The sequence below is a fragment of the Thermococcus sp. EP1 genome (assembly GCF_001317345.1).
Classification (GTDB): Archaea; Methanobacteriota_B; Thermococci; order Thermococcales; family Thermococcaceae; genus Thermococcus_A.
Window position 1 is genome coordinate 173,015 of the sequence record NZ_JXCG01000001.1, and the last position, 57,671, is coordinate 230,685.

The 57,671-nt window shown below is 39.8% G+C and carries 55 protein-coding genes and 2 tRNA genes (2 of these 57 running past the window's edge); 28 read left to right on the top strand and 29 right to left on the bottom strand.

Annotation, left to right across the window (positions count from 1 at the left end):
- The 6 genes from rad50 to EP1X_RS00860 all read right to left on the bottom strand — a co-directional run.
- Positions 1–169 carry the start of a DNA double-strand break repair ATPase Rad50 gene (gene rad50, locus EP1X_RS00835; protein ID WP_055280853.1) on the bottom strand. The gene continues 2,495 nt to the left of window position 1, outside the view, so the window shows 169 of its 2,664 coding nt (coding positions 1–169); its start codon is at positions 167–169; the stop codon falls past the left edge of the window.
- 5 nt (positions 170–174) lie between these two features.
- Positions 175–1,497, bottom strand: a complete 1,323-nt coding sequence (locus EP1X_RS00840; protein WP_055280854.1) for an exonuclease SbcCD subunit D — start codon at positions 1,495–1,497, stop codon at positions 175–177.
- 1 nt (position 1,498) lies between these two features.
- Positions 1,499–3,166, bottom strand: a complete 1,668-nt coding sequence (locus tag EP1X_RS00845) for an ATP-binding protein (RefSeq protein ID WP_055280855.1) — start codon at positions 3,164–3,166, stop codon at positions 1,499–1,501.
- 69 nt (positions 3,167–3,235) lie between these two features.
- Positions 3,236–4,978: a tRNA guanosine(15) transglycosylase TgtA gene (tgtA, locus tag EP1X_RS00850; protein ID WP_055280856.1), complete on the bottom strand. Its 1,743-nt coding sequence runs from the start codon at positions 4,976–4,978 to the stop codon at positions 3,236–3,238.
- A gap of 42 nt (positions 4,979–5,020) precedes the next feature.
- Positions 5,021–5,941, bottom strand: coding sequence for an inorganic phosphate transporter (locus EP1X_RS00855; RefSeq protein WP_055280857.1), 921 nt, complete (start codon positions 5,939–5,941; stop codon positions 5,021–5,023).
- Between the two features lie 62 nt (positions 5,942–6,003).
- Positions 6,004–7,050 (bottom strand): glycosyltransferase, encoded by a 1,047-nt coding sequence (locus tag EP1X_RS00860; protein WP_055280858.1) that lies wholly within the window; start codon positions 7,048–7,050, stop codon positions 6,004–6,006.
- Between the two features lie 107 nt (positions 7,051–7,157).
- Here EP1X_RS00860 and EP1X_RS00865 point away from each other — a divergent pair, with 107 nt between their 5' ends.
- On the top strand, positions 7,158–7,466 hold the full coding sequence (locus EP1X_RS00865; RefSeq protein WP_371180383.1) for a hypothetical protein: 309 nt from the start codon (positions 7,158–7,160) through the stop codon (positions 7,464–7,466).
- Between the two features lie 2 nt (positions 7,467–7,468).
- Here EP1X_RS00865 and lonB read toward each other — a convergent pair whose 3' ends face one another.
- The gene (lonB, locus tag EP1X_RS00870) at positions 7,469–9,367 is read right to left on the bottom strand and encodes an ATP-dependent protease LonB (protein ID WP_055280860.1); all 1,899 of its coding nucleotides are present in this window, start codon (positions 9,365–9,367) and stop codon (positions 7,469–7,471) included.
- 120 nt (positions 9,368–9,487) lie between these two features.
- Between lonB and EP1X_RS00875 the strand changes: the two genes are divergently transcribed.
- From EP1X_RS00875 to EP1X_RS00890, 4 genes are all read left to right on the top strand, one after another.
- Positions 9,488–10,279, top strand: a complete 792-nt coding sequence (locus EP1X_RS00875; RefSeq protein WP_172672580.1) for a DUF2666 family protein — start codon at positions 9,488–9,490, stop codon at positions 10,277–10,279.
- Between the two features lie 132 nt (positions 10,280–10,411).
- A complete protein-coding gene (locus EP1X_RS00880; protein WP_055280862.1) occupies positions 10,412–10,807 on the top strand; it encodes a RidA family protein in 396 nt (131 codons plus the stop codon).
- 47 nt (positions 10,808–10,854) lie between these two features.
- Positions 10,855–11,196 (top strand): CidA/LrgA family protein, encoded by a 342-nt coding sequence (locus EP1X_RS00885; RefSeq protein WP_055280863.1) that lies wholly within the window; start codon positions 10,855–10,857, stop codon positions 11,194–11,196.
- Positions 11,193–11,867 carry a CidB/LrgB family autolysis modulator gene (locus tag EP1X_RS00890; RefSeq protein WP_055280864.1) on the top strand — a complete coding sequence of 225 codons (675 nt, stop codon included), beginning with the start codon at positions 11,193–11,195 and terminating at the stop codon, positions 11,865–11,867. Before EP1X_RS00885 ends, EP1X_RS00890 begins: the two co-directional genes overlap by 4 nt.
- Here the strand turns inward: EP1X_RS00890 and EP1X_RS00895 are convergent.
- The gene (locus EP1X_RS00895) at positions 11,832–12,266 is read right to left on the bottom strand and encodes a Tfx family DNA-binding protein (RefSeq protein ID WP_055280865.1); all 435 of its coding nucleotides are present in this window, start codon (positions 12,264–12,266) and stop codon (positions 11,832–11,834) included. The genes EP1X_RS00890 and EP1X_RS00895 overlap by 36 nt on opposite strands.
- 111 nt (positions 12,267–12,377) lie before the next feature.
- On the opposite strand from EP1X_RS00895, the gene EP1X_RS00900 reads away from it, so the two are divergent.
- The gene (locus EP1X_RS00900) at positions 12,378–12,575 is read left to right on the top strand and encodes a hypothetical protein (RefSeq protein ID WP_156300688.1); all 198 of its coding nucleotides are present in this window, start codon (positions 12,378–12,380) and stop codon (positions 12,573–12,575) included.
- Between the two features lie 10 nt (positions 12,576–12,585).
- On the opposite strand, the gene EP1X_RS00905 is transcribed toward EP1X_RS00900, so the two are convergent.
- Positions 12,586–12,663 (bottom strand) — tRNA-Tyr (locus EP1X_RS00905).
- Positions 12,664–12,822: 159 nt separating this feature from the next.
- Between EP1X_RS00905 and EP1X_RS00910 the strand changes: the two genes are divergently transcribed.
- Complete coding sequence (locus tag EP1X_RS00910; RefSeq protein ID WP_055280867.1) at positions 12,823–13,437, top strand: MarC family protein; 615 nt, start codon at positions 12,823–12,825, stop codon at positions 13,435–13,437.
- 33 nt (positions 13,438–13,470) lie between these two features.
- The gene (hisS, locus tag EP1X_RS00915) at positions 13,471–14,781 is read left to right on the top strand and encodes a histidine--tRNA ligase (RefSeq protein ID WP_055280868.1); all 1,311 of its coding nucleotides are present in this window, start codon (positions 13,471–13,473) and stop codon (positions 14,779–14,781) included.
- Positions 14,782–14,999: 218 nt separating this feature from the next.
- Here hisS and EP1X_RS00920 read toward each other — a convergent pair whose 3' ends face one another.
- Positions 15,000–15,350 (bottom strand): PadR family transcriptional regulator, encoded by a 351-nt coding sequence (locus EP1X_RS00920; protein WP_055280869.1) that lies wholly within the window; start codon positions 15,348–15,350, stop codon positions 15,000–15,002.
- Positions 15,340–16,434, bottom strand: coding sequence for a DUF3887 domain-containing protein (locus tag EP1X_RS00925; protein ID WP_055280870.1), 1,095 nt, complete (start codon positions 16,432–16,434; stop codon positions 15,340–15,342). The genes EP1X_RS00920 and EP1X_RS00925 overlap by 11 nt, the downstream gene beginning before the upstream one ends.
- An 84-nt stretch (positions 16,435–16,518) precedes the next feature.
- On the opposite strand from EP1X_RS00925, the gene dph2 reads away from it, so the two are divergent.
- From dph2 to EP1X_RS00945, 4 genes are read left to right on the top strand one after another with little or no spacing between them, the layout of a single operon-like run.
- A complete protein-coding gene (gene dph2 / locus EP1X_RS00930; RefSeq protein ID WP_055280871.1) occupies positions 16,519–17,562 on the top strand; it encodes a diphthamide biosynthesis enzyme Dph2 in 1,044 nt (347 codons plus the stop codon).
- A gap of 23 nt (positions 17,563–17,585) precedes the next feature.
- Complete coding sequence (locus tag EP1X_RS00935; protein ID WP_055280872.1) at positions 17,586–17,966, top strand: hypothetical protein; 381 nt, start codon at positions 17,586–17,588, stop codon at positions 17,964–17,966.
- Positions 17,967–17,974: 8 nt separating this feature from the next.
- A complete protein-coding gene (locus EP1X_RS00940) occupies positions 17,975–18,583 on the top strand; it encodes an METTL5 family protein (RefSeq protein ID WP_055280873.1) in 609 nt (202 codons plus the stop codon).
- Positions 18,584–18,585: 2 nt separating this feature from the next.
- Positions 18,586–19,908, top strand: coding sequence for an RsmB/NOP family class I SAM-dependent RNA methyltransferase (locus EP1X_RS00945; RefSeq protein WP_055280874.1), 1,323 nt, complete (start codon positions 18,586–18,588; stop codon positions 19,906–19,908).
- Between the two features lie 2 nt (positions 19,909–19,910).
- On the opposite strand, the gene EP1X_RS00950 is transcribed toward EP1X_RS00945, so the two are convergent.
- The 6 genes from EP1X_RS00950 to EP1X_RS00975 form a co-directional block, all read right to left on the bottom strand.
- Positions 19,911–20,993 carry a mechanosensitive ion channel family protein gene (locus tag EP1X_RS00950; protein ID WP_082391430.1) on the bottom strand — a complete coding sequence of 361 codons (1,083 nt, stop codon included), beginning with the start codon at positions 20,991–20,993 and terminating at the stop codon, positions 19,911–19,913.
- A 3-nt stretch (positions 20,994–20,996) separates the two neighbouring features.
- Complete coding sequence (locus tag EP1X_RS00955; RefSeq protein ID WP_055281376.1) at positions 20,997–21,638, bottom strand: DUF432 domain-containing protein; 642 nt, start codon at positions 21,636–21,638, stop codon at positions 20,997–20,999.
- Positions 21,639–21,673: 35 nt separating this feature from the next.
- Positions 21,674–22,759: a hypothetical protein gene (locus tag EP1X_RS00960; RefSeq protein WP_055280875.1), complete on the bottom strand. Its 1,086-nt coding sequence runs from the start codon at positions 22,757–22,759 to the stop codon at positions 21,674–21,676.
- A gap of 133 nt (positions 22,760–22,892) precedes the next feature.
- The gene (locus EP1X_RS00965) at positions 22,893–23,555 is read right to left on the bottom strand and encodes a DUF434 domain-containing protein (RefSeq protein ID WP_055280876.1); all 663 of its coding nucleotides are present in this window, start codon (positions 23,553–23,555) and stop codon (positions 22,893–22,895) included.
- A complete protein-coding gene (locus tag EP1X_RS00970) occupies positions 23,555–24,325 on the bottom strand; it encodes an HD domain-containing protein (protein WP_055280877.1) in 771 nt (256 codons plus the stop codon). Before EP1X_RS00970 ends, EP1X_RS00965 begins: the two co-directional genes overlap by 1 nt.
- Positions 24,326–24,408: 83 nt before the next feature.
- A tRNA-Gln gene (locus EP1X_RS00975) sits at positions 24,409–24,484 on the bottom strand.
- A 134-nt stretch (positions 24,485–24,618) separates the two neighbouring features.
- On the opposite strand from EP1X_RS00975, the gene fdhF reads away from it, so the two are divergent.
- On the top strand, positions 24,619–26,631 hold the full coding sequence (gene fdhF / locus EP1X_RS00980; protein WP_055280878.1) for a formate dehydrogenase subunit alpha: 2,013 nt from the start codon (positions 24,619–24,621) through the stop codon (positions 26,629–26,631).
- Here the strand turns inward: fdhF and purF are convergent.
- On the bottom strand, positions 26,594–27,925 hold the full coding sequence (purF, locus tag EP1X_RS00985) for an amidophosphoribosyltransferase (RefSeq protein ID WP_055280879.1): 1,332 nt from the start codon (positions 27,923–27,925) through the stop codon (positions 26,594–26,596). The two genes, fdhF and purF, sit on opposite strands and share 38 nt — an antisense overlap.
- A 161-nt stretch (positions 27,926–28,086) precedes the next feature.
- Between purF and purC the strand changes: the two genes are divergently transcribed.
- Positions 28,087–28,776: a phosphoribosylaminoimidazolesuccinocarboxamide synthase gene (gene purC / locus EP1X_RS00990; protein ID WP_055280880.1), complete on the top strand. Its 690-nt coding sequence runs from the start codon at positions 28,087–28,089 to the stop codon at positions 28,774–28,776.
- 59 nt (positions 28,777–28,835) lie between these two features.
- Here the strand turns inward: purC and purM are convergent, their stop codons facing one another.
- Positions 28,836–29,840 (bottom strand): phosphoribosylformylglycinamidine cyclo-ligase, encoded by a 1,005-nt coding sequence (purM, locus tag EP1X_RS00995; protein WP_055280881.1) that lies wholly within the window; start codon positions 29,838–29,840, stop codon positions 28,836–28,838.
- A 151-nt stretch (positions 29,841–29,991) separates the two neighbouring features.
- Here purM and EP1X_RS01000 point away from each other — a divergent pair, with 151 nt between their 5' ends.
- Both EP1X_RS01000 and purT read left to right on the top strand, forming a co-directional pair.
- Entirely contained in the window at positions 29,992–31,089 is a 1,098-nt protein-coding gene (locus EP1X_RS01000; protein ID WP_055280882.1) for an ATP-binding protein, read from the top strand.
- A 107-nt stretch (positions 31,090–31,196) separates the two neighbouring features.
- A complete protein-coding gene (gene purT, locus EP1X_RS01005; RefSeq protein ID WP_055280883.1) occupies positions 31,197–32,486 on the top strand; it encodes a phosphoribosylglycinamide formyltransferase 2 in 1,290 nt (429 codons plus the stop codon).
- Between the two features lie 50 nt (positions 32,487–32,536).
- On the opposite strand, the gene purE is transcribed toward purT, so the two are convergent.
- A complete protein-coding gene (gene purE / locus EP1X_RS01010) occupies positions 32,537–32,968 on the bottom strand; it encodes a 5-(carboxyamino)imidazole ribonucleotide mutase (protein ID WP_055280884.1) in 432 nt (143 codons plus the stop codon).
- Positions 32,969–33,073: 105 nt separating this feature from the next.
- On the opposite strand from purE, the gene purD reads away from it, so the two are divergent.
- The 8 genes from purD (at position 33,074) to nadC (ending at position 41,870) form a co-directional block, all read left to right on the top strand.
- Positions 33,074–34,369, top strand: coding sequence for a phosphoribosylamine--glycine ligase (purD, locus tag EP1X_RS01015; protein WP_055280885.1), 1,296 nt, complete (start codon positions 33,074–33,076; stop codon positions 34,367–34,369).
- Position 34,370: 1 nt separating this feature from the next.
- Positions 34,371–35,513: a formate--phosphoribosylaminoimidazolecarboxamide ligase family protein gene (locus EP1X_RS01020; protein WP_055280886.1), complete on the top strand. Its 1,143-nt coding sequence runs from the start codon at positions 34,371–34,373 to the stop codon at positions 35,511–35,513.
- Positions 35,514–35,523: 10 nt separating this feature from the next.
- A complete protein-coding gene (gene purS / locus EP1X_RS01025) occupies positions 35,524–35,769 on the top strand; it encodes a phosphoribosylformylglycinamidine synthase subunit PurS (RefSeq protein ID WP_055280887.1) in 246 nt (81 codons plus the stop codon).
- A gap of 1 nt (position 35,770) precedes the next feature.
- Entirely contained in the window at positions 35,771–36,442 is a 672-nt protein-coding gene (purQ, locus tag EP1X_RS01030) for a phosphoribosylformylglycinamidine synthase I (protein WP_055280888.1), read from the top strand.
- Between the two features lie 5 nt (positions 36,443–36,447).
- Positions 36,448–38,589, top strand: a complete 2,142-nt coding sequence (gene purL, locus EP1X_RS01035; protein ID WP_055280889.1) for a phosphoribosylformylglycinamidine synthase subunit PurL — start codon at positions 36,448–36,450, stop codon at positions 38,587–38,589.
- A 93-nt stretch (positions 38,590–38,682) separates the two neighbouring features.
- A complete protein-coding gene (locus EP1X_RS01040; protein ID WP_055280890.1) occupies positions 38,683–40,071 on the top strand; it encodes an L-aspartate oxidase in 1,389 nt (462 codons plus the stop codon).
- Position 40,072: 1 nt separating this feature from the next.
- Positions 40,073–40,975 (top strand): quinolinate synthase NadA, encoded by a 903-nt coding sequence (gene nadA / locus EP1X_RS01045; RefSeq protein ID WP_055280891.1) that lies wholly within the window; start codon positions 40,073–40,075, stop codon positions 40,973–40,975.
- Positions 40,976–41,036: 61 nt separating this feature from the next.
- Positions 41,037–41,870 carry a carboxylating nicotinate-nucleotide diphosphorylase gene (gene nadC, locus EP1X_RS01050; protein ID WP_055280892.1) on the top strand — a complete coding sequence of 278 codons (834 nt, stop codon included), beginning with the start codon at positions 41,037–41,039 and terminating at the stop codon, positions 41,868–41,870.
- 7 nt (positions 41,871–41,877) lie between these two features.
- Here the strand turns inward: nadC and thiC are convergent, their stop codons facing one another.
- A complete protein-coding gene (thiC, locus tag EP1X_RS01055) occupies positions 41,878–43,158 on the bottom strand; it encodes a phosphomethylpyrimidine synthase ThiC (RefSeq protein ID WP_055280893.1) in 1,281 nt (426 codons plus the stop codon).
- A gap of 153 nt (positions 43,159–43,311) precedes the next feature.
- Here thiC and EP1X_RS01060 point away from each other — a divergent pair, with 153 nt between their 5' ends.
- The 4 genes from EP1X_RS01060 to EP1X_RS01075 all read left to right on the top strand — a co-directional run bounded on the left by EP1X_RS01060 (position 43,312) and on the right by EP1X_RS01075 (position 47,449).
- Positions 43,312–44,313, top strand: a complete 1,002-nt coding sequence (locus EP1X_RS01060) for a formate--phosphoribosylaminoimidazolecarboxamide ligase (RefSeq protein ID WP_055280894.1) — start codon at positions 43,312–43,314, stop codon at positions 44,311–44,313.
- 114 nt (positions 44,314–44,427) lie between these two features.
- A complete protein-coding gene (guaB, locus tag EP1X_RS01065) occupies positions 44,428–45,879 on the top strand; it encodes an IMP dehydrogenase (RefSeq protein ID WP_055280895.1) in 1,452 nt (483 codons plus the stop codon).
- A 73-nt stretch (positions 45,880–45,952) separates the two neighbouring features.
- Positions 45,953–46,876 carry a glutamine-hydrolyzing GMP synthase gene (gene guaA / locus EP1X_RS01070; protein WP_082391433.1) on the top strand — a complete coding sequence of 308 codons (924 nt, stop codon included), beginning with the start codon at positions 45,953–45,955 and terminating at the stop codon, positions 46,874–46,876.
- Positions 46,877–46,882: 6 nt separating this feature from the next.
- Positions 46,883–47,449 carry a GMP synthase subunit A gene (locus tag EP1X_RS01075; protein WP_055280897.1) on the top strand — a complete coding sequence of 189 codons (567 nt, stop codon included), beginning with the start codon at positions 46,883–46,885 and terminating at the stop codon, positions 47,447–47,449.
- Between the two features lie 10 nt (positions 47,450–47,459).
- Here the strand turns inward: EP1X_RS01075 and EP1X_RS01080 are convergent, their stop codons facing one another.
- The 8 genes from EP1X_RS01080 to EP1X_RS01120 all read right to left on the bottom strand — a co-directional run.
- Entirely contained in the window at positions 47,460–48,347 is an 888-nt protein-coding gene (locus tag EP1X_RS01080) for a radical SAM protein (RefSeq protein WP_055280898.1), read from the bottom strand.
- A 557-nt stretch (positions 48,348–48,904) separates the two neighbouring features.
- The gene (locus EP1X_RS01090; protein WP_055280900.1) at positions 48,905–49,681 is read right to left on the bottom strand and encodes a DUF2101 family protein; all 777 of its coding nucleotides are present in this window, start codon (positions 49,679–49,681) and stop codon (positions 48,905–48,907) included.
- A gap of 5 nt (positions 49,682–49,686) precedes the next feature.
- Entirely contained in the window at positions 49,687–52,968 is a 3,282-nt protein-coding gene (locus tag EP1X_RS01095) for a DUF2341 domain-containing protein (protein ID WP_055280901.1), read from the bottom strand.
- Positions 52,968–55,220 carry a hypothetical protein gene (locus tag EP1X_RS01100; protein ID WP_055280902.1) on the bottom strand — a complete coding sequence of 751 codons (2,253 nt, stop codon included), beginning with the start codon at positions 55,218–55,220 and terminating at the stop codon, positions 52,968–52,970. Before EP1X_RS01100 ends, EP1X_RS01095 begins: the two co-directional genes overlap by 1 nt.
- Positions 55,217–56,659, bottom strand: a complete 1,443-nt coding sequence (locus EP1X_RS01105; RefSeq protein WP_055280903.1) for a hypothetical protein — start codon at positions 56,657–56,659, stop codon at positions 55,217–55,219. Before EP1X_RS01105 ends, EP1X_RS01100 begins: the two co-directional genes overlap by 4 nt.
- Positions 56,656–57,135, bottom strand: coding sequence for a hypothetical protein (locus EP1X_RS01110; RefSeq protein WP_055280904.1), 480 nt, complete (start codon positions 57,133–57,135; stop codon positions 56,656–56,658). Before EP1X_RS01110 ends, EP1X_RS01105 begins: the two co-directional genes overlap by 4 nt.
- Positions 57,116–57,538, bottom strand: coding sequence for a hypothetical protein (locus tag EP1X_RS01115; protein WP_055280905.1), 423 nt, complete (start codon positions 57,536–57,538; stop codon positions 57,116–57,118). The genes EP1X_RS01110 and EP1X_RS01115 overlap by 20 nt, the downstream gene beginning before the upstream one ends.
- Before the next feature lies 1 nt (position 57,539).
- Positions 57,540–57,671, bottom strand: partial view of a class III signal peptide-containing protein gene (locus EP1X_RS01120; RefSeq protein ID WP_055280906.1) — the end only. 573 nt of this gene lie beyond the right edge of the window; 132 of the gene's 705 nt are visible here — the last part of the coding sequence; the start codon falls outside the window, past its right edge — the gene reads right to left on this strand; its stop codon occupies positions 57,540–57,542.

The window sequence follows — 57,671 nt, forward strand, 5'->3', positions numbered from 1 at the left end:
CCCTAGGAAAACTCCCATGGCCAAGATAAAGGGCAGCGAAGATTGCCTCAAGAATTGAGCTCTTACCAGAACCGTTCTGACCAATTATTAAGTTAATCCCATCATTAAATTCAATGTAAGAACTCTCATGAGCTCTAAAATTCTTTATTTTAAGGGATCTTATCCTCATTTCTCTCACCTCATGCCAAGCCAAGCATCGATAGTCTTAGCTTTGGGGCCCTTTAACTTGGGTTTATCTTCCTTTTGTACCTCTTTATGTTCCTCCTCAATAACTTGTGCCTCTCTTGAAGACTTAGGATGTTTATATACGTCCATCAACCAATCAATAAAGTTATCAAGTTCTTCTGAGAACTTTCTTGGGTCATTCGCAAGTTGTAAGAATAAATCCCTTTCAAAATCAGACAATATCTCATTTAAAAGCTCGTCTACAGTTTTCGTTGGATCTATCCCCACTACCTCTGAAGACACTCTATTATTAAAATTGTAATATGAAAGATCCCAATCTTTTAACAGATCATAGAACTCACTTACATGCACTCCTCCTTTAACAACCCCTTCAAGAGTTATGAGGACTATACTATCTCTTTCTACATATTCCCTAATATCAGAAATCTTATTTCTGAGTTCTATTTTTGACTTTCCTTTTATTAGGACATTATAAAATGGTCGAGTTTCTATTTCCACGAAACGTGGCTCAAAGTCTTCAACAACATAGAAGCCCTTAATGTTCTCCTCAAGTTTTTTAACACTTATTCTCCTATCGTAAGTTATCCTGTGGCTCGCTTCTCTAATTTCAGTTCGTTCTAATGATCCTGGATATATAATATCCCCCGAAAGACCACTTTCTTCTCTTCTAAGTTCCTTTTTCATGTGGATATGTCCCAATGCATAGTACCTAAATCCCTCTGGAATCTCACTGAGTTTCAAGTCAAAGGCATCTTTGTAGGGTGTGCCCTCAGCAAGATAATCAATTGCTTGGTGAAGCATTAAAACCGAATTAGAACCTCCTCTAAAAATACTCTTTAGGATACTTCGTCCATTCTTAATAAGTTGCCATCTGTTGTTATGCCTTAGACCATAAATTTCAATATCCCCAAAAACCCCATAGACAAGATACAGATTCCCCTTCTTCACACTTTTCTGAAACTCGCTTTCTCTTGGAGTTTTCTTTATTCCAATGGTGTAGATTAATCCTAAATGCTCAAGCAGATCGTATATTGAAGTTTCTCTTATTGTTTTATCGTGGTTACCCTCTATTGCAAAAACGGGTATATTCTTTCTCTTCGCTAAGTTCAAAATCTCTACTGCGTCTCTAATAGCTTTTGGAGATGGTTTACTTACGTGAAAAAGATCACCTGCAAGCAGTATAAAGTCTACCCTCTCATCTATTGACTTTTCTATAGCCTGTCTAAAAGCGTTTAGATAATCTCTGTACCTAAAGGGTTGTTGGAACTGCTCCCTTCCCAGATGAGCATCTGCTATGTGAGCAAATTTCATCTCATTCACCTGCAAGGTCTTCCAGTGTTATCTCACTTTCCTCCTCAATCTCACTCCATTCTTTTACGATATCAATGTCCCCTCCACCGTAATATCCATTAAACTCTTCTTTAAAGTTGTATATTTTTACCATAGCAGGTAACGGTATCGCAAAGCCTACGACTACAGCTTCACCAATTCCAAGAGCAGCTATATCTATAAGCAGATCCTCACTTATTTGTTCGCTTGCCTGTTGCACGTATCTTTGGTCATGAGGCTCGACTAACCGAAGGATTATTTTCGTGTTTGTTTGACTCAGTATATCATCATCAAGTTTCTTAGGCCTTTGAGATACTATACCAAGCCCTATACCAAATTTTCTTCCTTCCCTAGCAATCTTACCCAGCCAGTAAGCGGCTTGAGTTTTGTGTTCCCGAGGAGCAAATATATGGGCTTCCTCAACTATCACAAGAATGGGCTTTGTCAATGCAGGGAACTTTTCTTTAGTTTCTCTTATTTTTGAAGAATCATTCATTCTAACTGCCTTCATATACTGAACTCTGTGTTTTAATATTCCTCTTAAAAGATAAGAAGCAAGGGCAATCATTTGATCCTCTTCCATACCACTTAAATCTATAACATTAACCATTCCAGGAACTATTTCCGATAATATGTTTCCTAGCTTTATGAACTCGCCAAAATTGGTTTTAAGTTCTTGAAGATAGTCCTTTAATCTTATTAGTGAGTCTAGATCTCGCGACTGTATTTTCCTTTCTAGCTGCTTTCCTTGAGAATCGTAATATTTAATAATAACATCTTCACCTTTCTCTTTACTTTCATACGCTCGAATCCATTCTTCAACTTTGTTTTCTAGTGCATTTACAAAGGCCATGCCTCCCAAGATCTTTGAGTTCTTCTTTGCTTCCCATTCCACAGTATAATAGGCCAGACTCAAGAATCTCCTCTGAAGTGCTGCATTCTCTGCAACTCCTAAGAGTGTCGCAAGCTCACTTACTTTTATTTTCGCTGGATCAATAGTAGCCTTTATTGGATTTACCCTTGAACTTCTCCACGAAAGGGTTGAATATTCACCATGAGGATCAAGAATAACTATGGTTCCATTGGTCTTATCAATAATTTCTTTTGAGAGAACTGCTATAGTATTAGATTTCCCTGCTCCTGTAACAGCTAAAACTGCAAAATGTCTTGAAACAAGCTTATTTACATCCAATCCAACTTCAACATTTTCTCTCGCCAAAAGACGGCCAATTTTTATGTGGCCATTAGAAAAAATCTTCTTCAGATCTTCATCATTTGCTAGCTTAACTACTTCCCCTGGTTTAATGGGCACTCTATTTGGTATCTGTCTGAATTCAAAATTTCCCCTTTCTATGTCCTCTTTAGTCTTAAGAACACCCAGAACCTTAGCACTAGCTATTATCGACTCGCTTTTATCGATGACACCTTTAGAAAAAACATTGACTGTTTTTTCGATATAGTCATAACTTCCTTTCCCAGCTCCCATGAGCCAGTTTATATTTCTCACGCCTTTAACAACTGCAAGAACCTCATCTCCATTTCTATTCTTAACTACCACAAATTCGCCAAAATTGGGCATGTTCCTTGGATCAACAATAAAAGTAAAGTAATCAGTGCTTGATTCTCCATAAACAATACCAACTTTACTCATACCTTCACCTCTTCTTAATTACCTGCAGCAAAAATAAAAAGATTGCGTTGCTGGAGCAAAACGAAAAATTCACCGCTCAATTCCTCTTCTTACCTTTACAGCTAATCCCTGCTGGAAAATCTTTAGTTCTCTACCATTCAATAAGCTCTGCCCAGTTGCCAAAAGTTCATCATTCTTATTCACTACAAGCACTTCATCATAAGGCCTTATGTTCTCATCAGCATCAATTACAAACTTTGCAAAGACATTTTTTCCTCTTTTTGCAAAAGGTTCTGCATCCTCATTGACAACAACCCTCATCCTCGGATACGGAAGAAATGAGTGAAGTCTCTTAGCTCCTTCAATTCCAAGAGTCAAAAGGCCATCCTCAGCCCTAAAAGTTGCTATATGCTTGCCTTTAACCTTTATTTGTCTTGGCATTCCTGTTTTCCTAGATAATTCGACAAAAACATCCTTAAACGCTTCACTTGCCCCTTCTCCGAACTGATATTCAGCGACTGCTTGGACGTAAAACTTAACCTCATCTTTACTGGGCTTTTCTATAACAAAGTCCTCTTCACCTTCACTTTGAGCAAAAGGAAAACTTAAGCCAAGATATTTTGGAATCTCCCCAAAAATTGGATGTCTCATTGTTTTCGAGAATTTCTCTTTAACCTTCTCAGCCCTTGTCTTGGCCCTTAAAACTACTGGTGTTCTCATCATTTCTTCACTTACTTTGAAAAAGGCTGAAGCCTTTGTTATTGGTTCATTTTCCTCTAGATACTTCTTATACTCAAGGAGTCTTTTATACGCGGCAAACATCTTGGGATGGGACCTCGAGCGTTCATCCACCAATTCCCAGAGAGTACCTTCTTTTATTGCTTGTTTTACTCTGTTAAGTTCTTCCCTAATGATCCAAAGGTTGTGAAGGGCCAATAATCTTGTTCTCTCTTCTTTTGGCATTTCTCTTAACTCTTGGGGAGTGTAACGAGAGCAGACTGGACAAGAACACGGGAAATATTCAAGCTCTTCGAGCCGTTTGGTCCCTTCAGGAGTCATGTAACGGTCGTCCTTCGCATAAAGGGCGTAAGATGCAGAGTCAAAGAGATCAATCCCCATGGCCACGGCAAGAGCAAATATCATTGGGTGTCCAGCCCCAAATAGATGAACTGGTCTATCGGGCCTTAAACCGACCTTTGAAGCTATAACAATGTCAACCAAGTCCTTATATCGATAACTTTCCATAAGAGGAACAACTGCCCCTATAGGATGAATCTCAAAGTTCATTTCACTGAGTCTTTTGGCTGCATAAGTTCTCAAATCAAGATGTGTTGAGCCTTGAACTGTCGCGTTCATTGCTATGTTTTTAAGTTCTTCAGCTTCTCTAGCCCTCTCAAGAGTTATCTTTAGGTCGTCCTCAGCTTTTTCTCTGGGGGCATCGGGTATTGTGGGAATGTCAAGAAAAGTTCCTATGTCTACCCCAATTTTATGTTGAAACTCAATTATCTCCCTATTGGTTATGTCAACTCCTCCATATCGCATAAGTTGAAAACTACCAGAATCCACTTCTATTATTCCGTCATAATCCAGGAGGTCATGGATACCCTTTTCAAGAGCCTCTTCTTTAAGCTTTTCGTCTTTGTAAATGATATAAGAGTTTGTGATAATGATGTCAAATCCTATCTTTTTCAGTTCTTTTGGAGTTACTATAAGCTGCTTTGGATTTACAACCGGCATTATTGCCGGAGTCTCCAGTTTCTTTCCATTGACTTCAATTCGCCCTATTCTACCCGCTGCGTCTCTCGCCCTTATCTCAAATCTGAACTCACTCATTTTCTCTCACCACAACAGTTTCAAAATTTTGGGTTTAAAAACCTACGGAAGCAAATGCAAAAACAAGAACGTCAAACTTCCAGAAATCACTGGAGTAAAAAGCCAACTTAATACTATACCACGGACTAGCTCCCAATTAATAGGGTTACCTACGTAATGACCTAACCCTGTGACTCCCCCAATCACAGCTTGGCCAGAACTAACAGGAAGCCCCAACACGTTTGCAGTAGTCACGGCTATTGCAGAGCCAAATTGAGATGAAAAGGCCAATCTAGGATCAAGGGGAGTTAGCTTTTTACCAATACTCATAATTACCTCATAACTGAATGTTAATGCTCCAAAAGCCAGAGCTAGAGAAAGAATACCCTTAAAGAAACCATTAACTCCTATAACTCCCATTAATCCCACAACATTAGAGAGCTCATTTGCCCCTAAATTAAAAGCAGAAAATGCCGCACTCGTGAAAATAAGCCACTTATACATTACCTCAATAAGCTGGATTTGTTTTATTCCTTTGAACAGCCTTGTATAAATTTCATAAACAACAACTGCCACAACAGCAGCTGCTAGAGGGGATAAGATCCAAGCAAAAACTACCCTGAGAAGTATTCCCCACTTTACTCTCAAATTAAATGCCAAAATTGCCCCTACTAACCCTCCAATAATTGATTGAGTAGTTGAGATAGGCAAACCTCTCATGCTTGAGATAGTAACAGCTGTGGCAGCACTAAAGAGAACTATTCCTATTGAATTAGTACTCAACTCCATAGCCAACTCTCCAACAGTTGCAGAAACCCCTCTCCCTCCAAAAAACACTCCAAGAGTAGTGAATATTACAATAATTAGAATGGCTTTTTTAAATCCCAATAATCCAGAACCTACAGCAGTGCCAACTGCTTTTGCACTATCATTTACCCCTATAGCCCATGCCATGAAAAGAGCTGGAAATATGACCCATTCCATTTTTTCTCCCCTTGTTACATAACTATATAGAGTATATAGTCTATATAGAAACTTTCAATTATTTAAATTTTGTGGCAAAGCTTGGAGAAGTACCCATAAACGTGAAGTGACAAATAGAAAACGGCCCAATACCACAAAAAGAATGGAAAAAGCACAGCGTTCACCACTGCGCCTCCCTCCACCACCGTAGGAATAAGAGAAGTTAAAATTTCAAAGCCCATGAATAGAGTGAATAAACTCCAGTTTTTAGTTAAAAGAAGTACAACAGGAATTAATATATCCAAAAAAGCTATAAAATCTCCCAAAAGTAGGAAGCCCAAGTCTTTTTCAAACCCTCCTCCTAAGTGCTTCAAATCCCCAATAAACCATCTTTTTCGCTGTTTCCAGAGAACTTTAAGTGTCTTTGGCATTTTTGTATAGGCTTTTGCCCTTGGAGCATAAACAACTTTTCCTAACTTTTTGATTTCTTTTGTAGTTGCATAATCTTCAACTTCACTATCAACAAAACCTCCAATTTTTTCTAAGGCATCTTTTCTAAAAGCCGATATTGGACCTGGAGCAACACTTAGATCCTCAAGTTCTTTGGCCCTTCTAAACATGGCTATCCTAAGATGTTCAACATCTTGAGCTCTCTCAAGGAAAGAGCTTCCCAAAACTCGAACTTGACCACCAACTCCTACAATCTCCTTTGAATAGATGCGTTCAATCAATCCTCTCAATGCATTCGGTGCCAATACAGTGTCTGCATCAGTGGTAACTATTATCTCTCCTCTGGCTTTTGAGAGACCAAAGTTCAGGGCTCTTGCTTTCCCCTCATGTTCCTTTTTGAAAACTCTAAGATTCGGATGAGAGATTAAGTTTGCCTTTTCAAAAGTACCATCTTCACTCCCATCATCAATGACAATTACTTCAAAATTCGGATAATCTTGAGAGAGAACCGACTTTATTGTCTCAACGATAGTCCTTTCCTCATTGTACGCTGGTATTAAAACACTAATAAGGGGAAGATGCCCTCTAGTTTTATATGGGTTAAAAAGACTGAGTAAATACTTTAAGAAGAAATAACCATCCCAAAGGAGTATTATTCCTAGGAGTATTTCAAGCAGCATGATTTAATTTCGAACTTTAATTTTTAACTTTTTCAATACTCATCACCGAAGAGTACCTAAAATACAAAACCTTCAAAAGAAATAAAAGCATGGCATCAAAAGTGAAGATGGTGGTGGTAGTGATAATCTCAAAACCGTGTACAACAATGAAAGGAGTAATAGTACAACCCTACTCTTGGGAGAGAGAGGTTACAGTTGACCTGAAGAAAACTGCTGAATGTTTAAGAAATAATGGTTATGAGGTAAGGAGCGTTATTCCAAAAATGCTTGCCATAGCTATCATTGATGGATACGAAACAAGCATATATCCAAGCGGTAAAATCATAGTAAAAGAGTTAACTGACATTGAAATGGGAAAAGAAATTGCAAAAAAGATAATTGAATGTGCTGGGCTTTCTGAACTTTTGGACGGATAAGATTAGGCATGAAGGGGCAGGGCCCCTTTAATTCTGCTTATGAGTTCTTCTTTCTTCTTTGAATCCGCAAGAGCTATTTGAAGCACTTGATCTATAGTCTCAACAGGGATTATTTCAATTTTTTCTGCTTTATCTGGACTTAGGAATACATCCTGTTCATTTGCCTTGGGTATTATAACCTGTTTTATGCCTGCTTCAATTGCTGCTTCTATTTTTGGTGTTACTCCTCCGACTGGAAGTACTTCACCTCTAACACTCAACGAACCCGTCATGGCAACATTTTGTTTTACTGGAATCTCCTCAAGGGTCGAGATGACAGCAGTTGCAACGCTTATACTTGCACTATCACCCTCAACTCCTTCATAAGTCTGCAAGAACTGGACGTGGATATCATACTTGCTTATGTCTTCTCCCTTATAGCGCTTTATTATAGCTGAAACGTTTTGCACAGCTTCCTTTGCTATTTCACCCAGTTTTCCAGTGACAATTATCTTTCCTTCTTCTTTACTTGCTGCCGGTGCCACAGCAGCCTCAATTGGCAATACAATACCACTTTGCTCTCCTATAACTGCTAAACCGTTAACTCTACCTATCTCGCCACCTTCACTTTTAATTACCTGATATTCTTTCTTTCTCTCAATGTACCAATCGGCTAACTGTTTTTCAAGTGGTTTTGCAAGTTGAAGAGCCTTGAAAATGTGCTCTCTCGTTACGTATTTTGCACCTTCTCTAATAGCGATATCACCTGCAGCCCTTATAATCCCTCCAAGATCCCTAAGGCGAAGTGTAAGGTGCCCCTTTCTACCAGCTCTCTTTTGGGCCTCTCTAACTATCTCCTCAACAGCATCTTTTGTGAAGTGGGGGATCTTACCGTCTTTTACAACTTCTTGGGCAACGAAGCGAACAAGCTTTCTTCTGTTCTCTATAGTGTCAGGCATTGTAGTTCTCATGTAAACTTCATAACCGTAACCTCTTATTCTTGAACGCAGGGCAGGATGCATCTTATCAACAGTATCCAAGTTTCCAGCTGCTACAAGGATAAAATCACATGGAACTGGTTCCGTCCTTACCATGGCACCACTTGATAGTTCGCTTTGTCCTGTTATTGGCATCTTTTTTTCTTGCATTGCAGTGAGCAAGCTTTGTTGCATTTTTATGCTTAAAGTTGCCACTTCATCTATGAAGAGAACTCCCTTGTTAGCCCTATGGATCATTCCTGGTTCAACACGTTCGTGAGCAGGAGTTCCTAAACCACCGCTCTGGAATGGGTCATGTCTCACATCTCCAAGTAGTGCCCCTGCATGTGCCCCAGTTGCATCAACAAAAGGAGCCTTTCTTTTTCCACAATTATCTATGAGCAGTTTAGGTACTAACGCTTGATTTCTGAGCCTCATGTTGGAGAGGGCCATTAATGACACTATAAGCACAAAGACCCCAAATAATAAAGTTTGTGCTGAACGATCCATAAGAACGGCCAGCATAACAACAAATAACACGAAAAGCAGGAGATACGACTTTATATTATCCTGTTCTTTTGCCTTCTGCCTATAACGTTCAACTATTTGTCTTCCTTGGCACGCCGGAACAGTCTTTATCTTTGGCATGTTCTCGTCTTCAGGGTTTGGAAAAACTAATACATCTTCTAAATTCTCTGTTGGTAAAAGTTCAGCCATTGCCTGACCAAGCATTGACTTTCCTGTCCCTGGCTCACCTATTAATAGAACATGTCTCTTCTGCTTTGCAGCAGTCTTAATAACCTCAACCGCATGCTCCTGACCAATTACCTGATCTATCAACTTTTCAGGGACAGTAATTTCCTCAGTAGTCTGGAATTCAAGACCCAAATCTAGTTCTTCACCATATGAGCGTTCGTTTTTGATTTTATTAATTTCCTCGCTCAAATACCTCACCTCTCTCAAATTACGGTTGCTTAAGTGAACTTATAAACTTTTTTTAAAGAAAACTACAAAGCGCAGAAAAGCTAAAATAATAGAAACCCAAAAAGCTACGGGGTGATGGAAATGAAAATCGAAGATCATATAGCTTTTACCGCGAACCATAAAAATTGGAAAGTTGGAGACAAATTACTGGCGATGGAGAGTCATGAGATAGCCCACTTCCTTGCAAGCATATCCAACACTGTAAACCTAAAAATTCCAGAGTATCTAACAGAGGTTATGAATGTTGCCGGAATAATGAGTTTGGCTGAGGAAATCGCAGAGAAAGAACTTTGGGAAATTTTAAAAACATTAAAATCTCCCGGAACTTCAAGAAAGCTCAACCCTATGATATTTGAGGAAAATAAAAAACTTAAAAAACACCTACTTGCCGTGGCAAAAGCCCTATTGGCCAGGGAGACTCTTTTAAAGAAGCTTACCATCAATTATCCAGAGGATCCCATAACCGAGTTACGAACTACCCTTATCTACCATGATGAGCATGTGAACTTTACTGCCAAACATGGAAGCTGGATCGTTGTGAAAAGATTGATAATTGATGACAAAACACCCATGGCGGATATTGCGAGATTACTAAGCAGTATAAATGAAACCACTATCTCAAAGATCCCCATTTATGCAGAGATAAATATAAAAGGAATTAACGAGTGGTTTGCAGACATTAAAAAAGTCAAGAGCGAAACTGAGATAAAAACACTTGTTGATAAGTTCTTACACATACCTATAGAGAATTACGCTCCAAAAGAATTCAGAGAACATGCAAAAATCTATGCATTGAGAGCGGCCCTAGAAAAAGTTGGACTCACAATTGATATCCCACCGAAACCACTTGAAAAATACTTAGAAAAAAGTTAATAAAGCATGATGAGGCCGAGGACACCCGAGCAATGCGATGAGGAGTCTTCGCTTCGCTGATCCCTTTCTTTTCTTCCCCTTTCCAAAAAGTTTTTAATAATCCCCCGCCACAACCCCAGGTGGTGATTAAAAATGGTAAAGAGAGAAATAATATATACTGAGAAAGCTCCACAACCAATCGGTCCATACAGCCAAGGAATTCTCGTGGAAAATCCAAGCAAGATACTCTTTATATCAGGCCAGATTCCAATAAACCCTGAAACTGGAGAACTCATAAAAGGAGACATAAAGGAGCAAGCAAGACAGGCAATAGAAAATCTCATAGCTGTTTTAGAGGCAGCAGGAGCCAAGGTAGAAGATGTTGCCAAGGTAAACGTTTATTTGGACGACATAAATGACTTTGGAGAGTTCAATAAAGTCTATGAAGAATACTTTGGGAAATCAAAACCAGCAAGAGCAGTAGTGCAGGTAGCAAAGTTGCCCAAAAATGTTAAGATTGAGATAGAGGCAATAGTAATATTTGAATAAATTAGTTAGCTTTTTATCTTTTTACTACCTATTTTTTCTGATGTTCCATGTATAAGGGGCTTGCAATCATATTCGGCTTTCTTTTCATCGGGGAAGGAATAACTGAAGTGCTTCATCTCCCTATACCAGGGAACGTTATTGGAATGATCCTACTAACCTTTGCGCTCTTATTCAAGCTTGTTAAAATAGAAGATGTGGAAAAAGAAGCAGAGTTATTCATAAGAAACATGAGTGTGATGTTTATCCCACCGGGAGTTGGTATAATCGCATATTGGGGTCTTATAAAAAGTCAAATACTTCCAATAACTACGACACTTGTAATTAGCTTTCTTCTAACATTGATTTTAACAGCCAAGCTGGTAGAGTACCTGAGTGGTGGTGAAAGATGAATACATTAGGCATCTTTATCACCATTGGCTCTTTCTATGCCTTTTCAAAAATATACGAGAGAAAAAAAGCATTCTATCTAAATCCCGTTTTACTCTCAATAATTGCTATAGCACTCTTTTTGCAATTTACCAGAATAAGCTATGAAAGTTATATGGAGAGTGCTCGCTTTTTAAGTTTCCTACTTGGACCAGCAGTTGTAAGCCTTGCAATTCCTCTCTATAAGCAGCGGGGCATAATTAAGGCCTATTCAAGGCAAATATTTATTGGGGTTATTTTTGGCGGAACTCTAGCTATTCTTAGTGCTGTTTACCTCATAAAACTCCTCGGAGGAAGTGAAAACCTCCTCTTGAGTATAGCCCCCAAAAGTATCACAACTGCAATTGCAATAGGAGTTAGTGAGAAAATAGGGGGAATACCCCCATTAACAGCTGTTTTGGTAATATTAACTGGTATTCTTGGAAACGCGATAGGTGTTGAACTCCTGAACCTCTCTAAAGTGAGAGATAGAGTTGCACGAGGTCTCGCAATGGGAGTTTCATCTCATGGTCTTGGAACTGCCAGGATAATACTCGATGATGAACTTTCTGGGGCCGTTAGTGGGCTTGCTATGGCATTAAATGGGATTTTTACATCTCTAGTCCTTCCCTATCTCATCAAATTCATCAAGTAAGTACCCACTTATTCTGAGCTTATCATGATTATCCAAAAAGAGAACAAAATCTTCCTTTGCTATTCTATCCACAATTGGAGCATTTTCTACTAAGAATGCTATAATTTCAGCTGTTGTATAAGGTACTTTTATCCCAAGCTTGTCTGCTTTTTTAAAAACTTCATCGGGAATTCTAAAAATGTCTTCTCCCTTTTTAACTTCAACCGTAACTTTAGAGTTTATTTGTTCCCATAGCAGCAGGGTATTTCTGGCTTTTTCAATTTTCTCCAAAGCACGTTTTTCGAGAATACTGATATTTGCCCTGCTTGTTCCTAAAACTTCAGCAATTTCACTCTGTTTTAGTCCCTTAGCCCTCAAGCGTAATATCTTGATTTGCTGATCCGTGAGGAAAGTTCTCATTTTAAACACCATAGTTTAACACGACTTTGAAGGTTAAAAGATTTTTGATAGTTTTTATACAAGAGAACTAGAAAAGAAAGAGTATTTTAAAGCAAAGCAATAATCGTATTGGTGGAAACATTGGAAAATGAAGAAAAAGGATTTTCAGAGTTTGAAGAAAGAATTAGGTTTCTAGAGGCCAAATTAATGAGCCTAAACCTTCTCGAAGAGCGCATGAATTATCTCGAACAAACTTTAAAAGAAATTCAGCAAGATTTAGAGCTCTTGAGAATTGAGCTGGAGAAAGTTAAACGCTCACAATATCGATAGAAGATTTTGGTGGTCCCGCGGCCCGGATTTGAACCGGGGACCTGCGGATCTACAGTCCGCCGCCACTCCCAGGCTAGGCTACCGCGGGACCCTACAGCCCAGCCCTCAATCACTACTCATCTTGATGTAGTTTATAAATCTTTCTATGAATGCTCAGACAACCGAGTGATAATCATCCATCATCCAGTGCCGGTTTCATCATCGCATAACTTTATAAACAAACCACTTTGAAAACCTTTCGAGGCCTATGATAGCTGAAGTTCTAAGCTCAGCATTACTTATGATAATCATGATAGACCCTAGTGATAAGATACTCTTAGTTAGCTTACTTAGGGAAGATTTTCACATAGAGGACATAAAACAACTCATATTAAGGGCAAACCTCATAGGATTTCTCCTCCTCATCCTTTTCGCACTAGCTGGAAAAATAATACTGCAGGATGTGTTTCACATTGACTTAAACGCCCTTAGAGTGGCTGGAGGATTCGTGCTTTTCAAAATAGGTCTTGAGGCTCTAGAAGGGGGTGGAATGGTAACATTAAAGAAAGAGAAGAACATACTTGCCCTAGCAGCTGTTCCTGTAGCCACCCCATTAATAGCTGGTCCAGCTGCAATAACAACCGCAATAACACTAACAGCTGAATATGGAATAGAAGTTTCAGCCTTGGCCATTATGGTAGCAATCCTAAGTACTGCACTTTTAATGCTTGTAGCCCTGTACGCTATGGAAAATATCAGCAAAACAACCCTTGGGATATTTATTAGAATAATAGGTCTTTTCACAATGGCAATTGGTGCCCAAATGATGGTGGAAGGTGTTGGAGGAATATTCCTCAAACTTATGAAATCAACAACTTTTTAACTTCCTTTTTGCTTCAATGGGTAGGTGGGACAAATGGTTGAAAGAATCCAGCGAGTTAAAGGAACGAGAGATTTACTCCCAGAAGATATGGTAAAACGTAGGTATGTATTCGAGAGAATCAGGGAAGTATTTGAGGCTTATGGATTTAAAGAAATACTTACGCCAACTTTTGAATACACAAAGCTCTTTGAGCTGAGAAGTGGAGAAGAAGTCGTCGAACAGCTTTATGCTTTTGAGGACAAAGGTGGAAGAAATCTTTCCCTCAGGCCTGATTTGACATCAAGCGTTGCCAGATTATTCGTTAACTCCTTCCAAACTGCGCCAAAGCCCATAAAGTGGTACTACATAGGAAACATGTTTCGATATGAAGAGCCTCAAAGTGGTCGCCTTAGAGAGTTCTGGCAAGCAGGAGTTGAACTTATAGGCTCACCAAATATAGAAGCAGATGCTGAAGTAATAGCGCTCCTTATAGAAAGCTATCTAAGTACTGGTTTGAAGGAATTTACTGTTAACATAGGAGACAGAATTCTCCTAGACGAGTTCGCTAAAATGCTTGGAGTAAAAGACGATATTGGGCTTATGCGACTGATTGACAAAAAAGATAAAATGGAAAAGGAAGAGTTTATAAAAGCACTCCAAGACTTCGGATTGAATGAAGATGACATTAAGAAGGTTTTTGATTTAATAGAGTTAAAGGGCAAACCAGATGAGGTTTTACCAAAAGCATACGAGCTTTTTACAAGTGAAATTGCAAAAGAAGAATTAAAAAAGATTGAGGAACTTTTTGAGCTTTTAAAAGCCTATGGTGTCGAAAACTACGCCCTCATTGATTTTGGGATAGCAAGAGGATTCGACTACTACACCAGCATAGTTTTTGAAGCCATAGCCCCCAACGAGCTTGGAATAGGTTCAATCGGTGGGGGCGGAAGATACGACAATTTAATCGAGGTCTTTGGAGGCAAGCCAACACCAGCCACGGGTTTTGCCATAGGAATAGAACGTTTAATCCCAATACTTGAGAATAAAGGAATACTACCCAAGTTTAAAGTTGGAAGTGATGCTTTCGTTGCCTACGTGGGAAAGGACGTTGAAATAAAGAAAAAGGCTATAGAAATAACTCAAATGCTTAGAAGAGAAGGCATTAAAGCAGAGTATGATCTGCAAGGAAGAAAGCTTAGAAAGTCTCTTGATTACGCGAATAGCATAGGAGCAAAAGTTGCAATAATTCTAGGAAAAAGAGATTTAGCGGAAGGGAAAGTCACAATAAGGAACATGGAAAGTGGAGAACAGAAACAAGTCATCATAGAGAGAATTGTAGAAGAAGCAAAAGAGATTCTTGGATGATGAACAAACCCGTCGCTGAAACGTGATGAACGGATCAACTAGCTGAGTTTTACTTCTTTTTTATTTCAAATTTATTCTTCTTTCTCTCAAAGCGCCATTTCTCTATTGCCCTGATGAATGGACAGCGTCTTCTCCATTCCCTCAAGAATTCTCTTACCATTTATACCACCACAATAAAATTCAAAAAAGGACTTAAAAGGAATTCTATGAAGAAAAATTCAAAGATAACCTGTTTCAAGCAGTCTCTTAACTAGTTCAATTTCTTTTTTCAACTCTTGAAAAACATCTTCTCCTAAATGGGTTATTTCGTAATATTTCCTTGTCCTTCCCCCCACTTCCATCCATTCTCCTTTTATCATATTATACTTCTCAAGAGTTTTCAGAATACCATAAAGAGTGCTCTCAGTGGGTACGAAGTTTCCATCGCTTAGTTCCTCCAGTGCTTTCCTTATTGCATAACCATGCATTTTGTCTTTTTTCAAAAGAGAGAGGATAAAATATGCATATATCCCAGTTCTTATTTCTTTTCTCAGCTTTGTAAGGGCCTTCTCTTTGGAATTACCAAACAATCCTGTCTTCCTCCCTTTCCTCTCTAACTTTTGGAAGCCCATAATGAAGCAATAGGAGTGATACTAGTAGAAGAAGTACATAGGTTATCAAAAGAATTATCCGGGATTGGGTGAGCTGATAATAGGCAGCAAATGTATCCACGATTCCATGAGCAATACTCAGAGTTAAAAGTGCCTTTCGCCCAAAGCCATTCTTATATGAATATGCTAGAACAATCGTTGTTCCCGCATGGAAGAGAGTAGCCAAGTAACGCTCTCCCATGGAAAGCAAGGAAGTTGTGAGTTGAGGTGGTATTCCCCCAACAGTCATTAGCTGAACAGCTTGTATAAGTGGGAGCAATATTGCCTCACCTAGTCCAAACCCCACTCCTATGAAAAGAGCGTCACGTAAATATCTGTTCCTGCAGAAAATGTATTTCAACCCTTCTTGGAAGAACCCTGCAACAAATCCGAGCCATATAGCTACAATGATCATAAATGATGTTCCCCTAGCCACAATGTCAGAATTCGACCTTATACTTGTCCCCAAGAAGGGAGCATTTTGAATCAAAGGTTGTACAAAGAGAGTTATTGCCACCAGTACAAAACCCAGCAATATCTCAGCCCCACCTATCTTTTTGAATCCAAGAAGATAGAAGGTTAACAAGGCCAAGAATCCTCCAGCTATTGGAAAGAAAATCGCTATTCCCAAGGGGAGACCGGACTCTTTAGCGTTTACAGCATCAATCCAAAGACCCGAAAGCTTGTATTCTCCATTAATTTCTCTAAACACTAACCTCAAAGTTACATCAGCCTTCTCAAATTCAAAGGCATAGTAACCCAGAATAAACTCCTTAGCTTTTCCTTCCTTAACAAAGCTATATCCTTGAAGATCCCCATATTTTGAAATCAGATCTTCTCTAAAGGCTTTGAAGTCATTTTCCTTAAAAGCACTTTTCATGGCATCATCAAGATGAGGTTCTAAGAGTGAATAATCTCCCGTTTTGAGTGCATTAAAAGTGGCTTCTGCAACATTATCGTACGGCCTCTCTGCTAAAGCAAAAGTGGCCAGGAGAATGATAAAAAACAATGTAAGTTTTTTCATGGGCATCACCATACCTCGAAGTTCGAGGTATTGTTAGAACTAAATATTTAAAAGAATTTCGTTTCGAAAAGAAGTGGTGAGTACATGCACGAAATTTACGAGAGAGAAGTTTTAGAAAAGTTAAGAGAGATTAAAGCCAAAAAAGTTCTTATCCAAACTCCAGAAGGCCTCAAAAGGGAGGCACAGATGCTTGCGAGGTTTTTAGAAGAGAATGGGATAGAGACAATAATAAGTGGTGATATAAATTATGGATCATGTGACCCAGCCGATAGAGAAGCAAAACAATTAGGGTGTGACGCTCTAATCCACTTGGGTCACTCATATATGCAGCTGAATTTAGAGGTTCCAACTATTTTTATTCCAGCCTTTGCCAGAGTCAATATGGAAAGGATTCTAAAAAAGAATCTCAGCGAGATTAAAAAGCTCGGGAGAAAAATAACTCTTGTAACAACAGTACAGCACATAAAAGATCTAAATTATGTTAAAGCCTTCCTAGAAAGAGAAGGTTTTGATGTCTTCTTGGGAAAAGGCGATGGGAGAGTGTCCTTTCCAGGACAGGTCATAGGGTGTAATTTCTCCTCTGCTAAGGTAGATGAAGACGTAGGGGGGGTTCTATTCATAGGCGCTGGATATTTCCACCCAATAGGAGTAGCCTTAACGATTAAAAAACCCACCCTAGCCATAAATCCTTACAGCGGAGATGCAATATGGGTAGATAAAGAAGCGGAGAAGATGATAAGGAAAAGGTGGGCACAAATAGCAAAAGCCTATGATGCCAAGAGATTCGGAGTTATTATAAGCACGAAAAAAGGTCAACTGAGAATTGGGGAAGCAAGAAGAATACTAGAACTCCTCAAAAAGCATGGGAAAGAAGGGCAGCTTATAGCAATGAACCACATAAGTTATCCTGCCCTAGAAGGATTCGACTTCGATGCGTATGTTGTTGTAGCATGCCCAAGGGTTCCAATAGATGATGTAGAAAACTGGAGGAAACCAGTACTAACCCCAAAGGAACTAGAAATTTTGCTAGGGTTAAGAGAAGATTACGAATTTGATGAAATCTTGGGAGGAGAAAGAAGGAAAGATGAACCTCTGGGAATAAGCTTGAAGCTCCCAAAGCCTTTATAAATTAAAAGCTCGAATTTTCTTCCATGAGTATCGTTGACACTGTGGTTTATGCCCTCCTTGTCATTGTTTATTATATGTTCTTAAAAACGGCCTTAGAAGTATTTACGTATAAAAAATTAAGGAATTATTCAATTTTGATGATCTCGATTCTCGGAGTTGTTGTTTCTCTCAAAATAGACCTGTTTTTGGGAATATTAGTGTTATTTATAATCCTCCTACGACCAATAAAATTAAACTTAAAAGAAGCCTTTGTTGTCGCACTCACAGCAGAATTTGGATTTCTTCTTGGAGTGGTTGTGATAATGTTTATATTAACAACCGCTGGCACTGTATTTGGGATAGAGGGGTTAGAGCTTAATATGACATGGGAAGAACTTTTCCACTACATAACAACTCATCCATAGGTGGTAGAATGAAAAAGAAACATCTTGCAATGATTCTCTCAAATCTTAAGGGTTTTAAGGATCCCAAGCCAGAACTGGAGCAGTATAAAACCCCAGGGGACGTTGCAAGTGAACTTCTTTGGTTAGCTTACACACTAGGGGAAGTTAAAGACAAAGTTATAGCTGATTTAGGAGCCGGAACAGGAGTTTTGAGTATAGGAGCAAGTTTAATGGGTGCAAAAAAGGTTTATGCAATAGACAAAGATGGAAATGCTTTAAAAATAGCAATAGAAAATGCCAAAACTCTTGAGATCACAAATATAAACTTCATTGAAAGCGATGTTAGCGACTTTAATGTTAAAGTGGATATAGTGATAATGAACCCTCCTTTTGGAAGCCAAAACCCAAAAGCAGACAGACCCTTTCTTTTAAAGGCTTTCGAGATTAGTAATGTTGTGTATTCTATCCACCTAGCAAAATCCGAGGTAAGGAAATTTATAGAAGCTTTTATAAGAGACAACGGATTCAAGATAACTCATCGCATGACCTTGCCTTTTGAGATCCCAGCTCAATTTTTCTTCCATAAAAAGAAGCTCGAAAGAATTCTAGTTGACATATATCGTTTTGAGAGGGAATAAAGATGGGAAAACTTAAACTAAGCGACAGACAACTATATGCACTCATTGAAGCAATTAAGCTTGGTGAAGAGGTAAAGCCAAGCCAACAAGCGAAGAGAAAGGCCTTTGCAAAGTACAAGATTAATGGGTGGGAAAACTCAAAGTTAACCGGAATATTTTACTCTATCCAGCGTAGACTTGGAGTTATAGACGAAATTATCGAAGAACTTGTAGGGACTTCTCCTCTTATCTTAGACCCATGGTTGAGGGCAACGCTTAGAGTTGCCATAGAAGTCGCTATTTTTAGGAATCCTAATGAAAAAACACGAGGTCATTTAAAGGGCCTAGCACAGTTTCTCTCTAAGAGAACACATCCATATGTGGGTTATTATTACTACGATCTCCTTCCAAAAATTTTAAACTATATTCCTAAGCTCGATAGCGAAGAAAAAAAGCTCAAATGGGAATATCTATTTCCCGAATGGTTCATAAGGAGAATGAGAAGCCTTATTGGAGAAGAGACTGAAGACCTTCTTAAAGCACTCAACGACACCCTTCCAATGAGCATAAGGATCAACCTTCTCAAAACAAACATGAAAGAGGTAGAGGAATATCTTGAAAGTAAAAATATTCGTTTTGAGAGAAGCAGACGAGTTAAGACCGTGTTGAGACTCTCAGATGCTTTTAATCCAGAATGGCTCTTTAACAAAGGATTTGCCCTACCTCAAGAGGAAGCCTCTGCAATGGCTTCCCTAATTCTAGCCCCGAAACCCGGAGATGTTGTTGTAGATCTAGCAGCAGCTCCAGGTGGTAAAACTGCCCACATGGCAGAGATTATGATGAACACGGGCGTGATTTATGCCTTCGACATTGAAAAACAAAGGATAAAGCGCATGGAAGAAGTATTAAAGAGAACAGGTGTTAAAATTACAAAAATTATCAAGGCAGATGGAAGAAAAGCCCCTGAAATTCTAGGAAAAGAGATAGCAGATAAAGTTCTCCTCGATGCTCCCTGCACAAGTGATGGAACTATAGCAAAAAACCCTGAACTTAGATGGCGTTTAAGAGAGAAGAATATCCCAAAGGTAGTATCCATCCAAAAAGAGCTCCTTGAAAGTGCATGGGAACTCTTGAAACCTGGAGGCAGACTCTTGTACTCAACATGTTCAATGCTGAGAGAGGAAAACGAGGAAGTCGTAGCATGGTTCCTCAAACGCCACAGTGAGGCAAAGTTGGTTCCTTTAGAGGGACCCTATGATGAAGGCTTTCTCCCTGGCACTATGAGAGCATGGCCCCATAGACATAAGACCATCGGCTTTTTCTATGCTCTAATAGAAAAAGAATGAAATTAGATCTCTTTCCCTTCAATTCTTACCCTAAGCTCCTCAGCAAACCAATTTACCCTTTGTGGGAATGGTATCTCTATTCCCTCTCTTTCGAGAGTATCCTTTATCCTCTGGAGTATTTGAGTTCTTACATTAAACCACTTCTCACTAGGTGCCCATGCTCTAACAGCTATGTGGACACCATTATCTCCAAGGTTATCTACAAAAACTGCCGGCTCAGGTTCTGCTAAGACGTATGGCATCTCATCAAGCATTTCCTTTATGAGATTAATGGCTTTCTGGATGTCTTCTTTATACGCTATGGTTACAATAATATCAACTCTCCTCGCAGGGTATTTCTGGAGATTTTTTATATCGCTGTTAAAGAGCTTTTCATTTGGAATCCTTACTAAAAGGCCATCCCACGTTCTTATTCTAGTGGAGAGTATTCTTATATCGTGGACAATGCCCGAATAACCACCAACTTCAACAGGATCCCCAATTTTGAGAGGCTTATCAAAATACATGAAAATTCCCGAAACGAAGTTTGCAACAACAGTCTGAGAGGCAAATCCCAAAATAATACCTGTTATACCCGCTGCTGCTAATAAGGTGGTTAATTTTCCTGTGAACCCTGCTATATTAAGAGCTATAAAAAACGCTAAGATAACCAAGATATAATAAAAGAGCTTTGCTTTAAGTTGAACTTCTGGAAGCCTTTGTTGAGGAGTACGCATTATCCAATAGTCCTTTGACTTCTTAGCAAGAAGGTAAGAGAAGTAAAAGACTAAGGATGCCGTTAGCAGATTGCTTAAACTTGTTCCCAAAACTTCATAAGAAAGAATTCCAAGAGCGTCAAATGAATACACAACTGAGATTATGATGATTAAGTTATGGAGGGTTGACGCTGTATCTTCGTTCACTATCCATACGTACTTGGTGCTTCTTGAAAGGTTAATAAGATATCTCTTGACGATCTTAGCAAACACAAGACCAATCAAAAGAATTAACAGCGCTTTAATCACTGTACCTATAGTTAAAGTCAGAAAAAGATTCTCACCAAATATTCCCTGTTCAAAAATAGTGGATACATTAGTAACATTCATCTCTCACCACCTCATGAGAAAGTTTGGAAGAGCTAATTCAGTTCCCACGGATTTTAATCCCTCTTTTGGAGGCCTTCCGGTATTATTAACTTCTGGGATGTGGTCTTTAATCGTGATAACAAGCAGTGGATAATATGCTTTTTTATCCTCATAATACATTGGAGTCCCTTTTATTGGAATTACCACTCTCTCAAGCGATTTCCACTCAGTGGATGGATTCGAGACGATCAATTTTGCTACTCCCAAACTATCCGGTTCCTCCAGATAAAAGGGGCTTATGTGATATCTACTTATAATCCCCGATTCTAGTGTCCCGTACAAAGCATATTTCTCCCTGCCTAATATGAAATGGTCTATAGTTAGGTTTCCAACCTTTACATCAATCTCTATAGGGGCCTCAACGAATCCAATTAAAGAATCCTGTGGAGGAAGTACAACTGGTTCCTTAAATTTTATCATGAGAAGTTTTACTCCATAACCAGTTGCAGGAGAGGGCAATATTCTGAGCTTTTCTTCACTATTTTTAATAAGTCTCTCCACATTGTCCCGCCTATACCTGATGACTCCACCTTTGTCCTCAAGGAGATGGATTTTTCTCCCGGCAATTCGTATAAACTTAGTTTTTAATTCATGTTCCTCAAACATGTTAGGAAATATGAAAGAAAAGATATAAGTTTTGCTCAAATCTTTTCAAACCCTATGTCCTCTATTTTTATGTGTGTAAAGATGTTCACGCCTTCACTGATAAAAACACCTTTGCTCTCTATAGGAACTGGAAGTGCTGCTGTTAATGTAGCTTCGCCTTGTCCTTGGGCATTTCCAAAGGTGTATGTCCATCTAACATTAGACACTCTGAATGATTTTCCTCCTAGGGTAATAGTTCCGTCAGGGTTTATTTCATAGTTAAACATATACCCCATGACTCCCCACGAGTCTTTCTTAGCTTTGTAAAGATCCTCTCCTGCAATTGCCTCCCATATTCCAAAGGTATAGAAGCCATACCAGCTCGTATAAATATTGCCCACATCAGGAATATTAGAAATTATCCCAATATCTCCCTCCTGATATGGCATTGAGCTCATATCTCCGACTGCTGCAGGATTATAGAAAAGGAATTTTTGATCTCCATATGTTATTGATATTCCAATAACATCTCCGCCCCCCATGTATACTGCTCCATATAGTGTCATGAAGTCAAGAGAAGGTAGAAGGAAGAATGTATCACTATCTTTAGTCCTCTCCTTTACCCAAACTTTAAATTCTAGTGGATTTTCCATCCCCTCCCCTTTAATGGGGGTTATCTTTCCATAATATTCATAGACTTCAAATTCGCCTAGATCAACCTTCTGCTGTTCTCCTGTCTCCATATTAATCTGATTTCCATATACATGTATTTTCACTTTTCCACGTTTCTTTTCCACTTCATATTCGTAAATCTCTCCTCCTTCTTCCGTTCTAACCCGAAGATAGTATTTAATGTAAACTATCAGATACTGTTCCCCATCTATTGTTACTGGATGATAAGCATCCCAAGGAGTTTCCCAAATTGCAGGAGCTTGAGTTTCGGTGGAGGTTTCTGGTGGAGACTCCGTTGTGGTATACTCCTCAGTTTCTGTGACAGACTCACTTTGACTTTCAGTATAGCTTTCTATGACACTGCTTGCTTCTTCCTTAATGCTCTCAGTAATCTTTTCCCCACCTATACAGCCGCTAATTATCACAAGCCCTACTAAAAGCAGGGCCAGAGTGTAGCCAATTTTCCTCATCATTCCCACCCCTAAGAAGTCCGCAAAAAACAAAGCGGACAAGAATATAGTATAAAAATTATTAAGGCACGTAAGTATAAATAGTTTTCTAAATCTTCAAATAAATTCCCAAGATCAAAAAAGAATCTAATGGTTAAGATTTTAATAGATGCGGATTCTCCAAAATTTCAAAGAAGGATATCCACCTCAGCCCTCTATCTTCTGCTATCATCTTTGGTATGTCAACAGCTAGGGGCACTTTTTGGATCACCGCAATATCCGAACTTGCAACTACTTCAAACCTCTTTAAATCATGATCTGGAGCTTTAGATAGCTCGACTTTTCCAGGAACCTTGAACCTCACCATGATTTCTTCAGTTAACTTAGCTATTTCTCCACTTCTGCTCACAGGAGAATCGTATAAAAACCATACTTCTTTAACCCCCATATTACTCAAAAACCCTACCAGTAGCTCAAGGATTTTTGACGTATCCTCATGTAGCCTGTAACCTCTTTGATGTTTTAAATCTCTTAAAAAGCCATCTTCACATAGAATTGCCTTTCCTTCCAGTAGAGATTCAAGAGTTATCAAGACATTAAATCCATCGATGCCAATAACTTTCCCCCTGAGCCCATCTTTTTTTAGCAGTTTCCTTTTCCTTTCTTCAATTTCCTTATCTGAGAAAACACATCTCATTAAAAAGTATCTCTCTTTGGAAGTGAGAAGATAGTGGTTAGCCACGAATTCAAGAGCATACTTTTTCCTATACCCTCGATTCAGCAGATATTTCAAATCCTCGTAAGCCAAAAATAACATTATACCACCTTTTCTAAGATTTCGTCACCAGCGTGTATCCTAATCCTAACTCTCCCACTCAAAAGAGAGCTTTTAACTTTCTTTGTAAGGATCTCATCCACCTGGAATATCCCAGCTAAATGCTTCATCCAAGCTTCCACGAGAATAGGGGCCTCATGATCCCCTTCTTTTATCTCCACTTTGTCTATAGCTAATGCGGAAACTGCATGTATATCCACCTTATCCCTCTTGTAGGCCAATCTGCTTCTTCCCTCCTCCATATCACAGCCATCTGCTATGGTGACACAGCTCCCCTCAATTGTCGTACATGGAACAGCTTCATCATGGGTGTAGATGGCATTTAAAGTAAGTGCCTTTAGAAGAAGCCAATCTTCCTTCTCGAATTTTTTAGCGAGGTCATCTACCATGGGTTCAGCCAAAAGAACACTAAACTGATAGTGATTATCCCTGTGAATCATATTTCCGATATCATGAAACAGGGCTCCAAAAGCCACTATAAACTTGCTCCATTCAAAAGACTTACCGAGTTGCTCAGCTGTAGTCTTGATTCCAAACCTTTTGAGAATATTCAAGACCTCAAGAGCTCTTCTTGTAGTTAAAAGCACATGTATAGCACCATGATCATTAAACCGATAAATATTGAGGACTATGTAGTTTGTTGTATCAAAATAGTGCCTATATTCCCTGTAAGTCATCTCATAAAGAGAGTAAAGTTCATCATTCTCTAAAAGCCTCTTTATCTCACCCAAAAGCTGTTCTTCGGTGTACATTTTCTCACCTCCGTATCTAGAAGGAATTCATTGAATTTAAAAGTTTTTGAAGAGAAGAAATAAGAATCTGGAGCCCAGCGATTTGGTAGCCCCGCGGGGATTCGAACCCCGGTCGCGGGATCCAGAGTCCCGCATGCTTGGCCGCTACACCACGGGGCTGCGCCCGATGTTAAGTTAAGTGAGGGATTTATAAACCTTACCAGTACCAAGAAAATATATCTTTTAACACTTTTTTGTTAATTTTTATTAGAAACATTTTTATTTTTGCTATTTAAGTGTTTATCGGTGATAGTGTGAAAACAGTCATATGCCCATATTGCGGTTTTGGTTGCAAACTTCTTGTTGATCCTCAAACATTAATTGTTAAACCCCACAAAGGCAAACCAAACAGAGGAAAGCTATGTCCAAAAGGGCTTTACGCAATAGAGTTTGCTCTCTCAAAAGACAGGGTCAAAAAACCATTAAAACGAGATAAAAAATTTTTAAGACCAATAACATGGGGAGAAGCTATTGAAGAAATTTCCCATAGACTTCTCGAAATAAAGGAGTTCTACGGACCAGATGCCGTGGCCTTCATAGCCTCCTCAAAGATCACCAACGAAGAAAATTACCTCCTCCAGAAAATTGCAAGACTCTTTGGAACTAATAACATTGACAACTGTGCAAGACTCTGCCACGAAGCAAGTGTTCATGCACTTAAAACAACTGTAGGGACTGGTACTCAAACAAATCCCTATGAAGATCTAGAGAACTTTGGAGCCATACTTATCTGGGGCTATAATCCTGCTGAAACCCATCCTGTAATCATACACTATATAAAGAGTGCTAAAAAGAAGGGTGCCAAAGTAATTGTCGTTGATGTCCGTGAGACAATTACAATGAATTTCGCTGATTATAAGTTTATCATAAAGCCTGGCACCGATATAGTACTTGCCAATGCCATGATACATACTATCATCAAAGAAGAACTCTATAACGACGAGTTCATTAAAAGCAGGACTACTGGTTTTTCAGAGATTAGAATGGCCACCATGAAATATACCCCTCAATATGCAGAAAAAGTTACTGGAGTCCCTGCATCACTTATCCAAAAGGCTGCAAAAGACTTTGCTTTAGCTGGAAGCGGAGCCATTATGTGGGGCATGGGGGTAACCCAACATGTTTCTGGAGTTGAAAACGTCCTTGCTATTATAGACCTTGCTCTTCTTCTGGGATATATTGGAAATAAGGGTGGCCTTTATCCAATGCGAGGACAAAACAATGTCCAAGGAGCAGCTTATATGGGTGCCCTTAGTGAATTTTTACCTGGATACATACCTCTAGAAAATGAAAAGTTTAGGAAAAGAGTTGCCTCACTCTGGGGTGTTGAGGATCTTCCAACAGAAAGAGGTCTCTACTTAACTGAACTTTGGGACGCAATAGAAAGAGGAGACATAAAAGCGCTTTATATCGTGGGGGAGAATCCTGCCGTTAGTGAGGCCAACTTCACCAGGGTTAGAAAAGCCCTCAGAAAGCTAGATCTTTTGGTGGTACAAGATTTGTTCATTACACGTACAGCTAAGTATGCCCATTATATTCTCCCTGCTTCAGCTTTTTGTGAAAAAGAAGGCTCCTACATGAACAGTGAACGCAGGCTCCAATGGAGTGAGAAAGTTTACGAGCCTCTAGCAGACTCTAAACCTGACTGGGAGATACTAACACTACTAGGAAAGGCTCTTGGATTGCCTGGCTTTGAGTACTCTAGCGTGGAGGAAATAACAGAAGAATACTTCCACTTATTTCCCGAACTAGAAGAGAAGAGCGTAAAAGATCTTAAAGAAGGAAAAGAAATGTTTTTACCAAAGAAAAGACTTCACACATGGGAGTTTGCAACTCCAGATGGGAAAGCACGATTTATAGCTGTGGAACAAATTCCTCCATGGGAGAGCACCAACGGAGAATATCCATTCGCCCTAACAACAGTAAGACTCATAAGTCACTACAATACGGGTGAAATGACATTGAGGAGTCCCTCTTTAACTAAGCTCATGGGAGAACCAAAAATCCTGATAAATGTAGAGGATGCAAAAGATCTTGAGATAGAGGACAATGATCTCGTGGAAATTGAAACAAGACGAGGGAAAATACGTATGAGGGTGAAAATCGGAAAAGTAGCCCGTGGAGTAGTAGCAGTTCCATTTCATTTTAAAGCCAATAAGATTACCAATAATGCCCTTAACAAGGCTGGAACACCAGAATTTAAATTTTCAGCGGCAAAGATAAGAAAACTTAAAAGTGGAAAGCCCATTCTGGATAATTACCTGTAAGACAGGCCAAACATAGCTCTCCTTTTCCTACAGCTTTTTTTAGTCCATTCACACTAAGATATGCTAGGCTATCTGCGTTTATGGCTTTTTTAACTCTATCAATGCCCCCAAACGCTGCTATCAACTCATGCCTAGTTGGAATGTCTATCCCCATATAACAAGGATGTCTTATCGGTGGAGATGCTATTCTCACATGAACTTCCTTCGCCCCAGCCTTCCTTAACATCGCCACAATTCTTCTCATTGTGGTCCCTCTAACTATAGAATCATCAATGAGAACTACACGTTTTCCACTGACAATCTCCCTGACAGGAGAAAGCTTGAGTTTTACTTTAAGTTCTCTATAAAACTGGCCAGGCATTATGAAAGTTCTACCTATGTAACGGTTCTTTATTAATCCCTCAGCGTAGGGTATTCCACTTACCTGAGAAAACCCTAGTGCAGCGGCCCTCCCTGAATCAGGTACGGGTATGACGACATCCGCATTTGCTGGGCTTTCTCGTGCAAGTTCACGACCCATTTTAACACGAGCTGAATACACACTTACATCATCAAGAACACTATCTGGCCGAGCAAAATATATGTACTCAAAAACACAGTGATGGTGTTTCTCCTTAACTAAGACCTTATTTTCAACCCCATCAGAGATTAAAAACACCTCTCCAGGTGTAACGTCCCTGATATCTTCAACAAAAAGTCTCAAAGCAGAGTCTTCCGATGCAAAATAATGACCATCTCCTATACCATAACTGAGGGGCCTGAACCCAACCGGATCTCGGGCAACTAAGATTTTACCATCAAAAAGAAAAGCAACAGAATAAGCTCCTTTAACCTCATTAAAGACTTCTCTCATAGCTTCAAACTCATCACCCGTCTCTTTGAAGTGCCAGAGAAAAGAAATCCCCAAAAGTTCTGAATCAACCGAGTGCTTAAATTTAACACCTTTTTTCTCATATTTCCTCCTTAAAGGGAGAAAATTAGTAAGTGTGCCATTATGAGCTACTGCTATTTTCTTCCCACGGCAAGAAGTTTCGAGAGGTTGAGTTTCATTAAGAGAGCCTGAAGTAGAGTAACGCACGTGGGCAATAACCATGTTTGATTTGAGTCTTGATAGTTCGTTGCCTCGAAAAACTTCAGAGACTAGTCCCCTACCAGCCAAAGTTCGTATTTTGTGTCTCCATACACTTATTCCTGCACTCTCTTGGCCACGATGTTGAAGAGCAATAAGGGCATAGTATGCCTTCTTAGGAGCATTTTCGGTTTTGGCTGCAAAGATTCCACATTTTTCCCTCATAACTTCCCCTCACAAAATATTGACTTATAAATGTTAATCAAATCCTAGCACTGAGAGCATTTTAACATCACTGACTTAAAAAGTTTGCCCTATTGTTTAACATTAAACTGTCAAAATAAAGCTTAAATACAGTATAATTTTACATGAACATGGTGATAGTTATGGAAATTTATGAGGGCAAAGCTAAGAAGGTAATCCTCTTGGATGACGGAAAGGTCATAATGGAGTTTAAAGACGATGCAACAGCTTTTAACGGGAAGAAAAAAGCACAGTTCAAAGGCAAAGGATGGCTTAACGCTCAAATAAGTGCCATTCTCTTCAAAGTACTTGAAGAAAAGGGTATCAAAACCCACTTCATAGGGGTCGCTGGTGACAACAAGCTCATTGTAGAGAAGCTCAAGATGTATCCAGTTGAAGTCGTCGTTAGAAATGTGATTGCTGGAAGTCTGAAAAAAAGACTACCCTTAGAAGAGGGTACAGAACTTCCAGAACCAATAATAGAGCTCTATTATAAAAATGACGATCTTGGAGATCCTATGATAAACCATTACCATGCAAAAGTCCTTGGAGTAAGTGAGAGAGAACTTAAAGAAATCGAAAATATAGCCCTAAAGGTAAATGATATCTTAAAAGAGTATTTCGCTCAAAGAGGGATAATCCTAGTTGACTTTAAACTCGAATTCGGCAAAAATGAGAGAGGCGAGATAATCCTTGGAGACGAAATAAGTCCAGATACTTGCCGTTTCTGGGATGCCGAAACAAAAGAGAGTCTCGATAAAGACGTTTTCCGCTTTGACAAAGGAGAGCTTATAAATGCTTATGAAGAGCTCTATAAGCGTCTCACCGCATAAACACCCTTTCTTAATCTGTTTTTTATATTTTAGTTCCAATATAAAGTTATAGAAGAGAACTAAAGCCTTACCCTATAATTATCAACTATTATCCCCTTATCCTTTGTAACCTTTCCAATCTCAAAGCTCGGATAATACTTGTTCAGCGTTTCAAGCGCGTTTTCTTTGTCTTTTTCATCTACAACGACGATAAAACCAACTCCCATGTTGAACACTTTAAACATCTCATCTAAAGGCACGCCATTCTCGTGAATTAGCTTGAAAATTCCACGTATTTGGGGCATTTTAAGAGAAAACCCATAGTTAGTGATGCGCTTTAGATTAAGCAAGCCCCCACCGGTAATGTGCGCCAGACCATGAACCTCAACACTCTCAAGGAGTTCTAAAACTGGTTTGACATAAATCCTTGTGGGTTCAAGCAGATGCCTCCACAGAGGTTTTTCATCGTACTCATACTCAAGACCATACTTTGGAATAAGAAGCTTACGAGCCAACGTTAATCCATTTGAATGTATTCCCGAGCTTTCTATCCCTATCACGACATCCCCAGGCTTTACTTTTTCACCAGTGATAACTTTGGTCTTTTCAACAACTCCTATAGCGGTCCCAGCTAAATCTAGCCCCTCAATTAAATCGGGCATTACAGCTGTTTCTCCGCCCACAATTGCAATACCTGCCTGCTTTGCCCCTTCATAAAGCCCTTTGGCTATTTCTTCAAAAATTTGATCATTTGGCTCTTTAACTGCTAGATAATCAACCAGAGCCACAGGTTCAGCTCCCACACATATCAAATCGTTTACATTCATTGCTATCATGTCTATTCCAATAGTATCGAACTTCCCCATTGTTTCTGCCACGAGGATTTTTGTTCCAACTCCATCCGTCGTCATTGCAAGATAAAAACTTCCAAAATCCATAAGTGCAGCGTAATGACCAATATCTTCTTTTGGTTCGCCAATTTTTCCTCTTCTAAACTCAAAGGTGGCCTTTGCAAGGGAAATAATACTTTTCAAAGCTTTTTGAGTTTTTTTATCATCAACACCAGCTTGAGCATATGTCAGCATGAACATCACCAAGATTTGATCTTGTGAAGAGTTTAAAAAATTTGCCATGTTAATGTAGATTTAATATAATTATTTTTATTATTTAAACATTTTAATGTCTAAAAATGATTATAAGTATCGGAGGCGATACTTAGTATCGGGGGCGATACATATGCTATTTGAGCCACGACCTAAAACACGAAGAGAGGAAATTTTTGACCGAGAAAAGGAGATAACAGAAGTAATTAAATCAATTGAAAACTATCCCATAACCTTAATCCTCGGAATTAGACGAGTTGGTAAGTCTTCTGTTTTAAAAGTAGCACTTAACGAGAGCAACACAGTTGGAGTTTATATTGATGCTAGGAAACTGTACACAAACGTGGGAGGGTGGATCACAAAAGATGAACTCAAGCGAGAGCTTGGAAATGCACTATTGAATCTAAAACCAAAGATTCTAAAGCCCCTACTCTCATATCTTAACATATCAAAAGTATCAGTAAAAGGATTTGAATTTTCATTTAAGGAGCAAAATCTGGTGGAAATCCTAGAAAAGCTCAATAAGTTTGGAGAAGAGAAAGGCAAAACTATTGTGCTTGCTTTCGATGAGGCTCAATATCTAAGATTCTATGGCACAAAAGGAGGTAAAGAATTCCTAGCTTTGGTGGCATACGCCTATGATAATCTGCCTAGAATACACTTTGTTTTTACTGGTTCAGAGATTGGCCTCTTACATGACTTTTTAGGGTTTGAAAATCACGAAGCGCTTCTTTTCGGTAGAATACACAACGAAATTACCATAACACCATTTACAAGAGAAAAGTCTCTTGAGTTTCTTAAGAGAGGATTCAACGAGGTCAACTTAAAAGTGAGAGAATGGGAACTAGAGAGAGCAGTTGAGGTCTTGGATGGAATTCCAGGGTGGTTGGTTGAATATGGATTCCACTATCTCCACACAAAAGATTCTAAGAAGGCACTGGAGCTCACTATGAGAAAGGCACAACAAACAATGTTAGAAGAAATCAAAGAGCTAGAAAAGAGGAGCAGGAGATACACATTTATTTTAAAAGCTGTAGCTTTAGGATTCAATCGCTGGGAGAAAATAAAAGGATATCTTGAGGCTCACGAAGGCAGGATAACAAATGCACGGTTTTCCTCTTTGCTTAAAAATCTTGAAAGAATGAGTTGGATAAAAAGTGAATTTAAAGATGGAAAAAAGCTATACTCAATAACCGACCCTGTGATAGAACGAGTTTTGAGAGAGCTCTAATATCCCGTTCTATTGCCTTTTAAAAATTTTATCATTTTTATGTTCAAAAACTCTTAAATATTTCTATAGTTTTAACATACAAACGTCAATAAATTTAGGTGATACCCATGATAAGTATTAGAGACGAAATTGGAACTCCCTTAACTGATTCTGCTGTCAAGATAATGCTCCTTGGAAGCGGTGAGCTTGGAAAAGAGATAACTATTGAAGCCCAAAGATTAGGAGTTGAAGTTATCGCAGTTGATCGATATCCAAATGCTCCTGCAATGCAGGTAGCCCATAAGGCCTATGTGGGTAATATGAAGGATAAAGACTTCCTCTGGAGCATTGTAGAGAGAGAAAAACCTGATGCAATAGTACCGGAAATAGAAGCTATAAACCTTGACGCTCTATTTGAGCTTGAAAAGGAGGGCTATTTTGTTGTCCCAAATGCAAAGGCCACGTGGATTGCAATGCACCGTGAGAGAACCCGAGAAACACTCGCAAAGGAAGCAAAGGTTCCAACTTCTCGTTACGCATACGCAACAACCCTAGATGAGCTTTATGATGCATGTGAGAAGATAGGATATCCATGCCACACCAAGGCCATAATGAGCTCCAGTGGGAAGGGATCTTACTTTGTAAAAGGGCCTGGGGACATACCAAAGGCATGGGAAGTTGCAAAAAAGAAAGCTCGTGGCAGTGCTGATAAAATAATAGTTGAAGAACATATAGACTTTGATATCGAAATAACCGAACTGGCAGTGAGACACTTTGACGAGAATGGGAAGATAGTTACTACTTTCCCAAAGCCAGTCGGCCATTACCAAATTGAAGGAGACTACCACTCAAGCTGGCAACCTGCAGAGATAAGTGAAAAGGCCGAGCGTGAGGTGTATAGAATAGCCAAGAAGATCACTGATGTTCTCGGAGGTCTTGGAATCTTTGGTGTGGAGATGTTTGTTAAAGGAGATAAAGTATGGGCCAACGAAGTTTCTCCAAGGCCTCATGACACAGGAATGGTGACTATGGCATCTCATCCTACTGGCTTCTCTGAATTCGGACTCCACGTTAGGGCAATCTTAGGCCTCCCAATCCCAGCGGTAGAAGAAAATGGCATTAGAAAGTTCCCAATTCTAACCCCTGCAGCCACCCATGTGATTCTTGCAAACCAAGAGGGCTTTGGTCCAAGATTCAAGAAGGTTTTTAGTGCATTAAACGTTCCAAACACAACTATTAGGTTCTTTGGAAAGCCCGAAGCCTATAAAGGAAGGCGTCTTGGTGTTGCCCTTGCGTGGGATAGTGACGTCCAGGTCGCGAAGAAAAAGGCAGAAAGAGTTGCTCACATGGTGGAACTCAAAACAAGAAGTGGAGAATGGCAAAGCCAAGAGTTCATTAAAAAGAAACACTTACTTTAGCCTTGAAATCACAAGAAAGAAATTTAGAGGGGCAGATTAAACCTCCATACTCATCCTTTCATTTTCTCCCTGTAGTCTTCAAGCTTTTGCCTAAGTTCTTCATCTTTCAGTGCTAAAATCTCAATAGCAAGCAACGCTGCATTTTTTCCATTATCTATTCCAACTGTAGCAACCGGGACTCCTGGAGGCATTTGGGCAATGCTCAAGAGAGAATCCAAACCACCAAGCTTTGCTGAGACTGGCACTCCTATCACAGGCTTTATTGTATGAGCCGCTATCACCCCTGGTAAAGCAGCGCTTAAACCTGCTATGGCAATAAAGACATCATAGTCTTTTTTTGCCAGTTTCTCAACTTTTTCCGGGTTTCTGTGAGCGGATGCCACCTCTACATCGTAGTCAACTTCGAATTCATCAAGCACTTTTGTAACCTTCTCCGCAATGTGAGAATCACTTTTACTCCCCATGACCACAAGCACTTTCATTATATCACCACATCCCTCTAGAGGTTTACCCTTATAAATTTTATCATTTACATGTTAAAACAAAGCTTAAAAACAATATATTTTAACAAATTCATGGTGAAGATCATGCGCGTTTTGCTCGTAGGTGCAGGTGGAAGGGAGAGTGCAATCGCTGAGGCTCTTTCAAGAGATTCAGAGGTTTATGTAGTTGCAAAACACCTAAATCCTGGGATTAAAAGAATTGCAAAGGAATATGGCCTTACTAAAGAGACTGATGTTCAAAAAGTCCTCGACTTCGCTTTAAAATGGAGAGTAGATTTAGCATTTATTGGGCCTGAGGCCCCTCTTGAAAAGGGCATTGTCAATGTTCTTGAGGAAAATGGGATTCCAACAGTTGGCCCTTCAAAAGAAGCAGCTCAACTTGAAACAAACAAAGCCTTTGCAAGAGCATTAATGGAAAAGTACAAAATTCCAGGAAGAAAGCTATTCAAAGTTTTCAATAACGTTGCTGAGATGAAAGCATGGATAGATGAATTTGGAAAGCCTGTTGTTGTTAAACCTCTTGGACTTACCGGAGGCAAAGGAGTTAAAGTCGTCGGCTACCAGCTCAAAGACAATGAAGAGGCAAAGGAATATGCAAAGGCCTTGATAGAGAAGGATGGGAAAGTCCTCGTTGAGGAAAGAACTGATGGCGTGGAGTTCACGTTCCAAGTTTTCACAGATGGAAAGAAAGTTATTCCAATGCCTTTGGCTCAAGATTATCCACATGCATATGAGGGTGATGTGGGCCCAATAACAGGAGGTATGGGTTCTTATTCCTGCGAGGATCATTTACTACCATTTGTACCAAGAGAAGATTATCACAAAGCTCTTGAGACTCTGAAAAAAACAGTTGAAGCTATGTATAAAGAGGGAACTCCTTACAAAGGTATTCTATATGGCCAGTTTATGCTTGCAAACGATGAACCAAAGATTATAGAGTTTAATGCCCGTTTTGGGGATCCAGAGGCCATGAACGTTCTACCAATTTTGAGAACTTCTCTTGTAGAGATTGGAGAAGGCATCATTGATGGCAATCTAAAGAAAGCGGAGTTTGAGAAAAAAGCCACTGTTGTGAAGTATATAGCACCCAAAGGTTATCCCACTGATCCAATCAAGGGAGTTAAAGTTCAAATCAGCGAGGATAAAATCAGGGAAGAAGGGGCTAAGGTCTACTATGCCTCGGTAGATGAAAACTTCACAATGCTTGGCTCAAGAGCCCTAGCAATCGTTGGAATTGCCAATTCTCTCGAAGAAGCGGAAAAAATAGCCTCTGCAGGGATAAAGCATGTAAAGGGTGAAATTTTCTACCGCGCCGATGTAGGAACTAAAGAGAGCATCGCAAAAAGGATTGAACTCATGAAAACAATTAGAGGTGAGTGAGATGATTGAAAGAGAGCAGATTCTAGAGGTTTTAAAAAATTACGATAAAGAGAACATAATTATCGGGGCGATTGGGAGCCACTCTGCCCTCGACATAGCAGATGGAGCCAAGGCTGAGGGATTCAAAACTCTTATTGTTTCCCAAAGGGGAAGACACAGAACCTATACAGAATATTTCAAAGAAAAAACAACAAAGGACGGGCTAACAAAGGGCTTTATTGATGAAGTAATTGTATTGGAAAAGTTCGGTAAAATCATTGATATTCAAGAAGAGCTGAGGAAGAAAAACGTTATCTTTATCCCTAACCGTTCCTTTGTAGTCTATACGGGCATTGAGAAGGTAGAAAACGAATTCCTGGTGCCTCTGTTTGGAAGCAGAAACCTACTAAGGAGCGAAGAGAGAAGTGAAGAAAAGAGCTACTACTGGCTCTTAGAGAAAGCTGGCTTACCTTACCCTGAACCAGTTAAACCAGAGGAAATTGACAATGTGGGTCTCGTTATAGTCAAACTTCCCCACGCAAAAAAGAGGCTTGAGCGTGGTTTCTTCACCGCTGCAAGCTATAAAGAGTTTAGAGAAAAAGCTGAGAAGCTTATAAAGCTCGGTGTAATCACTGAGGAAGATTTGGGCAAAGCAAGGATTGAACGCTATATTATCGGCCCCGTATTCAACTTCGACTTCTTCTACTCACCAATAGATGAAGAAATTGAGCTCCTTGGGATAGACTGGCGCTTTGAGACAAGTCTGGATGGTCATGTTAGATTGCCAGCTCCACAGCAGTTGACTTTACCTGAACATCAGTTTGAACCTGAGTACACTGTTTGCGGTCATGCAAGTTCCACTCTTAGAGAGTCCCTCTTAGAGAAGGTCTTTGATATGGCCGAACGCTATGTTGAGGCTGCAAAGAAGTACTACTCACCCGGCGTTATTGGCCCATTCACACTCCAAACGGCCGTTGACAAAGACTTAAACTTCTACATCTATGATGTTGCTCCAAGAACAGGTGGTGGAACAAACATTCACATGGCAATGGGCCACCCCTATGGAAACGCTCTCTGGAGGAAAGAGATGAGTACCGGAAGGAGGATTGCGCTTGAGATAAAGCGTGCTATTGAGCTGGATGAACTTGAGAAGGTTGTTACATAAGGTGATGATCATGAAATGGAAAGCTAAAGTTGTAGTTCGCTTAAAAGAAGGATTAAACGACCCAGAAGGAAGAGTAATTGGAAAGGCTCTCCAGAATTTGGGCTATAAAATTGATGAGTTGAAGGTTCCAAAGTACTTTGAACTCACTTTTGAAAGCGAAAATCCTGAAAAAGACGTAGAAGAGATGTGCCATCGTTTGCTCGCGAACCCTGTTATACACACGTACGAGTACCAGATAGAACCTTTAGGTGAGTGAGATGCCAAAATTCGCGGTTATAGTATTCCCAGGGACTAATTGTGACTTTGAGACAGTTGAGGCACTTAGAAAAGCAGGAGGAAAAGTGGAGAGAGTCTGGTATAAATCCTCACTCAAAGACTTCGACGGCGTTGTTTTGCCTGGAGGCTTTAGCTATGCTGATTATTTGAGAGCTGGGGCGATAAGTGCTAGAGCAGAAATAATGGAGGAAGTTAAAGCTCTCGCTAACGATGGAAAGCCAATATTGGGAATTTGCAACGGCTTTCAAGTTTTAACCGAGAGCGGCCTTTTGCCTGGGGCATTGAGACCAAACAAGGTTCCAAGGTTTCTATGCAAGTGGGTTTACCTTAAAGTTAATGATACTCAAACCGCATTTACCCAATTCTATGAAGAAGGAGAAGTCATTAGAATGCCAATAGCCCATGCAGAGGGTAATTATTACGCCAATGATTTGAATAAGGTAAAGATAGCCTTCCAGTACAGCGATGAAAAAGGCAACATAAGGGATGATACGAATCCAAACGGTTCACTCTTGAACATAGCGGGAATAAGCAATGAAAAGGGCAACGTTTTGGGAATGATGCCCCACCCGGAGAGGGCGAGCGACCGCTTTTTGGGTAGCGAGGATGGTTTGCGAGTATTCAAATCAATGGTAGAGTATGCTAAGAGGTGATTCTCATGTTTCCTCACGAAGAAGAGCTAATAAAAGAGAGGCTCGACAGAGAGCCGAATGAAGTTGAAAAAGCCATGCTTGAGGTAATGTGGAGCGAGCATGCATCATACAAGTCAAGCAGAAAATGGCTCAAGCTTTTACCAACCAAAAATGAGCACGTAATTCTAGGCCCCGGAGAAGATGCAGGTGTTGTAAAGTTTGACGAAAACACTGCTATAGTCGTTGGAATAGAGAGCCACAACCATCCCTCGGCTGTTGAGCCTTATGGCGGAGCGGCCACAGGAGTTGGAGGAATTGTGAGGGATATACTCTGTATGGGTGCTCGTCCCATAGCTTTGCTCGACCCTATACGCTTCGGGCCGATTGAGAGGGAGCGCAACCGCTATTTGTTCGAGTATGTTGTTAAGGGAATAGCAGATTATGGAAATAGAATTGGTGTCCCAACAGTTGGTGGGGAAACGGAATTTGATGAAAGCTTAGATAACTACACACTTGTGAACGTGGCATGCATTGGTTTAATGAGGCCTGAAGAACTTGTGCACAGTTATGTTGAGGAGAGCGGACTTCTCCTAGTTTTGGTGGGAAACAAAACGGGAAGAGATGGAATTCATGGAGTTACATTTGCGAGCGAAGAGCTAAGCGAGAATGCGGAAGAGGAAGACCGCTCAGCTGTTCAAATTCCAGATCCATTCACAGAGAAACTTTTGATTGAGGCAACTCTTGAGGCCCTTGCAACTGGGAAAGTCAAGGCCCTTAAAGACCTCGGTGGTGGGGGTTTAACATGTGCTTCATCAGAGATGGCCGGAAAGAAAGGTTTTGGAGCCATAATCTATGCAGACAGAGTCCCCCAAAGAGAGCCAAACATGAATCCAATGGAAATTATGATCTCAGAAAGCCAGGAAAGAATGCTCTTTGCCGTTAGAAAGGAAGATGTCACTGATATAGGTAAGATCTTTGAAAAATACGAACTCGAATGGACTATTGTAGGAGAAACCATAGAAGAGCCTCGATACATTGTTTATTGGAATGACGAAAAAATAGCAGACCTCCCTATAGATCTATTAGCAGACGTTCCCATAATAGAGTGGGAAGCTAAACCATATGATATCGAAAAAGATGTACAAACACCAGAAATCAGCGTTGAGGAGGCCCTCCTTGAAGTTCTCTCAAGCCCCAATATAATTAGTAAAGCATGGATATGGCAACAATATGACCATGAAGTTCAGGGAAGGACTGTCTTAAAGCCTGGCCTTGATGCAACAGTTCTCAAGATAAACGACGAATATGGTTTAGCCTTTGTGAGCGATGGAAATCCCTCCTATTCTCACTTAAACCCATATCACGGAGCAATGAGCGCTGTTGCTGAGGTGGTAAGAAACCTCGCTAGCGTTGGAGCAAGACCCCTAGCACTCGTAGACAACCTTAACTTTGCCTCACCTGAAAGGCCCGAAGTTTACTGGAGCTTCATAGAAACCATTAAAGGATTGGCTGATGCAGCAAAAGCTTTTGACCTAGCCTATGTCAGTGGGAACGTTAGTTTCTACAATGAGGTAGGAAACAAACCCATAAAACCAACACCAGTCGTTGCTGGTCTCGGAAAAGTGAAGCTTGAAAACATTACAACAATGGGCTTCAAAGACGAAGGTGATTTAATAGCGGTAGTGGGAACCACCAAAAAAGAGCTTGGAGGAAGCGAGTTTTACAGAATTTTTGGTATCAAAGAGGGAATCGCTCCGAGAGTTGACCTTGAAAGGGAGAAACAAAACGTTGAAGGTATTTTGAAAGCAATCGAGCTCAAGCTTGTCAAAGCTGTTCATGATGTAAGCAAAGGAGGACTAGCCATTGCACTTATAGAAATGGCAATTGCAGGAAATAAGGGATTTGAGATAGACATAACAAAAATCCCGACAGAAGAGGAGCTTTCACCAGTAGAAGTGCTCTTTTCAGAGACTCAAGGACGATTTATAGTGAGCTTCGAAGAAAAGAATCTCGAGAAAGTTAAAGACCTCTTCAATGAGTTTGCTATTATCGGGAAAGTAACAGGAAAAACACTACTATTCAAACATGAAAACAAAGAAACTGCAAGTTTAAACTTGGAGAGTGCTAAAGCACTTCATAACTCACTTCCTGCGCTTTTGGGGGAGTGAAACTTTCTTAATTTTGCAATATTATTTTTGTATTTTTAGACTCTTTCTACCAGAAAACTTTAAAACAAAGTCCCGAACATTTGTTCGGGGAGAATTGTGAGAATAGGAATAGTAGGAAACGGGATAGCAGGGTTAACAGCTGCAATAGCTCTTGCAAAAAAGGGAACTGAGGTTTATATTGTTGGAGACACTATAAAAAAGACGAATTCTTATTTGGCCCAAGCAGGTATAGCATTTCCAATCTTAAGTGGGGACTCTATAAAGAATCATGTTCTCGATACAATAAAAGCAGGTAGGCATCTAAACACTGAAGAAGTCGTTTGGAGTGTTATTTCGAGATCAAGCGAAGCCTATGATTTTTTACTCTCACTTGGAGTGGAATTTGAAGAAAATGAAGTTGAAGGAGGGCATAGTTTTCCCAGGGTTTTCACGATCAAAAATGAAACCGGGAAGCATGTAACAAAGATCCTTTACACATGGGCGAGAGAGTTGAATGTCCACTTCATCAAAGGACTTGCAGAATCATTAGCTATTGAAAACAGCAAATGTTATGGTGTATTTCTTGATGGTGAACTCTTAAGATTCGATGCCACAGTTTTAGCAATTGGAGGCTATACTGCTTTATTCAAATACACAGCTGGATCCCCACTCAATCTCGGTATACTGATTGGAGATGCTGTTATGAAGGGGGCTTTAGCAAGAGATTTAGAATTTGTTCAATTTCATCCCACTGGATTCATTGGGAAGAGTGGAGTAAAGCTCATAAGCGAAGCAGTGAGGGGAGCTGGAGCCAAGCTGGTCAATTCAAATGGGGAGAGGTTTGTCAATGAACTTGAGCCAAGAGACATCGTTGCAAGGGCTATTTATATGCAAATACAGGAGGGAAAGGAGGTTTATTTGGATGCCACTCACGTAGAAGACTTCAAGTTAAGGTTTCCCCAAATATATGCATTTCTCAAACAGGAAGGTATAAATCCTGAGAAAACTATGATACCAGTCTCTCCAATAGCTCATTATTCAATTGGCGGTTTAAATGTTGACATTTATTATAGAACCAACATAAAGAGCTTGTATGCCATTGGGGAAGCTGCTAATAATGGATTTCATGGGGCAAATAGATTGGCAAGTAATTCACTCCTAGAATGTATCGTAAGCGGCCTTGAAGTTTCAAGGACTATTTTTAGAGAGAGACCAAAACTTAGAGAAAATACAGAGCCAGCGAATACTAGCCAAGAAGCCGGGGATGTAGAGCAGATTAGGGAAGTACTTTGGGAACATGCAGGGATTGTGAGAAGTGGAGAAAAGCTCAAGGAAGGTATTAAAAAGCTTAAAAACATTGAAGCAGATGAGAGAATTAAATGCCTCGCAGAAGGGATTCTAAAGAGTGCCTTATGGAGAGAGGAAAGTAGAGGTGTGCACTATAGAGCAGACTTTCCATTCACAAGAGAGGAGTTTAAGAAACCCAGCTTTTGGAGGTGCTAATATGGACTTAATTAAGGAAATTATGCGGCTTAAAGAAGAAAAGAATGCGGTAATATTAGCCCACAACTATCAGCTACCTGAGATACAAGATATAGCTGATTTTTTAGGGGATAGCCTCGAATTAGCAAGAAAAGCTGTAAATGTTGATGCCGACATTATAGTTTTTGCTGGCGTTGATTTTATGGCCGAAACTGCTAAAATTTTGAATCCCCACAAAAAAGTCCTCCTCCCAACAAGACGGGCAACATGTGCCATGGCCAACATGCTAAAGGTGGAACATATTCTTGAGGCTAAGGAAAAATATCATGGTGCCCCGGTCGTTCTTTATGTTAATACCACCGCCGAAACTAAAGCCTACGCTGATGTAACAGTAACCTCGGCCAACGCTGCTAGGATAGTAGAGAAACTTAACGCAGATACAATAATTTTTGGGCCTGATAACAATTTAGCGTACTACGTCGCTAAAAAGACTGGCAAAAGGATTATCCCAATCCCAGAAGGTGGCCATTGTTATGTTCACAAAAAGTTCACCCTCGAAGATGTCAAAAGGGCAAGAAAAGAATATCCAAATGCAAAGCTAATGGTTCACCCCGAGTGCAATCCCGAAGTGCAGAAAGGAGCAGATTTAATAGTCTCAACTGGTGGGATGGTTAGAAACGCCTGCCAGCACGATGAGTGGGTTGTCTTTACTGAAAAGGAAATGATCTATAGGCTGCAAAAGCTCTATCCAGACAAAAAGTTCTATCCCGCAAATGAGGATGCCTTCTGCATTGGAATGAAATCAATTACGCTCAAGCACATCTACGAGGCCCTTAGAGACGAGAAATACGAAATTGAAGTGCCCGAAGAAATTGCTGTAAAAGCCAAAAAGGCCATTGAAAGAATGCTGGAGATGAGCAAGTAGCTAAGTAGGGAGGTAAACTTTTCTACTTTCTTTACCTCTTAACTGAAAAAGGTGATGAAAAATGATTCCCCTTACATACCTTCTCCGCTTTTTGGAGGAAGATGTCCCATTCGGCGATGTCACAAGTGAAGCTGTTATTCCCGAGGATTTGGAGGCAGAGGCTGTAATTATAGCAAAGCAAGATGGAGTTATAGCGGGCCTAGAAGAGGCAAAGGCTCTTTTTGAACACTTCGGCGTTAAAGTTGAGCTTAAAGCTAAGGACGGCGATGACGTGAAAAAGGGAACTGTAGTTATAAAGCTCAAGGGCAATGCACGAAAGATTTTGCTGGTGGAGAGGACAGCATTAAACATCATAGGAAGAATGAGTGGTATAGCAACCCAAACTAGAAATCTTGTTGAAAAAGTTAGGGCTGTTAGCCCCAAAGTCAAAGTGGCAGGCACAAGAAAAACCCTCTTAAAACCCTTAGACAAGAAGGCAATACTAATAGGGGATGGTGAACCCCACAGGTTCAGCTTGAGCGATGCCATACTCATAAAAGATAACCATTTGGCGTTAGTACCCCTTGAAGAGGCCATTAAGCGGGCAAAAGCCTTTTCTGTTTATAAAATCGTTGAGGTCGAGGTGGAAAGCCTAGAAGATGCGCTAAAAGCTGCTAAAGCTGGGGCTGATGTAATAATGCTCGATAACATGACCCCAGAACAAATCGAGGAAGTCCTTGAAGCTTTAAAGCGCGAAGGGCTCAGGGATAAAGTCAAAATTGAAGTGAGTGGAGGCATAACTGAAGAAAATATCCAGGATTATGCAAAGCTCGATATCGACGTTATAAGCCTTGGAGCTCTAACACACAGCGTAAAGAACTTTGATGTCAGTTTAGAAATATTAAAAGAGGATTAACTTTGCTTTAATTTTTTCTAATCATGTCGGTTATGAGGCGTATCGCACACAGATCCCCACACATTGAGCATGCCTCTGTCGAGGTTGGCCTATTTTCTCTGATTTCCTCAAAACGGTCTTTGTCCATTGCAAGCTCAAATTGTTTCTCCCAATCTAAGGAGCCTCTTGCTAGGCTCATCAAGTAGTCTTTGTAATACTCCTCCCTAAAGCGCGTTAGGTTTATGGCATGGGCTGCCAGCTTTGTAGCTATCACTCCGAGACGAACGTGCTCCTTAGTTGGCAAACCCAAGTGTTCAGCTGGTGTAACATAACAAAGGAAGTCTGCTCCATTCAAAGCAGCTATTGCTCCTCCAATGGCCCCAGCTATGTGGTCGTAGCCTGGGAAAATGTCAGTCACTAAGGGGCCAAGGACATAGAAGGGAACGTTGTCCGTCGCAACCTTCGCTATTTTTATCTGCATTGGGATTTGGTCTATTGGGACATGCCCGGGCCCTTCAACCATCGTTTGAACTCCAAATTCTCTCGCCCTTCTTACCAAGCGCCCCAATGTATAGAGCTCACTCATTTGAAGCTCATCTCCAGCGTCTGGCAGACCGCCGGGTCTAAGACCATCGCCTAAGCTCAAAACCACATCATATTCCTTGGCAAGCTCCAAAAGGTAGTCGTAGTCTTTGTAGAACGGGTTCTCTTTTTCCCAATGGAGTATCCAAGCCGCCAAGAATGTGCCTCCCCTCGAGACCATACCAACAACTCTCGTAGTGCGCTTCATCTTTTCAACAACCTCTTTAGTAACGCCGACGTGAATAGTTGCATAATCAATACCATCCTTAAAGTGTTTCTCAACAGCGTTCCACATGTCATCCTCGCTCATCTCGATGATGGCCTTTCCTTTGACGAGCATCTCCTCAGCAGCTTGATAAATTGGAACACTTCCAATAGGCACATCAACAGCCCTCATGATTTTCTTCCTTATCTTGTCCAAATCACCGCCCGTTGACAAGTCCATTATCGTGTCGGCCCCGTACTTCACGGCTATCTTGGCCTTCTCAATTTCTTCTTCAACGTTCACTATGTCCCTTGAGGTTCCGATGTTTGCATTAATTTTTACCCTCACTCCTCTACCTACGGCAACCGGTTTTACCCAATCATGAACGAGGTTTCTAAAGATGACAGTATAACCTTTAGCAACGTTTTTTCTAAGTTCTTCGGCTTTTATACCTTCCATTTCAGCGATGAACTTCATTTCTTCCGTTATTATTCCTTTTTTGGCGTCTTTCATTTGAGTCATTTTTATCACCGAGTTATAAATATAAAAAACCCTATTTTAACCTAATGGTTGAGCGAACAATACTGAGAAACGTTAAGGGGGAATTGTATTTAACATTTTCATGTAAAAATAAACCTTAAAAGCAATTGATTTTTACATTTTCTTGGTGATAGAATGAAGTTTAGCATTGCTACTTATGCCTCTCACTCGGCCCTTCAGATACTTCATGGAGCAAAGCAAGAAGGATTTAAGACACTTGCCTTTGGAAAGGAAAGGGTTAGGCCACTCTACACAAAGTATTTTCCCGTTGCAGATGAGTTTATTCCTCACGAATACCCCGAAGAGGAGTTACTTAAAAAGAAAGCAATAATCATCCCTACGGGTTCCTTTGTGGCCTATCTAGGCATTGAGAAAGTCGAAAACATGAAAGCCCTATATTACGGAAACAAAAAAGTCCTCAGGTGGGAGAGTGATAGAAAACTTGAGAGAAAATGGCTTTTAGAAGCAAAGATAAGGGTTCCAGAAGTTATTGAAGATCCGGATGACATAGATAGGCCTGTGATAGTGAAGCCCCATGGAGCCAAAGGAGGCCGAGGATATTTTATAGCAAAAACACCTGAAGAATTCTGGGAAAAGGCTTCAAATCTTGGAGTTAAGGATAAAGAAGACTTAAAAGAAGTTCAAATACAAGAGTACGTCATAGGAGTTCCCGTTTATCCCCACTTTTTCTATTCAAAACTTAATGGAGAGCTTGAGCTCATGAGTGTCGACAAGAGATATGAAAGCAATGCAGACGCAATAGGCAGAATAAATGCAGAACAACAACTCAAAATTGGAATAGAACCTAGTTACACAGTGATAGGGAACATTCCAATAGTCCTTAGGGAGAGCCTCCTTATGGGTATTATTGAGGCTGGAGAGAACGTGATAAGGGCTTCAGAGAAACTTATGGGTGGCTTATGGGGCCCGTTCTGTCTTGAGGGTGTGATTACCGAAGATATGGAGTTCGTGGTTTTTGAGATCTCAGCGAGAATTGTAGCTGGAACCAATCCTTTCATAAACGGCTCCCCATATACATGGATTAAATACAACGAACCAATGAGCACTGGAAGAAGAATTGCGCGGGAAATTAAGCAGGCTATCGAAGAAGAAAGGCTTGAAGAAATTTTAACTTAATCTACTTTTCTTTTCTCGACGTCCTCCTCATCCTGAAAGGCGAGGCTTTCATGTAGTAAACTTTAAAAGCCCTGTACATTCTTATGTTAAAAACGGTGAGGGAGGAGAAAAAGAATGGGTAAATTTACACAAAAGCTTGTCAATGCTATAAAAGGATATACTTTTGATGACGTGCTTTTAATCCCCCAGGGAACTGAAGTGGAACCAAAAGATGTGGACGTTTCTACACAAATTACCCCAAAGATAAGACTTAACATTCCAATTCTCAGCGCAGCTATGGATACAGTGACAGAATGGGAAATGGCCATTGCTATGGCTAGACTAGGAGGATTAGGCGTTATTCACAGAAATATGAGCATAGAAGAGCAGGCTGAGATGGTCAGAAGAGTGAAGAGAGAGGAGACTGTGGAGGAAGTCATTACAATTTCTCCCGAAGAAACTATAGATTATGCGCTTTTCTTAATGGAGAGAGAGGGAATAGATGGCCTTCCTGTTATTGACAACGGGGAACTCGTGGGCATAGTTACAAAGACTGATATAACCACCAGAGAAGGAGAGAGGGTAAAAGAAGTTATGACAAAGGAAGTGATAACAGCGAAAGAAAGTGCTAGTGTGGAAGAAATTATGACTCTAATGATCGAGAACAGTATAGACAGAGTTCCGATAGTGAATGATGATGGAAAATTAGTGGGAATCATCACTATAGGAGACCTCTTAGCGAGGAAAAAACACAGAAATGCAGTAAGAGATGAGGAGGGGCGATTAATAGTTGCTGCCGCGGTTTCTCCTTTTGACATTAAAAGGGCACTAGCCCTAGATAAAGCTGGAGCTGACGTGATAGTCATAGACACAGCTCATGCACATAATTTGAAGGCAATAAAAGCTATGAAAGAAATAAAAAACAAAGTAGAGGCCGAACTCATAGTAGGCAACATAGCAAATCCCAAAGCCGTTGATGATCTAACCTTTGCAGATGCAGTTAAAGTTGGTATCGGGCCAGGAAGCATATGTACAACAAGGATAGTTGCTGGAGTAGGTGTACCCCAAATAACGGCAATATCGATGGTAGCAGACAAAGCCGTAGAGTATGGGATTAGAGTGATAGCTGACGGAGGAATCCGATATTCTGGAGATATTGTGAAAGCTATAGCAGCCGGTGCCGATGCCGTGATGCTTGGAAATCTCTTGGCAGGTACAAAGGAGGCTCCAGGAAGAGAAGTAACAATAAACGGGAGGAAATACAAACAGTACAGAGGAATGGGAAGCTTAGGAGCTATGATGAAAGGCGGAGCAGAGAGATACTACCAAAAAGGCCACATGAAAACGCGAAAGTTCGTTCCTGAGGGTATTGAAGGAGTAGTTCCTTACAAAGGGAAGGTGAGTGAAGTACTCTATCAACTCATAGGAGGACTAAAAGCAGGAATGGGATATGTAGGAGCAAAGAACCTTGCAGAACTGAAGGAGAAGGGAGAATTCATCCTCATAACACAGGCTGGAGTTAGAGAGAGCCATCCACATGACATTGCAATAACCAATGAAGCACCTAACTATCCACTCGAAAGGTGATTTTTACATTTTTTTGTTTAAATAACAAATTTTTTAAAGTAAATTTTACAATTTTATGTTGAAGGTGACGCTCATGTGGGAAAAATTCATTGAAGAGAAGGTTAAAGAGATTAAAGAGAATGTAGGAGAGAAAAAAGCTATAATAGCCCTAAGTGGGGGTGTGGATAGCTCCACAGCAGCCATCCTAGCATACAACGCCATTGGCGATAAACTTTACGCAGTCTTCGTAAACACTGGCTTTCTCAGAAAAGGAGAACCAGAATTTGTTATAAAAACATTTAAAGAGGAATTTGGCCTAAATTTAATTTACGTAGATGCACAAGAGAGATTTTTCACCGCACTTAAAGGCGTAACAGACCCAGAAGAGAAGAGAAAAATAATAGGCAAGACCTTCATAGATGTGTTTGAAGAGGTTGCCAATGAAATAGACGCAGATTTTCTTATTCAAGGCACAATAGCTCCAGATTGGATTGAGAGCCAAGGAAAAATAAAAAGCCACCACAATGTGGGCGGACTTCCTGAGAGGTTAAACCTCAAGCTCATTGAACCTTTAAGAGACCTTTACAAAGATGAAGTGAGAGAAGTTGCAAAGCAACTTGGCCTTCCTGAGAAAATATACCACAGAATGCCATTCCCAGGTCCAGGATTAGCCGTTAGAGTCTTAGGTGAAGTTACTCCAGAAAAAGTTGCGATAGTAAGAGAGGCCAATGCAATAGTGGAAGAAGAAATTGAAAAAGCAGGCCTTAAGCCATGGCAGGCCTTTGCCGTGCTTTTGGGGGTTAAAACCGTTGGTGTGCAAGGGGACATAAGGGCCTACAAAGAGACAATAGCGGTTAGAGTGGTTGAGAGTTTGGACGGAATGACTGCAAATGCCATGAACGTTCCATTTGAAGTGCTACAAAGAATAGCATTTAGGATAACGAGCGAGATTCCACAAGTGGGAAGGGTCCTTTACGATATAACGAACAAACCTCCAGCAACGATAGAATTTGAGTGATGAGAAATGATAATCATAATGGATAACCACGGACAATACGTACACAGGATCTGGAGAACTTTGAGGTATCTTGGCGTTGAGGCTAAGATAATCCCAAACACCACACCCCTAGAAGAAATAAAGTCAATGAACCCAAAGGGTATAATATTTTCAGGCGGCCCAACTTTGGAAAGAACGGGCAACTGTGAAGCAATCCTAGAACACTACGAGGAATTTGATGTGCCAATCCTAGGGATTTGTCTGGGACACCAGCTTATAGCGAAGTACTTCGGTGGTAAAGTAGGAAGAGGGGAAAAGGGAGAATACAGTCTGGTTGAAGTTGAGATTCTAGAAGAGAACGACATTTTCAAAGGACTTCCAGAAAAGCTTAAGGTTTGGGAAAGTCACATGGACGAGGTTAAAGAACTTCCAGAGGAGTTTGAACTTTTAGCTAAGAGTGAGTTCTGCCCTGTTGAAGCTATGAAACACAAGAGTCTGCCAATTTATGGAGTGCAGTTCCACCCAGAAGTGGCACACACGGAAAAGGGAAGCGAAATCTATAGGAACTTTGCCAAGCTTTGTGGAGAACTTTAAATCTTTTTGTTTATATAATCCTGTTTTTAACGCCATATTTTTCACATAATCTCCTTGATATTTCCTCAAGTCTCTTTTGATATTGATTAGAGGGAGCCCAGAAATTCCCATAAAGTTTCTTATATTTAGGAACAAGCTCAGGGTAGTATTCCTCCAAAAACCGGTAATAAAGAGTTTTACAGTCCCTTGGGCCGCTGCCAAATAATGTTAGAGCCCCAATTAAGCAAAAATCTGCCCCATACTCTGCTGCAGTTTTTATCATCTCATCAAGTTGTTCCTCTGAATCCGACAAAAATGGAAGAACCGGAATAAAACAAACTCCTGTGAGAAATCCCGCTTCTTTGAACTTCTTCATAGTTTCCAGTCGTTCTGTAGGTTTTGGGGCCCCAGGTTCAAGAATTTTCGCTAATTTTTCATCCAAGGTGAAGATGGAAAACGAGATAATCGCCCCATGATCCAATTTTTGCTCCAAATCCTTGGGCAGTCTTGCATTTTCATCAATTTTCTTTAATATGTCCATATCCCTCAAGACAAGTTTTGACTTTGTCAAAATATGAACGGGAAATCTATATCGTAAAATGATTTTTAGGATACTTCTAGTGAGGTTTAATTTCTCTTCAATTTGCATATACGCTTCTGTAGAGGTGGATAAAGCAATGATCCCATATTCTCCCTTCCTTGCTCTTCTTTTCAACTGTTTTTCTAAAATCGTTGGAGCATTTATTTTGGCAGATAGGCCTTTCATAATGTGTTCCCCATATTTGCTTCCCTTCGTATAGCAGTAAATGCAGTTAAATGAGCACCCATAATAGGGATTTATCGAATAATCATCCAAAAACCAAGCATCTCTATTTTTGTGTTTATTCAGAATGGACTTCACTTGAACTTGGTTAACCACACTAATACCTCCACCAGAAATACTAATTCTCCTAGAAGTATCTTCATGCCTTCTTCACTCCGTTCTATTTTTCTTCTCTACACATAATTACTCTCTAATTCTATTTAAGGCTTCCCAAAAACACAAAAAATCCATTTCTCCTATTAAATGAGGAGCATTAGAGGAATCTATCCTCTTTTTGTCATGAAGCATGAAATTTGCAGAGCACAGATGTTATTAGATCCGCTTAATTTTTACTCCCATATATTAGAAAATCTTATAAGCTTAGTGATTGTAATCATGCTCCGGAAATTTCCTCAAAATAACCCTCTGAGAGGCAGATGCCTTTATAGTGGGTGGTTTTCCATGGGCTACACCATATATTATCATGTGAAGATCAAAGAGTACAAAAAAGCATGTACGTTTATTGAAAGAATCTGTAATGGCCTTAATTTAGATTGCAGATTTAACGAGAGGGAGATTATTATCAAACCATCCTCCAAAGAAGTAGAACCTCTCGTAATTAAGAATGGAAGGGGGTTTGTGAAAACTTACAAGAGAGAGCCATATACCTCTATTTACTTGCTAGTGCTCTTTTCACTTTCAGCTTTTGGTTCTGTTGAGGTTTCTGATGATGAAGGTTTCGCTTTATGAACTTCTAGCACCCTTTTTGGAATGGAGCTCCTGAATATTCTTTCTTCTATGAGAATCTTTACGACATCTCCCACTTCAACATCCTCAGTGTTATCCACCCAATATTTACCAGGCTTCACATTGGCTCGTATGTCATCGTGAACACTTACCAGCACAAGCTCTCCTTTGATGTCTTCTACTACTCCATACGTCCAATCTCTAGTGAACTTCGATTTGTAGATGTATCTAAAGAGTAATACAATGACAAAAATAGCTATAAGGTAGGCGTAGAAGTAATAGACATTCTTTGCGAACCTTCTTATTAGGAGGTAGCCCAAGAAGGAAAGAAAACCTATTGCAGTAAGCCCATAATAGAAGAATCTGTAAGGCTCAACTTCAATGAAAAAGTCACGGTTTTTAATGAGTATGTAGCGAAGATAGATAAAGTAGACAACCGAAATAATAGTCAGATATAGCTCATTCCCAAAAAGAACCACCAATAAGAGAGCAAATACGAGATAAAAGATAAAGGAGAGCTGAAGGTTCAAACTTAAGAATTCATGAACTGTGAGCTCTCTTTTTATCAGCTTCTTAAGGAATTTGAACCTTGGAGGTTTTTGAGAGGGGGTAGGATTTACAATGTCTTTAATCCATTGGATTGATTTTCCAGTGAATGCTTCCGCTATTTCACCAATTTTATATAGGATTCCATCAAGATCCATGATTATCACCCCGAAACTAGTAAATCTTGGGCTCCTCGTCCCCCAAATACTGCCGTTGCTATCTGATAGTCCAAATAGAAATTCTCATCTATGATCGGAGTAGCAACGCCTCCATTAGAAGATATTCCAAGTACTTTATATACATCGGTTCTATCACTTCTGTAATTCTCATAATCCAAATATATGTAGTCTACAGCAGGTTGTTTTCTGACAAGGAAATCCAAATTTGGAGGTAGATCTTTTGGAAGGATAAAGCTAACAAGCCCAATTGGATACTTAGCCTCGCCATATACTGCTTCCTGCATTTTCTCGGCAAGCGTCTCATAGTACACTCTATTCGTAGTAGATCCTCCTTCCAAGCGCTCAAGGAAGGATGGATAACCACTAACGCCGAAATACTTATACTCTTGGATACAGTCGACATAAGGCTGGATATTATAAGCTCTTGCGTTTTTCCCACTTTGTACTGAGGCCTTGGACTCCGGAGATGAATACTGTGGTTGAGTGCTTACATAGGGATATCTTCCAGCTATAACCCAGTCGAAATAAGCATCGTTACCTACGATATTGTCAATAATTATTTGGACTTTCAATGGAAGTTGGGGCGAAGTTGCCACAGAAGCTGAAGTAATCCTAGAGATAGCATCCAAATCGGAAAATGTGGTAGAAATGCCTCCAGAATCATAATTGAAAATCACCTCGTACCTGCGATATACTGTCAAATCACTGCTTGTGGATGAACTTGCCAATGAACTGGTCCAATTTTGGAGTATTGCTAGTAAATCACCATTATGATCAACATTTCCAGGATTATCATCGATATATTGCATTGGCGTACTTTGAGCTGAGGATATCTTTTGAACATTATAGTTGAGATTGTCTTCATCTAAATATTTCCTAAGGAATATCCAGTCGTAATATACCCAATTATCATTTTTTTCATTGTCCAGTACAAGATATATTCTATACAAGGGATCCGTTACAGTACGATTGTCACCATTACTTCTACCGTTAGTGAAATCATAAAAGTAAACATTATTGTCAGCTGGAAATACTTGAACCTCATAAGTATGGAATTTATTATCCCCCCGTTCTTGAGAAATTTCATCTGGCCATCCATTATCCCACCACTCTTTGTGAATTGCCAAGTAGTTACCATATGAAGGAAACTCTCCCCATGCATCATCGGTAAATAGCAAAATATCATTGTAATTTTGGGGGTCTCTAATACCAATTCCAGCATCCCAGTCTCCATAGTAACTGTAGGGTCTCATTCTAAATCTAATTGCATAGTCACCATAGAGGTTAATATTCGCATTATTCCTCAATGCGAGGAGGTTATTGCCATTTTTTATTATCAAGTTTCCATTAGTTTGATCGATATTATTCCTTCCACCTCTTACCAGATCCCATGTGTCCTGCCAATCACTATCCTCAAAATCGTCAAAAAACTCAAATACAGCCGTTCCATTTCCTCTTGTCAGAGTTCCAGTGTTGTACTCAATGTAAAAAGTAGCGTGATAATAGTAGGTATTTCCTTGTTGGCGGTCATAGATAAAACTACTCTTTACCCATACTAGTGCCTTTCTCTCAGTGGTATTCCAATATTCAATCCAAAATGGTACCTCATTCTCCTGATTATCATAGACCTTAATTTCTGCTGTATTATCTTGCGCATTAATATAATCGGGGAAGTCCGTTCCCTCAAGTTTAAGTGGAATCTGAATATTAGTATAATCAGGGATTTGTGCACCCGCATATGTCACATTAACCAGCAGTCTTTCTCCCCCTGAGACCCCAAACACCACAGCTATTCCAGCGTCAAAGTCAGAAGTTCCTGAGGTACTTTTCATTTTATATCTTACAAATATCGGATAGTTAAATGACACCTTTGACTCCAAGACACTTGCTTTTTCACCAGCGGATACAATTAGAGTCCCGTTCCCATCTACAGTAGCACTCCCCAATATGTCCCACTTGGTAGTATCTATTGACGTGCCCTCAAAATCATCGTAGAGGTCAAACAGCGTCTCTTTGTTATACCCATCGATGGCATAAGCAGGATCTGTGGTATAATATATGAAATACTGGTTTGTAGTCCCCGTTTTTATCCAGATCAATATCTCGTCGTTCCCCCACTTTTCTATCCAGAACGGAATTGGATTACACCCCACATCATACACCCTAATTGAAGCCAGAGTTCCATTATGATACGCACCACTCAATACAGAAGCGGGAATCTCAAGTAAGGTTAAAGCATTAGGCTGAAAGTCTAAACTGGAGATATTCATTTCAACTCTATACTCATATGCAGAGGCATCTGGGCACCAAGCCCCACTTATATTTCCAAAGACCATTACAGCTATATCCTCATCCTCGAATATATCTAACGGAGAAACCTCAATGTTATTAATGGTGGTGTTGAATATTATAGGCTTATTCACCGATACACCAGGCTCGTTCTTTACAATATACCCTAGAGCATCTTTTTCAGTATAGTAGTCCCCCACATAGATTTTATTTGAGGTAAGATTTTCAAGAGAGACTGAAACTTGTCCTGAGAACTTCTCTATATCCGAGGAACCGAATCCTTCTATTACCTTAATAGGTTTCGCTAAATTTGGATACATAAATTTACACGAACTAACTATCCTAGAATACCTACCATAAGTCAAATATGAGAATAGGGGATCTTCCATTCCTTCTATAGAGATCACAGCGTATATGCTGCCATCTTGAGGAAGGGATGAATTGTAAACTACTTTACCTGAGATATCCTGAATCAATATGTTTGATATAGATGCATTTACAACAACATGAAATGAATCCAAAGGTGCCACTGTTATTTGGATATTATTTAAAATCTCATCAACGGAGGGACTTAAAACATAGCCCTGCCTACTCAGCTCATCTCTCAAATTAATAATCCAATCTCGCAGAGTATTATTTCTCATGAAAAGGTTTACCCTACTATATCCACTAAGTTGCGGATACGTTCCTCTTAAAATCAATTCTTGTATAGCTTTACTCGCGTTATCTATTGGTGTGTGCTCATTGGTCACAAAATCAACCGTTAATGAGAGTGCACGCTTCGTTGATAACTCTAAAGCATTTTTAAAGTCTTCCTCTAAGTAAGAAGTCACTCTAAACGTTCTCTCTACTTGTACTCTCTCACTTTGAGATTGTACAATCCAGGAGGTGACGTCCTCATACGTTGCCAGAAGTAAGAGCATAGGAATAAGAAGAACCAAAACTAGTGAATTAAATATAAATCCTCTCCTTTTCATTAGTTCTCCCTCCAAACCCGCAAGGTTATCATTATTGGCTCGATAGATCTAGGGATACCTTTCAACGATGCAAAACTTATCTTTGTATCCTTAAGCCCAATTAATATTGGTGTATTCCATCCATCTCCTCCCAGTTTCTGAAATAGTCTTATAATAGCATCATCAACAGCGTAGTCTTGAGGATTGAGCTGAGCAACTGTAAGGTTCATGTACCTTCCATTTTCAATAGCCTTTATATCTCCAACAAATATACTTCCAAGACTTCCACTACCATATTTATACGTGAGATTGTATGCTTGGACTTCCGGATATCCCTGGAGTAAATATGGCTTTATGTCCCCATAGGGAGCATAGGCGTCCAACAAATATGTAAATTCCCCTGTAGTAAAATCCTGAGATATAACATAAGCATCTCCTGTTTCCACTTTGATATAGTTATCTCCAGGCAGAATAGCATTTGTTACAATATCCCCAGTATTATTTTTCATCGTATCAACTATCCCCCATCTGGTGAACGCCGGATCTGCAAATGGTTTATTTGGAGTACACTCAAGATTTCCGCTACTGTGACAGTACAATACAGTCCAGTTGTTCACGCCTGGGGATATAGAAATCTTCTGATCCTTGTCTGGATCATTAAGATAGTGCAACCTAACAATATGAAGTTTCGCCCAGATGGGAGTAACATTTAGGGGGAGAGTGTATTTCCAAGTGAGCATTGTATAAAATGTTGACTGGTATGCAGTTCTTGCATACGTACTAGCTATAACATCGTCCTTTGTTATCTCCTCTGTTATGTCAATAGAATAGAGAGTTTTCGCAGTTTCTGGAGTATAAACGGCCCTAATATAGGACGTATCATAATTAAGTTTCAACTTATATGCATAGCTGGTAGAATCCCCATAAGGAGGTTCCTGATAATCCATTCCAAAAGTTACTGCAAACCACAGGTATGTTTTTGATAAATTGCCAATATATATACCTCCATTTTGAAGTGCAGTAAAAATAGTCTGATTGTCCCAGACATAAGTATCATTTCCAATGTATGTTCCAACTCCTACTGAAATCTGTCTATCAAGATAAGTTAAGTAAAGTTTAGGATAGTTAGGCTCACTAACTTTTGAAGCATTTATAATCTGAACTTGAACGTATAATGAGCTTAAGTTTCCTCCTATAAAAATAGCATTTTCCACTTGAAATGGATGCTTTGTCTCAATTTCATCAAAATGGAATGTTTGCGGATAATTGAAAGTGCTTAACTGGGATGTTTGGTAAGTTAGAGTGATAAAAACGTTAGGATGAACTCCCCCTGTGTAAGGAGAGCCCGCTGGATTATAAACCCATACTTCAAAGGTGTGCCTTCTTAAATCGTTGTGCCTCTTTAGAATCTCCAACATGTTACACGTCAGTGGATCATTAGAATTTGAATCTTCGAGAACTTCCCATATGCTGTATTCTACAAATGCATCATCTCTAAACTGGCCACACTCAACTGCCTCTCCATCTATAAACAAGCGCATATATGAGGAAGGAGAAAACCATCTGGGCTGAGCGAACCACTTTATTTTCGTTATATTAACATCATACGGCAATTCATTCTCCTCTTCATTTGGTATTGTGTATCTTATTATCGTATAGTCCTGACTACTTGGAGCATACGCAAATGCTGAGCTTCCAAAGTAAGTATAAGTTGTTTCTTTGGCTCGCAGCTTTGTCAAATACGCTCTTGCCACATATCCACGAGGAGTTTGATTGAAAATATATCCACTTAATACTAACGTGGCTGGAGAGACTTCTAGAGCTTTTGAATAATTGCCCTCTACATTTCTCAAATGGGGGCTAGTGTAGTTGTTTATCAAGAGTTCGTAGTTATATCCTTCCAAGGTGGAGTTTAAGAGATAACCTAATATTATCTCGGCTTTGCGCTTTAAGTTAAACTCCGGATAAATAGGATCAATAGTCCAATACGTAGCAACGATTTCAAGAGGACTCATATCCCGTGAAACAAATGTCGTATCTAGTATTTCGTCTCTTTCCCACTGGGTTAGTGTTTGTTGAGGAACCAGATCTTTTAATGACACTTCTCTCAAAATAGTTAAAACATCCTCAGCAATGTATTTATTTTGTTCCCGCATGTAAGTGGAATATATCCCCACGTTATCGCTCACAACGATAACACTCGTCACAAATACCATTACTAATAACACTGATAAGAGAGCATCCAATGTAAAGATAAATCCCTTTCTCCTCATCTGTCATCCCACACCCAAAGTTTTATCCTTGCTTGTTCAAAAAGAGGGTCTAACAGAAGGTCTAAATCTCCTTTATCCCTGAGAATGAGATCTGAAAAGTTGTTCTCATATATCCACAGCTCAACGATCTTCGACGTATACTCTGATGGCAATTCTTCAAATAAATCGCCCCAAAGTATCTTTACACTGGTGGTATTTCCAGTGTAAAACTTTGTTATGTTCTGACCATTTTCCCTCCAGAATAACACAGCTTTGAGGGGGGAGGTTGGAGACGTTTTCTCTATAAAAAGACCTCTAACCTGAACATCATCTACAACAACGAATGTGGCATTTCCAGTGCCCGAAACTTGAAGCTCTAAATAGAAGTGAGCCGGAATATTTTCAACGAGTCTCCCAGAAACCAACACTTTTTTAGTAGTTCCAACTTTAATGGTTTTATTGTAAATCTCTTTTTTAACTACAAAGTCTCTTCTTTCGTATTGTATCCACGGTGAACGAACCTTTGAGGCATTTATCACATTTTCATCCGTGTATAGTGACCCATTAATTACAGCAAACATGTACGTAGGCTCCGTAAGGTTTGAAAAATGAGTAACACGGGAAGTTAAGTTCCAATTTCCATAGTCTACATAGTCCACTGAGATTTTCACGTTTCCTTGTCCCGCTACCTTGAAGAAGTAAGGACAGCTTCCACCCCCATAGTTTATTTGAAATCCTTGAGATTGAGTTATAAGCACGTTTATTGTAATTATTGAACCTGCAGGGATCAAATAAGGTCCTATTACCTCGCCTCTTATTCCAGTGATTGTTATATCCTCTGAAACTTTGAATTCAAGCACATCATTGTTTTCTAAATCCACATTGTTACCACTTTTTAGAGAAGTACATATTTGCTCGTTTCTATATACCGATCCATTGTTTTTTGTTATCTCTATCCATTCAACTTGAAATATCCCACTAGGAGAACTTCCATTTATATCTAGGTTCACACCCGGATTAGACTCAAATACTATGTTTGTCTCCCCACGTGGGAATCGTCCACTAGCATTGACGTCTCTTTTTGTTATATAAACCTCGATTTCAAAATCGTGACCTCTACTTAGTTTCAAAAGATAGCTGTTTTGTATAAATGCACCATTTATAGAAGTGTTTAAAGCCTCTAATTTTTCATAATCTAAAGCAAATTGATAATCAGCATCTCTCAATCCCACTACTTTAACATTACTCACGTTCTCCTCCCAGTTCTCAGGAAAACCGGGATTTTTAGTTAAAACATCAAGCATGTTATTAGCAATGTTTGCTCTATCATACCAGTCCAAAAGGCCCGTTATCTCCGCCTTTATCATGTCATTGGTATTCATAACTACCCCCACAACCATGACAACAATGACCAGTGAAAGTAAAGCATCTATTGAAAGTAATTGTCCCTTTCTTCTCATCCTCTCACCACATCAATTTCTATGTTTACTCTCTTTCCACCATACTTCAAAACCCCAGTATTATTTGTAAAACGATAGTTTTCCACAAGATCTTTTTCAAGAAACTCCGTGAGGTTTGAGACAATGCTAGCATTAAGGTTCTGGATAGATAAATACGGAGTTGAAATTAGTATTGTTATGTTGACCTCAGTTATGCTCTCCTCTGAGGTGAAGTTTTTAATAGATAAGTGTGGATTTTCCGTAATCTGTGATAATAATGGATTTAGTGTACTCTTATAGAGCTCATCGTCAGTCATAACCCCTGTATTCAGATAGTCAATTGCCTTTGAAAGGGAACTCCTCACATAGCTCACTATCATTATATTCGTATTATTATCCGTGTAAGAGGGGACAATCATAATTAACCCGATGAAAAGTATGCCTAGTATGAATATCATCTCAATGGCCGTTTGTCCTTTACTCCGTGATATTCGCATAAAGCATCTCACCTATCCTTACAGTAGTTATCCAAAAACTCTCTCCACTGTTAACCACTATTGAAGCATTAGTCATAGGAACCGTGGAGTTCTTCACTATCCAGTAACTCTTTCCATCCACTGTCACGTTGACTATTATCTTGTTCGTCGCTCCATTAAAAGTAATGCGAAAAGTTGCTCCACTTATTTGAGGAGTTTCCTCCTTCAGTCTATATCCTTCCCCTACGGCATAAACTTTGGCCGTATGGTCAACTATTTCAGCTGAAAAAACTCTCACCTTTGCCATTACATCAAAACTCTCTGCATTGGCCATCTCATTATTGGCTAGATAAATCAAGTTTAACATCGTAAGAGTAACAAGTACAAAAGCGAAAAGCAGATCCAAGCTCAACTGTCCTCTCATACTAACCACCGACGTTAAGGTTTATCCTAAGCTCTTGGGCAGTAGAGTTGAAAATCCAGCTCTCATTTCTATCCGGATTCCATTCAACAACTATCTTCAACGTGGTAGGACTAACTTCTGGGAAAAGCAGTAT

Excerpts from the sequence above, each read along its gene's own strand:
- EP1X_RS00840 (WP_055280854.1), bottom strand. The coding sequence starts at position 1,497 with ATGAAATTTGCTCACATAGCAGATGCTCATCTGGGAAGGGAGCAGTTC.
- EP1X_RS00845 (WP_055280855.1), bottom strand. The coding sequence starts at position 3,166 with ATGAGTAAAGTTGGTATTGTTTATGGAGAATCAAGCACTGATTACTTT.
- tgtA (WP_055280856.1), bottom strand. The coding sequence starts at position 4,978 with ATGAGTGAGTTCAGATTTGAGATAAGGGCGAGAGACGCAGCGGGTAGA.
- EP1X_RS00855 (WP_055280857.1), bottom strand. The coding sequence starts at position 5,941 with ATGGAATGGGTCATATTTCCAGCTCTTTTCATGGCATGGGCTATAGGG.
- EP1X_RS00860 (WP_055280858.1), bottom strand. The coding sequence starts at position 7,050 with ATGCTGCTTGAAATACTCCTAGGAATAATACTCCTTTGGGATGGTTAT.
- EP1X_RS00865 (WP_371180383.1), top strand. The coding sequence starts at position 7,158 with ATGGTGGTGGTAGTGATAATCTCAAAACCGTGTACAACAATGAAAGGA.
- EP1X_RS00875 (WP_172672580.1), top strand. The coding sequence starts at position 9,488 with ATGAAAATCGAAGATCATATAGCTTTTACCGCGAACCATAAAAATTGG.
- EP1X_RS00880 (WP_055280862.1), top strand. The coding sequence starts at position 10,412 with ATGGTAAAGAGAGAAATAATATATACTGAGAAAGCTCCACAACCAATC.
- EP1X_RS00885 (WP_055280863.1), top strand. The coding sequence starts at position 10,855 with ATGTATAAGGGGCTTGCAATCATATTCGGCTTTCTTTTCATCGGGGAA.
- EP1X_RS00890 (WP_055280864.1), top strand. The coding sequence starts at position 11,193 with ATGAATACATTAGGCATCTTTATCACCATTGGCTCTTTCTATGCCTTT.
- EP1X_RS00895 (WP_055280865.1), bottom strand. The coding sequence starts at position 12,266 with ATGAGAACTTTCCTCACGGATCAGCAAATCAAGATATTACGCTTGAGG.
- EP1X_RS00910 (WP_055280867.1), top strand. The coding sequence starts at position 12,823 with ATGATAGCTGAAGTTCTAAGCTCAGCATTACTTATGATAATCATGATA.
- hisS (WP_055280868.1), top strand. The coding sequence starts at position 13,471 with ATGGTTGAAAGAATCCAGCGAGTTAAAGGAACGAGAGATTTACTCCCA.
- EP1X_RS00925 (WP_055280870.1), bottom strand. The coding sequence starts at position 16,434 with ATGAAAAAACTTACATTGTTTTTTATCATTCTCCTGGCCACTTTTGCT.
- dph2 (WP_055280871.1), top strand. The coding sequence starts at position 16,519 with ATGCACGAAATTTACGAGAGAGAAGTTTTAGAAAAGTTAAGAGAGATT.
- EP1X_RS00935 (WP_055280872.1), top strand. The coding sequence starts at position 17,586 with ATGAGTATCGTTGACACTGTGGTTTATGCCCTCCTTGTCATTGTTTAT.
- EP1X_RS00940 (WP_055280873.1), top strand. The coding sequence starts at position 17,975 with ATGAAAAAGAAACATCTTGCAATGATTCTCTCAAATCTTAAGGGTTTT.
- EP1X_RS00945 (WP_055280874.1), top strand. The coding sequence starts at position 18,586 with ATGGGAAAACTTAAACTAAGCGACAGACAACTATATGCACTCATTGAA.
- EP1X_RS00950 (WP_082391430.1), bottom strand. The coding sequence starts at position 20,993 with ATGAATGTTACTAATGTATCCACTATTTTTGAACAGGGAATATTTGGT.
- EP1X_RS00955 (WP_055281376.1), bottom strand. The coding sequence starts at position 21,638 with ATGTTTGAGGAACATGAATTAAAAACTAAGTTTATACGAATTGCCGGG.
- EP1X_RS00960 (WP_055280875.1), bottom strand. The coding sequence starts at position 22,759 with ATGAGGAAAATTGGCTACACTCTGGCCCTGCTTTTAGTAGGGCTTGTG.
- EP1X_RS00965 (WP_055280876.1), bottom strand. The coding sequence starts at position 23,555 with ATGTTATTTTTGGCTTACGAGGATTTGAAATATCTGCTGAATCGAGGG.
- EP1X_RS00970 (WP_055280877.1), bottom strand. The coding sequence starts at position 24,325 with ATGTACACCGAAGAACAGCTTTTGGGTGAGATAAAGAGGCTTTTAGAG.
- purF (WP_055280879.1), bottom strand. The coding sequence starts at position 27,925 with ATGAGGGAAAAATGTGGAATCTTTGCAGCCAAAACCGAAAATGCTCCT.
- purC (WP_055280880.1), top strand. The coding sequence starts at position 28,087 with ATGGAAATTTATGAGGGCAAAGCTAAGAAGGTAATCCTCTTGGATGAC.
- purM (WP_055280881.1), bottom strand. The coding sequence starts at position 29,840 with ATGCTGACATATGCTCAAGCTGGTGTTGATGATAAAAAAACTCAAAAA.
- EP1X_RS01000 (WP_055280882.1), top strand. The coding sequence starts at position 29,992 with ATGCTATTTGAGCCACGACCTAAAACACGAAGAGAGGAAATTTTTGAC.
- purT (WP_055280883.1), top strand. The coding sequence starts at position 31,197 with ATGATAAGTATTAGAGACGAAATTGGAACTCCCTTAACTGATTCTGCT.
- purE (WP_055280884.1), bottom strand. The coding sequence starts at position 32,968 with ATGAAAGTGCTTGTGGTCATGGGGAGTAAAAGTGATTCTCACATTGCG.
- purD (WP_055280885.1), top strand. The coding sequence starts at position 33,074 with ATGCGCGTTTTGCTCGTAGGTGCAGGTGGAAGGGAGAGTGCAATCGCT.
- EP1X_RS01020 (WP_055280886.1), top strand. The coding sequence starts at position 34,371 with ATGATTGAAAGAGAGCAGATTCTAGAGGTTTTAAAAAATTACGATAAA.
- purS (WP_055280887.1), top strand. The coding sequence starts at position 35,524 with ATGAAATGGAAAGCTAAAGTTGTAGTTCGCTTAAAAGAAGGATTAAAC.
- purQ (WP_055280888.1), top strand. The coding sequence starts at position 35,771 with ATGCCAAAATTCGCGGTTATAGTATTCCCAGGGACTAATTGTGACTTT.
- purL (WP_055280889.1), top strand. The coding sequence starts at position 36,448 with ATGTTTCCTCACGAAGAAGAGCTAATAAAAGAGAGGCTCGACAGAGAG.
- nadA (WP_055280891.1), top strand. The coding sequence starts at position 40,073 with ATGGACTTAATTAAGGAAATTATGCGGCTTAAAGAAGAAAAGAATGCG.
- nadC (WP_055280892.1), top strand. The coding sequence starts at position 41,037 with ATGATTCCCCTTACATACCTTCTCCGCTTTTTGGAGGAAGATGTCCCA.
- thiC (WP_055280893.1), bottom strand. The coding sequence starts at position 43,158 with ATGACTCAAATGAAAGACGCCAAAAAAGGAATAATAACGGAAGAAATG.
- EP1X_RS01060 (WP_055280894.1), top strand. The coding sequence starts at position 43,312 with ATGAAGTTTAGCATTGCTACTTATGCCTCTCACTCGGCCCTTCAGATA.
- guaB (WP_055280895.1), top strand. The coding sequence starts at position 44,428 with ATGGGTAAATTTACACAAAAGCTTGTCAATGCTATAAAAGGATATACT.
- guaA (WP_082391433.1), top strand. The coding sequence starts at position 45,953 with ATGTGGGAAAAATTCATTGAAGAGAAGGTTAAAGAGATTAAAGAGAAT.
- EP1X_RS01075 (WP_055280897.1), top strand. The coding sequence starts at position 46,883 with ATGATAATCATAATGGATAACCACGGACAATACGTACACAGGATCTGG.
- EP1X_RS01090 (WP_055280900.1), bottom strand. The coding sequence starts at position 49,681 with ATGGATCTTGATGGAATCCTATATAAAATTGGTGAAATAGCGGAAGCA.
- EP1X_RS01095 (WP_055280901.1), bottom strand. The coding sequence starts at position 52,968 with ATGAAAAGGAGAGGATTTATATTTAATTCACTAGTTTTGGTTCTTCTT.
- EP1X_RS01100 (WP_055280902.1), bottom strand. The coding sequence starts at position 55,220 with ATGAGGAGAAAGGGATTTATCTTTACATTGGATGCTCTCTTATCAGTG.
- EP1X_RS01105 (WP_055280903.1), bottom strand. The coding sequence starts at position 56,659 with ATGAGAAGAAAGGGACAATTACTTTCAATAGATGCTTTACTTTCACTG.
- EP1X_RS01110 (WP_055280904.1), bottom strand. The coding sequence starts at position 57,135 with ATGCGAATATCACGGAGTAAAGGACAAACGGCCATTGAGATGATATTC.
- EP1X_RS01115 (WP_055280905.1), bottom strand. The coding sequence starts at position 57,538 with ATGAGAGGACAGTTGAGCTTGGATCTGCTTTTCGCTTTTGTACTTGTT.